This is a genomic window from Mangrovibacterium sp., assembly GCF_059905295.1.
On sequence record NZ_JBZQJF010000159.1, the window covers coordinates 1 to 46,345 of the forward strand.

Genomic DNA, 46,345 nt, shown 5'->3' on the forward strand with positions numbered 1-46,345 from the left:
GTATTAACACAGCTTCAACTTGGAGAACCCATAATTTTACCGATCTCTCTAAAAACCAAGTTTGAAAGTGATCAACTTATTGTAAAAGATGATATATGTCAATTCGGAAATCAACGTATTGAATTGAATCCTCCAGAATCACAAATTCAACGATAAGTACAAAAGAAAATTCGACACAACAACAGGCTAATAAAAACGTAAAAAGCTCAAAATAAGCAGTTAAAATCATATTTTTTCACAAAAAAGCTTATTTAACGAGAGAACTACCTCATTCTGAATTTTCCTGCAGGTAATTACACCTTTAAACAACCGGTAATTACCGACTGGTAACATAAGGCAAAAAAATAATCAATTGCATGGTAAATTCATGATTTTATACTTTACTTTGCTTGGCGAATTTTAACGAAGTACGAAATACTCAATGAAAATTGTTATTGTTGGAGCAGGAGAAGTTGGGACTCACCTTGCAAAAATGTTGAGCCGCGAAGATCACGACATCGTTTTGATGGATGATGATACCGAAAAACTTAACAAACTTTCCAGTCAAGTTGATCTACTTACCATTACCGGTTACGCCAATTCGTTCAAGGATTTGAAAGATGCCGGAGTTGCTAAATCTGACTTATTGATTGCCGTAACTCCTTACGAAGAACGGAATATTATGGCCTGTGTAATGTCCAAAGATATGGGTGTTGGCAGAACCGTAGCCCGAATTAACAATGCAGAATATTTGCAGGAAAAGTATAAAGAGAAACTTCGCAACCTGGGCGTAGACGAATTGATTTATCCGGAAACATTGGCTGGAAAAGAAATCGCTTCATCGGTAAAACAGGTTGGTACCCGACAATTGATTGAGTTCTCAGGTGGTAAACTCATCTTAATGGGAATTAAGATTCGGGAAAATGCACCTGTATTGAATAAATCCTTTGAGGAGCTTTCGTACATTGAATCGGAGATTCGTGCGGTGGCTATTAATCGTGAAAACCAAACCATTATTCCACACGGGCGTGACTATGTTCGCTCCGGAGATATCATCTTCTTTATCACAACACGCAGTTACATGAACAAAGTGTTCGAACTGACTGGTAAAGAAATTTTCCCTGTTCGCAATATCATGATTTTAGGAGGAAGCCGAATCGCTCAAAAAACAGTTGAACGTTTAGGCGACCATTACAATATAAAAATCGTCGAAAGCGATAAACATCGCAGTCAACAGATCGCAGATCGCCTTGAAAATGTCTTGGTTATAAACGGAGATGGTCGAAACCTCGATCTGTTAAAAGAGGAACGTATTGAGCGCATGGATGCTTTCATTGCGGTAACCGGTAATTCGGAAACCAATATTTTGTCGTGTCACATGGCCAAAAAACTAGGCATCAAGCGAACAGTGGCTGAGGTTGAAAACATCGACTTCATGGGTATTGCTGAAAGTATGGACATCGGTAGCCTGATCAATAAAAAGCTAATTGCCGCCAGCTACATCTATAAATACACCTTGGGTGCACAAGTCGCTCAAGCGAAGTGTTTGACAGCCTCAGAAGCTGAGGTATTCGAGTTTATTGCCATTGAAGGTTCTAAAATCACCCAGGCGCCGATAAAAGATATCGGTTTCCCCGAAGATGCTACGCTTGGTGGTATTGTGCGTGGTGAAATGTCCTTTGTTGCCAAAGGTGAGACAATCGTTCAGGCCGACGACAAAGTGGTTGTATTTGCACTTCCTTCAGCCATCCGCAAACTCGAAAAATTCTTTAAATAATCATCGCTCAGCCTCAAAGCATATGTTCAACTTCAAAGCCATTATAAAGATTCTCGGATTTTTGTTAATTGTTGAAGGTGTTTTTATGCTGATATCGATGCTTGTGGCAATTTTATACCACGAGCCCGATGTCATTCCTTTATTAAAATCAGCCCTAATTACATTAGGAGTGGGAGGAATTACTGTTGCCACCATGTTTAAAGCAGAAAAGCGCATCAGTAAAAATGATGGCTTCATCATTGTTAGTTTAGTTTGGGTTGTCTTTTCGTTCTTCGGAAGCCTTCCCTACTTGCTAAGCCATTCGATCCCGAACCTCACCGATGCTTTTTTCGAAACCATGTCCGGCTTTACAACAACCGGTTCATCTATATTAAACGATATTGAAGCATTACCGCACGGCATTCTGTTCTGGCGAAGCCTGACTCAATGGCTCGGCGGTATGGGAATTATCGTTTTATCGCTGGCTATTCTCCCGGTATTTGGAATTGGAGGTATGCAGTTATTTGCGGCTGAAGTTCCCGGCCCAGTACCTGACAAATTAAGTCCACGAATTCAACAAACGGCTAAGAATTTATGGGCTATTTATGTGATGTTCACTTTTGTAGAGGCATTACTACTTTGGGCTGGCGGAATGACCTTTTTTGATGCCATAAACCATTCGTTTACAACAATGGCAACAGGTGGGTATTCAACCAAACAAGCATCAATTGCCTATTGGGATTCACCATTCATTCAATATGTCATTATCTTCTTCATGTTTATTGCGGGGACAAACTTCACCCTGAGTTATAGTGCTTTAACCGGAAAGTTTGATAAAGTCTTTAAAAATGAAGAATTCAAATATTACATCTTATTCATTCTCATATTTACGGCGATTATTTTCTCTGGCTTATTGCTGACGACTCAACTTGGCAACGAACAGGCATTTCGTGATACCTTGTTCCAGGTTGTGTCAATTATTACCACTACGGGCTATGCAACAGCTGACTATCTTACATGGACGCCTTTCCTGATGGTCTTAATTTTCACCTTGTTTTTCTTCGGTGGTAGTGCCGGTTCTACAGGCGGTGGAATAAAGATCATGCGGATCGTACTTCTTTTGAAAAACAGCTATTACGAATTGCGTCGTCTTTTACACCCGAATGCGATAATTCCGGTTCGTTTTAACAAGCGCTCAGTATCCGATCAAATAATCACAAACGTACTGGCATTTTTCATGATCTACCTGATCATTTTCTTTGTAAGCACGATCATTTTCACATTGATTGAACCTGATTTGAATTCGTCAATGGGAGCAATAGCAACTTGTTTAGGGAATATTGGACCAGGTCTAGGCAACTATGGACCAGCGGAGAATTTCTCTCAGGTTCCGGCTATTGGCAAATGGTTTCTGTCATTCCTGATGCTTCTGGGACGTTTAGAATTATTCACTGTATTGGTGTTATTCTCACCGGCATTCTGGAAAAAATAAAAATCATTTTTTTACAGTTCAACAACACCTTTTCCCTGGCGGGTAATCTCGACTACTCCGGCAGTACAATTAATCACCGTTGATGGAATATTTCCCCCAAAACCACCGTCAATTACCAAATCAACCAATTTCTCAAATTTCTCATCAATCAACTCCGGATCAGTTGTATATTCAACAATTTCATCATCATCCTTCACCGAGGTTGAAAGGATCGGGTTCCCAAGCTCACGAACAATTGCCTGGATAATCGAATTATCAGGGACACGAATACCAACTGTCTTTTTCTTCCCCTTAAAATATTTCGGAACCTGGTTATTGGCTTCCAAAATAAAGGTAAACGGGCCTGGCAAACAGCGTTTCATTAATTTAAAAATATGATTAGGGATCGGCTTCGCATAAGTTGACAAGTGACTCAAATCGCTACAGATGAATGAAAAATCGGATTTAGCCACCTCAACTCCTTTTATACGAGCAACTCTTTCAACTGCTCTTGCATTGGTAATATCACAACCAATTCCATAAATCGTATCGGTAGGATAAATAATAATTCCACCATCGCGCAGAACATCGACAACCCGCATGATTTCCCGCTCATTTGGGTTTTCATCATAAATTTTAACAAGCATTTGCAAGAGTTTTAAAAACAGTTAAATGTAATCTAAATTTATGGAGGCCTCAAATAAATTCACGAAATTCGCGGTTCATCCAAATGGAGATATGAATCGAGAAATCAGATTGACAGAAGACGGATCGCACACCTTGTATGTACCGGAACTGAATGAGCACTTTCACTCAATTCACGGTGCAATTCAGGAATCGATGCACGTATTTATTCAGAATGGCTTAGACAAATCGGCCAAGCACGACATCTGCATTTTTGAGGTCGGTTTCGGAACTGGTTTGAATGCCTTGCTGACCCTGGCAAACAAAGGGGAAAAGAATATCCGCTATTACAGCATTGAAAAATATCCGTTGAAACCGGAGGAGTTTACCCTGCTAAACTTCACCCAACATTTTCCCAAAGAATTGGCATTGCAGTTTCAACAAATGCACAACTGTGAGTGGAATAAAGCACAAACAATAGCTCCGGGATTTGAGTTGACCAAGCTTGATGCAGACTTAACCATTTTCAATTTGGGTTTACTCCCCTGTTTCGACCTGATCTATTTCGATGCCTTTGCTCCCAACAAGCAACCAGCTATGTGGGAAGAATCATTATTTGAACAAATTGCAGAGCACACCAACGAGGAAGGAATTTTTGTAACCTATTGTGCACAAGGCGAAGTTCGCAGAAAACTAATCCGAAGCGGGTTCAATATGCAACGCATTCCCGGTCCTCCGGGTAAAAAGGAAATGTTATATGGACAGAAACTTGCCTAGATTAAGTCAGTTTCAAAAATAACCCTATCTTCGTAGCTCATAAAAAAATAAGATATGTCAGAACAAAACGAAAACAAACGATTGGAAGACTTTAGCTATGCTTTAGGACTCAGCATTGCAAGCAATTTAATTCAATCGGGTGTAAAAACTGTTGACCCGGTAAACTTCATGAATGCAATTGAAGACGCATTTACTGGAAAACAACCCAAATTAAGCGTACAACAGGCCAACCAAATTCTTCAGGATTTTATGAATGATCAACAAAGTGGCGACGCCGCTAAAAACCTGGAAGAAGGCGCTAAGTTCATGGCCGAAAATCAAAAAGATCCGGAAGTTACAGAAACAGCCAGCGGCTTACAATATAAAGTATTAGTTGACGGAGATGGTGAAAAACCAGGTGCAACTGACGAAGTTCGTTGTCACTATCACGGAACATTAATTGACGGAACTGTTTTCGACAGCTCTGTACAACGCGGTGAACCGGCGACTTTCCCGGTTAATGGTGTTATCCAGGGATGGGTTGAAGCTTTGCAAATGATGGCTGTAGGTTCTAAATGGCGTTTGTATGTTCCTTCGGATTTGGCTTATGGCGAACGCGGTGCAGGTGGTGCAATAGGGCCAAACAGCACCCTGATTTTCGATGTAGAATTATTGGAAATTGTCTAAATATTACTTAACAAATATAATATGAATTTTAAACCTGTTCTTGTGGCAATTGCTGCAGTCACTGCATTTACAGCATGCCAACCAGGAGCTCAATCTCCTGCCAAACTAACAACAAGCATCGATTCAACAAGCTACGCATTAGGTGTGGTTATCGGCGATATGGAAAAACAACGTATCGACATGACTCCGGGTACTGAAGACCTTAATATGGACCTTCTTCTTTCTGCTTTAGGTGAAAAACTTAAAGGAAAAGATACTCAAATCAATGCTGACGATGCGCGTAAAGTAATTCAAGCTTATTTCGCGAAAGCAGGAGAAGCCAAAGCTGCTGAAAACCTGAAAAAAGGTCAAGACTTCCTGGCTGCCAACAAAGAAAAAGCAGGTGTTACAACAACAGACAGTGGACTTCAATATGAAGTATTGGTTGAAGGTACTGGCCCAAAACCAACCATCGACGATAAAGTAAAATGCCACTATACAGGTAAATTACTTGACGGAACTGTTTTCGATAGCTCAGTAGAGCGTGGCGAACCAGCAACATTCCCTGTTAAAGGTGTAATTAAAGGTTGGACTGAAGCCCTTCAACTGATGCCTGTTGGTTCAAAATGGAAACTGTATGTTCCTGCTGAACTGGCTTATGGTGAACGTGGTGCCGGACAAAAAATCGGTCCGAATGAAACCTTGATTTTTGAAGTTGAATTACTTTCAATCGAGAAATAATTCAAACTCTTAATAACTTTTTGAAATCCCCCTGAAAATCGTTTTCAGGGGGATTTTTTTATCCGTACTTTTGATGCTTCAACCGACAATTATTGAAGAATAAATATGGAAATTAAAGGAAAAATCAGCCAGTTTCTGCCGGTTCAATCCGGTGTTAGTAAAGCTGGAAACGAATGGAAAAAACAAGAATTTGTAATTGAAACTCAGGATCAATATCCAAAACAAGTTTGCTTTACTCTGTTCGGCGACAAAATAAGCATGATCGAAGGACTTCAACCTGGAATGGATGTTAATGTCTTCTTTGATGTGGAAAGCCGCGAATTCAACGGCCGTTGGTATCACAATATCAATGCCTGGAAAATTGATACAGCCAGCGCTGATAACGCAGCTGTACCTCCGCCATTTTCGGTTGATGATGTTCCGCCGGAACCAGCTGAAGGTGATGATTTGCCATTCTAATAACCTGAATTCGATTCTAAAATAGTTAAAGCTGTGAACCATTTTTGAATGAACTCGGGTTAATACACTGCATAAAAAAGAGCGACTTCCACCGAAGCCGCTCTTTTATTTTATTAATTTACGATGCTGCATACGTCGACTGAGTAATCGATCCAAAATCAACAACACAGCAATTCCCATCAAAGCAAAAATCAAGACAGAAGGCAGGTGTGCAAACCAACCAACTACTTCTTTATTGGCCTCATTAAATACCTCCATCTCTACTTTGGGCAACTTATTCAGTAAACCAGGAGCTTCGGTTGCAGGATGGCCTGAACCACTCAGGAACAGAACAACTGCAACAAAACCAGCAAAAAAACTCAGAAAAATTGTCAAAAACCATTTCCCGAATACCGGTTTATATTCAATCTTCGGCAAGGCATGAATCTGATCCATCACCCGCTTGGAAAAATCGACCGGCGCGCGCTGTGGCCGATAATTCTGCATTAATTCTCTAAATTGTTGATCTTGTTTATCCATGACCTTGCTGATTAAATCGTACTAAAAATACCTTCCTCATAACTTTGGTGCAACAGATCATACATTTTTTTACGGGCCCGGTGAATTTTCACCTTCACATTACTATCGGTTAACCCGGTTATATGACTAATCTCTTCCACCTTCTGATCCTCGTAATAATACAAGGTGATTAAAACCTGCTCCAGCTCAGGCAGCTTTTCCATGGCTTCCTGAAGCAACTTTTCAACCAGAGCCTTATCCATCTCCATCAACTGATCATTCAACCGGGCTTCATCCCGATCCGACAGTTGCTGCTCATCCATTGACCGCACTTCGAGTTTTCGCTTCCGCATCAAACTTATACAACCGTTATAGGCGATGCGATACAGCCAGGTCGAAAACTTCGATTGCTGTCTGTACGAACTCAACGAACGATATGCCTTAACGAAACAATCCTGGGCCATTTCCTCGGCATCCTCTCCGTTACGGAGCATTTTCAATGCCAGTCCGTAAACCATATCCTGGTACCGATCGACCAGGTAAGAGAATGACGCCGTGTCGCCGTCCAAAACCTTGGCAATATAATAATAATCATCCGGTTGATTCATACATGCGATATGACGCCGTTCGGTAGAGTTGGTTACAGAATTTCACGAAAATATACTGAAATAAAATGACACAACCGGTTAGGCGAATAGTCTAAACTGCCAACTTTAAAATAGGAAGCTGTTGCGAACCATTGCCAGAACAGGAGCTGTCATCTTTCGCAGTTTTTGACAACAACCAAGACAAAGCAGATAAGGTCTGAGCAACATCCCTTTATCGACTTTCAAAAAAAAGAATCGATGCTTGTAACCGAAACCAAAGAACTGCGTCATAAGAACGAATTTGAAAGTAAAAATCATTAAAAATAGAAAGCCATGTTAGAAGACATCTTAATCCCGATTAGTTTCTTTGCCTTCGTATTCGCAACATTCTACATTTTTATTACAACACGCAATAAAGAGCGAATGGCAATGATTGAAAAAGGAGCCGATCCGACTCTTTTTAAAACGAAAGCTCCAAGTGCCATGTTCTTCACCTTGAAGACTGGCCTGTTATTTATAGGCGTTGCTCTTGGTGTACTCTTTGGAAACCTGTTAGCCAATACTGCCGGAATGGAAGAAGGACCGGCTTATGTATCGATGATTTTCCTTTTCGGAGGGATCGGATTGGTTGTAGGCTATGTATTTCAATCGAAGAAAGCCGAATAAGTAAAACAAGATCTGATGTGAAGAAGCCATCCTTTGGGGTGGCTTTTTTTTATTACGTCAAATATGAGAAGTTAGTAAACAAAAAAGCCACCCAAAAATTGAGTGGCTTTTGCGGTGCGGACGGGATTCGAACCCGCGACCCCCGGCGTGACAGGCCGATATTCTAACCAGCTGAACTACCGCACCAGTAAGTGCTTTTAATCATCGATATGCGGTGCGGACGGGATTCGAACCCGCGACCCCCGGCGTGACAGGCCGATATTCTAACCAGCTGAACTACCGCACCAATATTTGGTATAAAAAATCAAAAAAAAGCGGTGCGGACGGGATTCGAACCCGCGACCCCCGGCGTGACAGGCCGATATTCTAACCAGCTGAACTACCGCACCATTTAGATGATTTCTTAGTCGATTTTTAAAGCACTTTTTCAGAGAACTGACCTTCTGAAATCCGTTTCTCAAAAGGCTCTGCAAATATAGAGTTTCTTTTTTTGTCTGCAATAGCCACTGATAAAATTTTAGCTAAAAATTAGCCGGTCCTTTTCTGCTAAAAAAATAACCGCTTTATTTTCAGTAGCAATCGAAATATAACTATTGTACAAAATTTTCAGACACCAGTGTTTTCTCGCCATTCCAGCGATAAGCGGTTAGTTTACCTTTCCGACTAACACACGAATCGAGGCAACAAATATTCGGTTTCACCAGGTTTGAACCGTCGCGCATGCAGTAATGACCAAAGAATACGATCGGAGCATCCTCCGGGTAGGATTCTCTTGGAATAGCAAGTTCTTCGGGAATGTGATAATCGGGCAATTCAAATCGACTTTCAAAGGATAATTCCTGAAAAGTCTTCCCAACCGGACTCTCCCACCAACGGGAACGAAATGATCGATGAGCACAGCCCTCCTTGTCGAAAATCAGCAAATCTCTCGGTAACTGAAAATCGATACCCTTGCAGGTTTCCCAAAACGCCTTTGACAAAACGTTGTGATTGCGCCCAATCAATTTAAGTTGCTTTTTCTTCAACTTCGGTTGATCATAGAAGGCCTCTTGTAAAATACTAATATTTTCATCCTTCCAGCAGGCATGTACCACTCGAATACCATCCAATTCGAGAAACATGGGGAGTGTACGCATCCACGTCACATGATCTTTCCACTTTTCTTTATTATTTTCAAATTCATCCAGTGTTGGACTCAGATCTAGTCTCAAACGGGACCACTTTTTACTAATATGATGTCCTTCTTTGTCCAACAACGAATAGAAAAGGGCGTTCACCTCATGATTCCCCAAAATGGCGTAAGCAGCCCCATTTTCGGTCATATTCCTAACAATCTGAATTGTCTCTTTGATCTTGGGACCACGATTGATAAAATCACCTACAAAAATTGCTTTCCTCGTTGGATGACTATAAAAACCATTGACCACCGAATAGCCCATTTTTTTCAGAAGGTCTTTCAACATTCCTGCTTGTCCGTGTACATCTCCGATAATATCGTACATAAAAAAAGCCCGGTTTTTACCGGGCAATTTATGATTTTTTTCAGGAAATACAACCTGAATTGAATTGTAATAACCTAAGGTTAACGAGTCAGGTTCTCTTCGATGAATTGACCTAACTTCATGTATTTTTCATAGATAACCTGGTATTTCGCTGCATTTTCAGGAATTGGGTGATATTCGGTTTCGAAACCACCGCCCATTTTTTCCTGCGCTTCATGCGTTGTTGCATAAACACCGGCCACCACAGCTGCCGCCATGGCTGAGCCTAACGCACAAGCCTGTTCTGAACGCGCTACTTTAATCGGCATATTCAGCACATCGCAAACAATCTGCATAACCAGTTTCGATTTTTTGGCTACACCACCCAAGGCAATTACACCTTTAATAGGCACACCTTGTTCGATGAAACGATCAACAATGGCTTTTGAACCAAAAGCAGTCGCTTCAACCAGCGAGCGGAAGATACGAGGAGCATCTGTTCCGAGGTTCAATCCGGCGATTGCTCCTTTCAGGTTTTGGTTGGCGTCCGGCGTACGACGACCATTCATCCAGTCGATTGCCAACACGCCTTTTTCGTCGATTGGCAACTGTTCAGCAGCTTTACTCAACTCCAAAATCATTTTATCAGAAAGCTCATCCAATAATTTTGCACGAGTTGCTTCGTCAATCAATTCGCTTCCACCAATAATTTGTTGTGCAGGCCACATCAATACTTTTTTGAACCAGGCATAAATATCACCGAAAGCCGATTGGCCAGCTTCCATACCAAGCATACCCGGAACAACAGATCCATCAACCTGTCCGCAAATACCGGCAACCAGCTTATCTCCTACTTCTTCGTTTGGTGCAACCAACATATCGCAAGTTGATGTTCCCATCACTTTACTCAGATAGTAAGGTTCAATTTGAGCACCAACGGCTCCCAAGTGGGCATCGAAAGCTCCAATACCAACAACAACCTCAGTCGACAAACCTAATTTTTCAGCCCATTCCGGTGTCAGGTTACCAACAGCAACATCACAGGTATAGGTTTCTTTGAACAGACGATCACGTAAGCCACTCAACACCGGATCCAAAGCAACCAGGAACTCTTCGGTAGGCAAACCATTGAAAGCCTCGTGCCACATCGCTTTGTGACCAGCTGCACAACGGCTACGTTTCAAAATCTGAGGCCGCGTCGTTCCAGTCAAGACTGCAGGAATCCAGTCGCAATGCTCAACCCAAGAGGTTGCAGCACGCAAAACACCGGCATCGGCACGTGATACATGTAAAATTTTCGACCAGAACCATTCTGAAGAATAGATTCCACCTTCGTATTGTGTAAAGTCAATTTCCCATTTTTTAGCCAACTCATTAATCTCGTCAGCTTCTTTTACTGCTGTGTGGTCTTTCCACAAAACAAACATGGCATTCGGGTTTTCTTCAAATCCCGGAGTCAATGCCAGCGGAGTACCTTTTTCGTCAACAGCAACAGGTGTTGAACCAGTTGTATCGATTGAGATACCCACAACATTTTCAGCAACTCCTGCCGGAGACTGTTTTAATGCTTCAACGATTGTGTATTCCAAACCTTCCAGATAATCCAGCGGGTGCTGACGGAATTGGTTTTCGTGAGGAACACAATACATTCCTTTAGCCCAACGAGGATAAGGAAATACCACGCTGGCAACTTCCTCTCCGGTAGCAACATTAACGATTAATGAGCGAACCGAATCAGAACCATAATCTAATCCAATAGTATATTTAGCTTGGGTCATGTCTTATTTAGTTTTTTTCAGTTTTTATTTTTGGCCATAATAGGCATTTGCACCATGCTTACGCAAAAAGTGCTTATCAAGCAATACCTGATCCATTTCGGTATTTGGATTCAGCTGGAATGAACGGAAAGTCATTTTAGCAACTTCTTCCAAAACCACCGCATTGTGAACTGCATTGTGTGCATCGGTTCCCCACGAAAACGGAGCATGGTTGTTCACCAATACACCCGGTACATAATCCGGATTGATATTTTGAGACTTAAAACATTCAACAATCACATTTCCGGTTTCCAGTTCATAGGCCGATTCAATTTCTTGTGCTGTCATTTTACGTGTACAAGGAACTGTACCGTAAAAATAATCCGCATGCGTTGTACCAACTGCAGGAATCGATTTACCTGCTTGCGCCCAACTTGTTGCCCATTCTGAGTGCGTATGAACAACTCCTCCGATATTTGGAAATTGTTTATACAATACAACGTGAGTCGCTGTATCCGATGATGGTTTATATTTTCCTTCAACCACCTTGCCATCCAGGTCAACAACAACCATATCATCCGGGCTCATACCGTCGTATGAAACACCGCTGGGTTTAATCACCACTAAACCAGACTCGCGGTCGATACCACTAACGTTACCCCAGGTAAAAATCACCAACCCGTGAGCGACTAAGTCCAGGTTAGCCTGACAAACCTCTTCTTTTAATTTTTCTAACATCTTTTCTTCTTTTAGGATTTTTTGACAGGGTACTCCCCTCTGAACGAACCAAAATGCACCAACAGTTTAAATTCTAAGGGAAATAACCGGCCACCGAAAAGGCAGCCGGTTTTTCTGTCTTTATTGAAATTAGTTACTCATAATTTTTCAGAGAAAAGTCTTCTACCAGAAATACCAGTAGAACATAGCACATGCAAAGACTACCCCCAAAGAACCAATTACATCCCACTTGTTCCAGCTCTTCCGTATAATTGATTTGTAGTCGCTGGTGAAAGTAATAAACTCTACCTGTTGGGCAGTAGGCTTAGGAGTAAAGAATGATACTACGACCATCAACATGATGATGAAAAGCAGTAACCATATCTCAAAGATAAGCCAGTTGGGATGCCAGAACCAACGGGTTGATTCCCAGAATGGGCCTGTCATTACAGCTTTACCTGTATCTGTAAAAATGTTGGTCAGCAAGCGCAACATTCCGACAAAAAAGCCCCCGATCATACCGACTTCACCTGCTTTAGGTGTAATTCGCTTGGAGAATATTCCAAGTACGAATACCGCTACCATTGCAGGAGCCAGCAGAGATTGAATACCTTGCAAATAGTCATAAAGACTACCAAGACTCATCATGACAGGAATCCATGCTAAACCAAGTAATACCACAACCATTGTTGCTACTCGGCCGATAAAAACGTATCTGGACTCACTTCTACCTGGACGCAGTGGTTTATAAAAGTCTTCGGTAAACAGCGTAGCACATGAATTAAAGAATGCCGACAGAGAAGTAACAAGAGCAGAAATAAAACCGACTGTTACAACACCTTTCACACCCGCGGGCAATACAAATTTAACCATTAAACCGAAGGCCATATCAGGATCCTGCAAAGAGAAACCACTGTCGGGACGTGCGGCCAGTGCAGCGGCTATCATACCCGGTATCAAAAACATAAATACTGGTAATAATTTGAAATATCCAGCAGCGATAGTACCTCTTCTTGCACGCTTAATCACAACGTCGTTAGCCTCGCCTTTTTCTTGTCCGAGTACACGTTGAACAATATGCTGGTCGGTTGCCCAATACCAAAAACCGATGATTGATGCTCCGATAAATACCCAGAAACCAGGATAATCATCATATAGCGGGTCACCCGTCTCGAAGTGGAACAGGTGGTTTGAACCATAAGCAACACCATCCTGGCCGACTCCTAGTGTTTTAGAATAGTCAATCATTGCGGTCCAGCCATCAGGAATACTACCGTGTCCAAGTGCCATTAATCCCAGAAAAAGTACAAGAAATGAGCCAATGATAAGAATAGGCGTTTGAACTGCCGACATTACCATTACACCCTTCATTCCGCCAAAAACGGTGAAGATACCTGTTAAGACAATCAGACCAATGGCTCCATACCAGAATGGCAAGCCAAGAAGGCTCTCCAGGAAGATACCGCCAGTAAATGCAGTCACACTTACTTTAGTCAGCACGTATGCTATAAGTGTAATGATTGATAACCAGTAACCTGTAGCATGAGTATAACGATTTTTGAGGAAGTCAGGCATCGTGATGATTTTTCCCAACTTGTTATTCATAAGTTGGTAGAAAGGCACAAAGAGCCATCCCAGAATAAGAATCATCCAGCCTTGCATTTCCCAGTGCGCCATACCTACACCAGCTTTCGCCCCTGTACCGGCAAGCCCCACAAGGTGTTCAGAGCCAATATTTGCAGCAAAGATAGCCGCACCAATGATATACCATGGTTCGCCTTTACCGAACAGGTAGTCTTCACTGTCGGCACCTTGAAGCGTTTTGGAGTGTTTATGTAACGTGCGCCAAACAATCCACGTCACTGCTAAAATCCCAACTGCGATAATCACCCAGTCGAGCCAAATAAACTCATGTGAAGTCCAATTCATAAATTAAAGTTTTTGGTCTATGATTTATTAGCTTTTATTTAGATGCCTTTAGCGATATGATAATATAGATCATTCCACTTCAATTCTTTCTTGAACTCAGCAATCGTTGTATTTTTGTCAATCACAACAGCTTCAATACCTGCAATTTCTGCAAAATCCAGTAAATCTTCGACAGTTAAGTCATAAGAGAAACTTGTATGGTGTGTTCCACCGGCTAAAATCCACGCAGCAGCTCCCACTTCAAAGTTTGGTTGTGGAATCCACAGTGCACTTGCCACAGGAAGTTTTGGAAGTTCTTTTGACTCGATACAATCAACCGCATTAATAATCATACGGAAACGGCTACCCATATCGATTACCGTAGCTGCCACACCTGGTCCGGTTTTACTTGTAAATACCAAACGGGCAGGATCGTTTTTACCACCAATTCCTAATGGGTGAACTTCTAATTTTGGTTTGTGATCAGCAATTAGAGGACAAACCTCCAACATGTGAGCTTGCAGGATTGCACTTTTCTCACCATCAAAGTTGAGGGTATAATCTTCTAAGAATGAACATCCTTTATAATCAGGAAGGTCTTGACTCATGAACCACATTTGACGACACAAAGCAGCTGTTTTCCAGTCTCCTTCAGCACCAAAACCATAACCATCAGCCATTAAACGCTGAGATGCCAAACCGGGCAATTGATCTACTCCTTCTAAATCGTCGAAGTTAGTCGTAAACGCTTTTGCTCCTTTTTTATCCAGGTAACGACGTAATCCAATTTCGATACGAGCTGCGTTCACAACCTGTTCGCGATCTTTACCACCTTCTTTACAGTTATCCGCGAAATCGTATTCCTGCTCATACACTTTCACTAAGGCTGCAACGTCTTCGTCGCTAACGTTATCCTGAACAGATACAAAATCTGCAATCGGGCTATAATCAACATGGTAACCGAAAACTCGTTCAGCCTCAACTTTGTCTCCATCTGTTACGGCCACATTGTTCATCTGATCACCGAAACGAATGATCAACATATCTTGCGAGTCAGCCCAGGCAGCAGCTACACGAGACCACTTGGCAATTTGCGAAATTGTTTTAGGATCTTGCCAGTGACCAACCACAACTTTACGGCTCATACGCATGCGAGCCATGATGTGGCCAAATTCTCTGTCACCATGAGCACTTTGGTTCAGGTTCATGAAGTCCATGTCAATGTCATTCCATGGAATTTCTTTGTTGTATTGAGTATGTAAGTGAAGAATAGGCTTGCGCAATTCCTGAAGACCATGAATCCACATTTTTGCAGGAGAGAACGTATGCATCCAAGTAATGATACCGATACAATTATCAGCGCTGTTTGCTTCTTTACAAATTGTATGAATTTCTTTCGATCCGGTTCCGGTAGGTTTAACCACTACTTTTACTGGAATTTCTGAGGATGCATCGAATGCTGCAGCAATTTCTTTTGAATGTTCTGCAACTTGCTCTAAAGTTTTAGGTCCGTATAAATGTTGACTACCTGTTACAAACCAAACTTCTAAGTTTTTTAATTCGTTCTGTGCCATTTTAGTTTTTATTAAATGTTCTGTTATTGGTTATTATATTTTGATAATTCGATTTAACTCTTTCTCGCTCTTTTCCTCGTTTTCCTCGTAGCTGTAATAAAATGCCCCTTTTTTCGATTCTGTAGAATCCTTTTTATTATGTCTTTTGAGCACCCCAAGGGAAAGTACTTTTTTCCGGAAATTACCCGGATCAAGGGTTCGCTGGAAAATTGCTTCGTACAGACCTCTCAACTGTGTGATTGTGAACAAATCAGGCAGCAACTCAGGGCCCACTAACTGGTAACCGGCTTTTTGCTGCAGTTTCGCCAAGGCTTTTGTGACAATTTCTTCGTGGTCGAAAATAAGTTCCGGTTTTTTGTCGAATGAAAACCAATCGGCACCGTACTGATGAACGATTTCCTCATCATGATCATCTAATCGGATTAAGGCATAGTATGCTATACTGATTACACGGGCTGAAGGTTCACGTTCCGGTTCGGTAAACGCCGAAACCTGCTCCATATAAATTTCATCAAGTCCAGTGGTTCTTTTCAGAATCCGCTTAGCTGCCTGATCAGAAGATTCATCCTTTTGGATAAAGCCTCCGAGTAAAGACCAGTTGCCTTTTGCAGGCTCAAAACTACGGGGGTATAACAAAAGCTTTAACTCACTATCTTTATATCCAAAGATTACGCAGTCAACAGCCACATAGTGCTGGGGATGTTCCCCATACAATTCATTCAGTAGAGTTTCGGTGTCTAGTTTCATCGGGATCAAAATTATAAAAGTAACTTATACTTTTAATAGAATTCGTGCTTTTTTTTCAGACATGTGTTTTACAACATACAAAGAGCCCTTGAACATATCCGAAGACACATTCAAGGGCTCTCCTATCATATAAGCGGCTGGTACAAAACCAACCGTAATGCGACGACTAATTAGTCTACCTCAATATCAGGATTGACGTTTTTACTTCCAATCAGTGAGTAATAGAACAAATAAGCCAAACCGATAAATGGCACCCAATAAGAAACCATGTAACCTACACCATCAGCAACCGCATTTTGCAGCAAAGGCAAAATACCGCCACCAACAACCATGGTCATAAAGATACCAGAAGCAGATGCTGTAAAGCGTCCCAGTCCTTCAACCGCAAGGTTAAAAATACCACCCCACATAACCGAAGTACAAAGTCCGATTAATACCAGGAACATGGCATTGATAGGCACATTAGCTAATCCAAATGAGATTCCGCTGGCTGTACTTTGAAAAACAGGGATTGAAACAGTAATTCCGATTGGCAACAAAATAGCCAACAAGGCTAAAATCATCCCAATTCCCGAGGCAACAAACAACATCGTTTTACTGGAAACTTGTCCTCCGATAGAGGCCCCGATAAAACGACCAACAAGCATCAAAAGCCAGTAAGTTGCAACAACAGTCCCTGCAGTAGCAGCATCTAAGCCTCCGGCATTGGCATCAGCCAAAAAGAAGAACATTGTTCCGGGCACTCCTACTTCTACTCCTACATAAACACCAATTCCAATGGCTCCCAGGATGAAGTGACGGAACGACCATGCACTATGACTTGTAGGTGCTTTTACTTCATCCCCCTTATTCAGGTGAGGTTCAGGAATATTCACAAAATAAAGAACAAGACCAACCAGTGCAAAAATGCCCATTGCAGTAAACATCACCGGATTAACATCTTTGATCGCAGTATCTTTAGTAACGACACCGACCAACATTCCAACTAATAGAGGAACTGAAGTCCCCATAAATGAGTTAAACGTTGCACCAACCTGAATTAACTGGTTTCCTTTTTTACCGCCACCACCGAGCGTGTTCAGCATCGGGTTAACAACAACGTTCAAAATACACATTGAGAAACCAGCAATAAAGGCACCTAACAGGTAAACAAAGAAACTCTCCGCGATTCCGGACATGTATTGCACGCCAACGCCAACGAATCCAACAACAATACCCAGCAAGGCTGTTTTTTTATAACCGATTTTTTCTAACAATTTACCGGCAGGAATCCCCATAAACAGGTAGGCCAGAAAGTTGGCAAAGTTCCCCAACATGCCTAAAAAATTCGAAGCCTGAAATTGAGACTTCACAACTACACCCATCGGTGCTGCCAGGTTTGTAACAAAGGAGATCATACCAAAAAGCAGGATCATCATTACAATTGGCAATGTGTAACTTTTCTTTTGAATCATACTTAAAAAGGTTTAGTGGTTGATTTTAATCACCATTTTAATTAAACAACTATTTTGATTTAGGTAAATACTTTCATTGCAGCCAACATTGAGCTTAAAGCTATATGTTCTTTGGACAATTAAAGCGAACCAAAAGTAAAGTATTTTTCCCTCGTTCAAAACATTTTTGGTCGATTTAAAAGCTTATTTGTATAAACGGAGATTCCTAAAAACATAAAAAAAGCCGGGCAGAATTGCCCGGCTTAAACTATGAGGTTATATTCGATTATGTTCTGATTTTTGACCCCTTGGTCGCAAAGAACACCAGGTACAAGTAGTACACAAACAAACAGCAAATTGCTGCGACAACTGTTCCTGTAACCGTTTGAATCGCTCCCATGATCGGAGTCAGGATAGCTGCACCGATTACTGATGTAGCAATAATACCTGAAGCCACATCGGCATGAGGACCTAAGTCTTCCAGAGCTAAGCTATAAATTACCGGCCACATAATTGAATGGAATAAACCTGTTCCCAGGAACAACCACATACTTAAATTACCGGTAAGCAAGATTGCACCAATCAACATAGCAGCACCACCAAGAGCGCAAATTGAAAGGATCAATGTAGGTTTGTATTTCTTCAAAATGAAAATACCCAACAAACGACCAACCATTAAACCACCCCAGTAGAATTTCAACATATCGGTGGTTGAAGTCGTAATTACAGCACCGGTTTTATTGGCAAAATCAGCGAAGAAACTTGGAATACCAATTTCGATACCCATGTAAACAAAAATAGCTAACGAACCTAACCACACGTGCGGATATTTGAAAGCACTCGACTTGTGTTTTACAGCGCTTGCATCTTCGGCAGCTTCCTGCTCTTCTTTAATATTTGGTAGCTTGAGGAAAAACATGATGACCAGAATAACCGCGGTAACAATACCGATACCAATAAATGGATTTTTCACGATATCCTTGATTGCAGCATTCGACAAAACTTCTCCTTCACCCAATTTTGGTGTAACTAACAAAACAGATACGAAGATTGGAGCGATGACGGTAGCAACCGAGTTCAATGCATTTGTCAATGTCAAACGACTGGCAGCGCCATCTTTGGGTCCAAGAGCTACAACATAAGGAGCTGCTGCCACTTGAAGGATCACAACACCAATTGCAAAAATTGAAACCGCACTCAAGAAGCCATAATAGCCAAATCCAACACCCGGGATACAGGCAAAAAATCCTAATGCAATTAATCCCAAACCGGTAAAGATTGAAAAGCGATAACCAATTTGCTTAATCAAAAATCCAACAGGGATGGAAAGCACATAAGCACCATAAAAGAAAGTATTTGGCAACTGCTTCTGGACATCGTTCAAGCCAAAAGCACTTTTTAAGAACTCAATGGTTGAGTTATTCATGGTTGTAATGAAACCAAACAGGAAAAACAGGGAGGCCATTACGACCAACGGAAACAAATATTTGTTTTTGCTCATTTCTATACGTTTTAGGTCTAATTTATATGGAGTTATAGGTCTAATTTGATTGATCCTTTAGAACGGATGAACAGTTTATGACAGTTACCTTCGCCGTAAACTGACTCTAAAGTTGAAATGTATTCATCCAACAAATCATTAGGAACAAAAGCCTGAATAGTACCGGCAAAACCACCACCGTGTACACGCCATGCACCTTTACCTACCAGCACTAATTCACTCAAAGCCAAGCCCAAAGCAACAGGTTGATATTCAGGTTCTCTGTTAACGTAAATATTTTGATTATACATGTACGAGCTGTAACCAGATTGAATCACCATGCCCAGGAATCCCTGGAAGTCACCGGACTCCAATGCTTCGACTTGTTTTACCACCCGGGCGTTATCCCCCTGGAAGTGAATGGAACGAAGGATGGCACGGTCACCCACTTTTTCACGAATAGAAGGAATGCTTTTAACAACATCTTCCATTGACGCTGGACGAAGAACTTCATGTCCCAATTCTTTGGCAACAGCTTTCATCTCAGCTGGCAATGAATTATATTCTTTGTCAAGACCACCATGACTACCTCCCGTATTTGTAATTACCAGTGAGTAACCGGTTGTTGCAAAGTCAAAATCTAATGCTTTTACAATTGGGTTTGCTTTATCTTCAAAGTCAATTGTAATGAAACCACCAACGGCACAAGCAGTTTGATCCATCAATCCACAGAATTTATGACAAGCGTGTTCTGCTTTTTGACCAATTTTTGCATTATCAACAGGATCCAATTTTCCGTCGTTGAATAGTTCGCTGAAAATAGCACCAATCAACACTTCGAATGAAGCTGAAGAACTTAAGCCAGAACCTTCAGGAACAGCACCGTGAATGATCGCGTTGAATCCGCCTACTTCGAGTCCCAATGCTTTTAACTCTTTAGCATACACTTTTACAAGGTTGCCAGGAGTTACTTCAAACTCCTTTATTTCCAGGTCTGACAAGTCCACTTCAAATGGAGGAAAACCCACTGAGTCGATACGAACAATATTCGTTCCGTTTGGAGCAGCAACAGCAATGTTATCCAGATTAACCGCACCTGCCAATACTCGTCCTAACTGGTGATCTGTGTGGTTACCACCAACTTCCGTACGCCCAGGAGAGCTAAACAAGGTAACATCATCTGATCCGTAGGTTGCACTGTATTGTTCCATGTACTTCACATAGCGATCAGCCATTCCTTTTAAAACCGCTTCTTCGGTTCCGTATAATTCATGGAAAAGTGGATTATTTCCACCATTAATTTTTTCTACTAAAGAACTAATCTTAGTCATAATTCAGGTTTGTATGTTTTATTGTTGTTTATAATGAATGTCCGATAATTCGCGAAGTCGGCGTGCTGCTTGCTCTGCTGTAATATCACGTTGCGGAGTCGCAAGCATCTCGTAACCAACCATGAATTTCTTCACTGTTGCCGACCGTAATAATGGCGGATAAAAGTGCATGTGCAAGTGCCATTCAGGACAATCATTCCCATCAGTTGGAGCTTGATGCAAACCAGCTGAATAAGCAAAAGAGGTCTCGAACAGGTTATCGTATTTTACAGTCAATTGTTTATAAATATCGGCCAATCCAGTTCGCTCATCATCCGTTAATTGCAGGATGTTTTGAACAGCACGTTTACTGATAATCATAGCTTCGAACGGCCAAACAGCCCAGTAGGGCACCAAGGCAACAAAATGCTCATTTTCGGCTACTAAACGCTCTTTCTTTTCCAATTCAGCAGTAACATAATCGCCAAGCAAAGTCCGACCATTTTTCTCGAAGTAAGCTTTTTGCGTTACCGATTCCTTTTCGGGTTCAACCGGCACCGACGACGAAGACCAGATTTGACCATGCGGGTGCGGGTTTGAACAGCCCATAATTGAACCTTTATTTTCAAAAATCTGGACGTAGTTAACAAACTTTTGGCTACCCAGCTCCTGAAACTCACGACACCAAACATCAACAACACCACGAATGTCTTTAACTTCCATTTCAGGTACTGTTAACGCATGGTTTTCGCTAAAGCAAATTACTTTACAAATACCACTTTCGCTCTTTGCCTGAAATAAACTGCCTTCATCCATTCCGCCATCAGGGGTATCGGTTAACAAGGCACTAAAATCGTTTGTAAAAACAAAGGTTCCTTTATAGTCTGGGTTTTTATGACCTCCAATACGTTCGTTTCCGGCGCATAAATAGCACTTCGGATCGTAAGCAGGACGCTCTTCAACATTTGCTTTTTCAACTTGACCTTGCCAAGGCCGTTTTGCACGATGCGGAGATACTAAAATCCACTCATTCGTTAACGGATTAAATCTTCTGTGAGGATGATCTTCAATATTAAATTGTGTCATAAATTTAAGTTTTTAACCACTGGTGGGTACTGGTTGGTAAAAATAGAAATAATACACCTGTCAGCACTTGGAATTTTCTATGTTGTAGAACACATATTCGACATTCAAAAACCTATAGCGAATTTCTCCGAATGAGTGAAGCCGGGTTTGAAATCCTTTCGGAACTGCGGTCTTTAATCATTCGGGCCAGACTTTGCCCCATATGTGAGAAATCGGTTGATATTGTAGTAATTCCCCCGGCAACGACTTCTTTCAACATGGTATCATTAAACGAAACAATCCCCAGATCTTCGCCTAATCGAAGGTTTTGCTCAGCAGCCATTTTCACCAATTTCACCAAATTTCGGTCCGATGGTACAAAATAGGCCTCTCCTTTCTTTATCGTGCGATTCAGTAAGCTGCGTAAAATCTCGAACGACATCTTATGCTCGGTGCAAAAATTCTGGAAACCAACCATTCTCCCTTCCGGTTCTTTTCCTCCTGGGAAAATCATGATCAGCTTTTCATATTTTTCCAATAAATCTTCTCCTGCAGTCAAGGCATCACAAATGTCCTTCTCAAAATCCTGATAAACAACCGGATATTTTTCTAAATCCGGTTTTAGCCGGTCGATAATATAGACCCTATCGTCGGGCAAAGCACCAAGGATATCAGCTGTATAATCGAATGTTGCCGGCATGATAACGTATGAAGTGTATTTACCCGCACTTGCAGCAATCAAATCTTTAAATACCTGGAAATTAAAATGGTGAAAATAAATATCAACAGTGGTCTTGTCGTCGAGAGCATTTAAAAATGAGGTATACAAATCTTCCTTAAACGCATTCAACTCGTCAAACAAGACAAAAATGCGCTCGTTCACATTCACATCAACACTATTCACATAGTATCCTTTCCCTGGAATCGAATTGATGATACCTTTTGCCTTCAACTCGTTAAACGCCACCATTACCGTATCGCGCGATAACTCAAATTCAGCACAAATTTGATTTAAGGATGGAATTTTGTCGCCCAGTTTTAACTCACCAGTAGAAATTGCCTGATATACCGAGTTAATTATTTGGCGGTATTTCGGAATACCTAAAGAGTCATCAATTTGAATATTCTTCACGATCGTTTAGATTAGCAGTTCATCAACTTCAAAAGTATACATTTTTCGCTGAATAACACAACCAGTACCTACCAGTATGAAAGAATATTCGTTATATTTGTGATCGACGAAAAAACCACTCAAAAAAAATTACTGTATTCAATTTCGAATTGATCGATTACAGTAATCTAGCAAACAATAGGATATTATGAAAATAACCAGTAAAACATTCGGAAAGACCAAAGACGGCCAGGAAGCGAGCTTATTCACCCTGGAAAATGACAAAGGAGTAAGCATCAATATTAGTAATTATGGCGGCCTAATCACATCGGTTTATGCTCCCGACAAGGACGGAAAAGCTGAAAATATCGTATGTGGATTCGACAATTTGGAAGACTATTTAAGCGAAGCTTATCTCGGTAGCTATCCTTATTTCGGCTGCTTAATTGGTCGGTTTGGCAACCGGATCGCCAATGGAAAATACACAATAGACGGAGTTGAATACACCGGGGCAATCAACAATGGTCCGAACCATTTACATGGCGGTCTGATTGGCTTTGACCGTAAAATATGGGATGCTGAGATCTTTGAAATGACAGGTAAAGTCGGGTTAAAACTAAGCTACTTAAGCCCTGATGGCGAAGAAGGCTACCCGGGAAACCTAAAAGTGAGTTGTACTTACACATTGGATAACGAAAGTAAGCTGGAACTTACTTACGAAGCCGAAACAGACAAAAAGACAATTATAAACCTGACCAACCACTCCTATTTCAACCTTACGGCAGGGAAAGAAAAGATCCTGAACCATGATTTGGAACTAACAGCCAAACATATTACCGAAGCAGTTGAAATGATTCCTACCGGAAATATTGTTCCGGTTGAAGGCACTGTGTTCGATTTCACCAAAACCAAAAAACTGGGTAAAGACATTGCCGGATTAGCCGATGGGTACGATCTGAACTATGTTCTGGGGAACGACGAAGGTAAATTGATTTATGTTGGATGTTTGTCGGAAGAAACAAGCGGACGAACCGTAAAAGTATACACCACTCAACCGGGCATTCAGCTTTACACCGGCTATTGGATTCCTGAACTGACCATTGACGGAAAAACGAAATTTGGCAGCTATTCAGGGGTGGCAATGGAAACACAGCACTACCCCGATTCACCAAATCACGACAACTTCCCAACTACGGAATTAGCTCCGGGCGAAAAATACCTGCAAAGCACGATTTACCAATTCGGAACATTATAACTTTCGAAAAGTTAAAAATTACAATATAAAAAGGAAGGAGTTTTTTAGTCTCTTTCCTTTTTTTCGCACTAAGTTTTCCTTGCAGCATCGGAGTCAATTACCTACGACGAGTAAACCTTCTGCTTAGTATTTTCTTTTGTCTTCGAATACATTTGTCACACCAACCTCAATTTCTAAATGAAAAAAGAAAAAGTAGCTATTGATACATCATTTCTTACTTAGTAGTTAACTCTGTATACAAAAAATTCACCCTTTCTTTCCTTTTAGCCAAATCACTAGATTTTGTTGATAAGCAGCCACGGTCTAATTTTGTCATTTTGTCAATAATCCGTTTATTTGCAGAGTTAAATTGGACAATAACCTTAAGCCCGATCGATTACTTATGGACTCCAGAGAATCTGAATTAAAGCTCATCTATCTTCTCTTTGATCTGCTTATTCTTAACTTTTCAATTATATTAATTGCATGGCTGAAATTTGATATCCAAGCCAATCAGTTAAATGTAATCGGCATTTATTTTCTTCAAGGCAATCTCGCCTGGATGATCACTTATTTTGCCTTCTCAAAACGAAATCTTTATCTGCGCGACGGTTATTTTAACCGCTTCAAAAGAATCGTTCGGAGGACCGTTTTTTTCCTGCTCACAACCAGTGTTCTTGGTTTTTTGGTTATGCCTAAATTCTATTCCCGGACTTTCTTATTTGAATACACTGCTACATTCCTGATTTGCAAGCTCATATTTTATTACGGACTGTACTCATATCTGAAATTCAAACGTAAAAACGGGCTTAACACCCAACGTGTGTTAATCGTTGGCTATAATAAAACGACCCAGTTATTACAACGCATTATTAACGGAAACCCACTGATGGGCTATAATTTCTGTGGTTTTTTGACAAGAAAAAGTTCCGAAGCGGAAGATATTATTGGTACTCCGGCCGAACTGGCAAAGCTAATTGAAGCAATGAAGATCCAATTGGTCTTTATTGCCGTATCTTTTACCAGCAGTGAGAATAACAGTAAAGAATACCTCGATATTTGTAACCGAATGGGAGTACGCGTTCGTTTTATTCCCGAGAATCAACGTTGGTTTAAGGCTCGCATGAACATGGAATCGGTTGGCTCATTAGCAGTCTTTAATCCGCAAGAAATCCCCTTGGATGACATTGCATCACGCATCAGCAAACGTTTTTTCGACCTGGCATTTTCAGCCTTGGTCACGCTGTTTTTGTTATCCTGGCTTGTTCCAATATTAGCCTTGATCATTAAACTAAACTCCAAAGGGCCGGTTTTCTTCGTCCAAAACAGAACGGGCATCAACAATCGCGACTTTCCCTGCATCAAATTCAGAAGTATGGCTCCCAACAAAAATGCGGACAATATGCAAGCGACAAAAAACGACAAACGTGTTACCTCGGTTGGACGTTTTATGCGAAAAACAAATATCGACGAACTTCCACAGTTCTTCAATGTACTCTGGGGCCACATGTCTGTTGTTGGGCCACGCCCGCACATGCTGAAACACACCAAAGAATATGCTGCATTAATTGACACCTATATGACCCGCCACTATGTGAAACCGGGAATTACTGGCTGGGCACAAGTGAATGGCTATCGTGGCGAAACCGATGAATTATGGAAGATGGAAAAACGCGTAGCATACGACCGGGAATATATGGAAAGCTGGTCGCTTTGGTGGGATGTTGTTATCATCTGGCAAACCATTTTCAACCCCAAGAGCCGGGAGAATGCTTTTTAACAGGACGGCTGCTAATCAGACGATCAATCTAAAAACAGAAAAGACGTTAAATAAGGCTCATTCTCGCCTCATTTAACGTCTTTTTCAGTGTATTCCGGTTCCCGGAACCGTCTATTTTGCTTCTTTCAATAAATAAGCTTTGAAATCTTCAAAATCAATGCTGCAAGGAACAGAAAGCTTCTCTCCTTTCATGAACTCAGCTAATTTTTCCGGTAGCGGCACATTTCCTTTACCAATGATGCCTTCTACCGTTTCGGTAAATTTAGCAGGATGTGCTGTTTCCAGGAATACCCCCATTTCACCATCCACAATATCAGTTGATAAAGCTTTGTAAGCACATGCTCCGTGTGGATCCAGCAAATAGCCATATTCCTTATAAACCTGCAACAATACGTCCTTAATCTCAGCATCGCTATAGCGGAAGCCTTTCATCACACTAGAAATCTTCTCGTGTGAATGACCATACAGATCCAGGATTCGGGCAAAATTACTCGGATCACCAACATCCATGGCATTGGCAATAGTCGCTACCGAAGCTCTGGGCTCATAGTGACCTGATTGCAAGTATTTATAAACGATATCGTTCTCGTTGTTAGCAGCAATAAAGCGTTTTACCGGCAAGCCCATTTTTTGAGCAAACAATCCTGCCGTAAGGTTACCAAAGTTTCCGCTAGGCACAGCAACAACCAGTTCGTCCTGCAATCCTTTTTCTTTCAGACGGGCAAAAGCATTGAAATAATAGAAAGCTTGCGGCAGGAAACGAGCAACATTGATTGAATTCGCAGAAGTTAAGGTCAGTTTCCCCTTCAACTCGCCATCAAGAAATGCCGTCTTCACCAAGCGCTGACAGTCATCGAAGGTTCCGTCTACCTCTATCGAAGTAATATTCTGCCCCAGGGTTGTAAACTGTTTTTCCTGAATCTCGCTAACCAATCCTTTAGGATACAGAACATATACATGGATTCCATCAACACCCAGAAAACCATTAGCAACAGCACTACCGGTATCACCCGATGTAGCAACCAAGACATTAACATGCTTTTGCTCACCTTTTTGTTTCAGAAAATAACCCAACAGACGAGCCATAAAACGACCACCAACATCCTTAAAAGCCAATGTTGGACCGTGGAATAATTCCAGGGAGTAGATTTTGTCGTGAACCGGTACAACAGGGCAGTCAAACTGAAGGGTGTCGAAAACCAGCTCTTTCAAATCAGCATCAGGAATATCTTCCCCGAAGAAAGCCTTCGCTACCTCGAACGAAATTTCCTGAAATGAAAGTTGATCGATTGTCTCGAAAAATGAAGCCGGAAGCGGATTAATATGATCCGGCATAAATAAGCCTTTGTCATCGGCTAAGCCTTTGGTTACCGCTTCTTGCAACGAAACTTCGGGCACTGATTTATTCGTACTGTAGTATTGCATGTTTATTTCAAGTTCTAAATTTCAAGTTTTAAGTTCCAAGCTTCTGGCTCCAAGTTCAAACCAGAACCATTGCACTCCAGGATTAAAGTTCCTATGTTCTTGTATATCTTTCGCTAATCGTTAAATCAGCAATCGATAATCTTTCATCAAAACTTCAACGCCCCGGGAACCACCCCATTAATGACTAATCAATAATCAATTATCGCTCAAAAGTGCTTCCATAAATTCGCGACCATGGATAAGACCATAGCTTCCTTTGATTACCGCAAATTCATCATACACTTCAACCTCATCGGCAACATTACCAGGTTTGTAAATAATGAAAGGAACAGGATCTTTGGTATGAACAGTTGTAGCACAAGGAGTCGGGTGATCCGGCAACACAGCAATAGTTACAGGCTCATCCATTTTAGCTGTTTCTTCAACCAAATATTTTACCACACGCTGGTCGAGGTATTCAATTGTTTTTGTTTTCAATTCTACATCACCCTCGTGACCGGCTTCGTCACTCGCTTCAATATGCAGATAAACCAAATCACATTCTTTCAGCGCATCAATCGTTGCCTTTGCTTTACCTTCATAGTTGGTATCATACAAACCAGTTGCTCCTTCAACATGAATAACTTTCATACCGGCATAAACACCGATGCCCTGAATCAAGTCGACAGCCGAAATAACAGCTGATTTCTCAACACCAAACATTTCTTTCAGAGTAGGCATTTCCGGCTTATAGCCCGGCGACCAAGGCCATATGCTATTTGCCATGTCTTTACCAGCCGCTTTACGTTTTTGATTCACAGGATGCTCCGGTAATAGATCCATCGATTTCAGAATCAAATCATTCAACAAGGCTGCCGTATCTTCGGCTTCGGCTTCTTTCGCTTTAATCAGGTAATCTTTCCATGGTTTACCAGGCACATCGTGCGGAGGTGTACAGGCCAATTGTTTTTTACCACCTTTAATCACTAACAAGTGGCGATATGAAACACCTTTATGAAAAATAACGCGATCGCTTCCCAGCTTTTCATTCAGGAAATCTATCAACTCATGTGCTTCCGCATTCGAAATATGGCCAGCCGAGTGATTCTTAATATTCCCGTCAGCCAGGCAAATTAAGTTGCAGCGAAGTGCAAGGTCTCCCGGCTCCAATACTACACCCATGCTAGCTGCTTCAAGTGTTCCGCGTCCTTCAAAAACTTTTGCTACGTCGTAGCCCATCACCGACATATTGGCAATTTCGCTTCCCGGGTGCATACCTTCGGGAACTGTTTGTAAGCGTCCTGCTCTTCCCAATTTTGCCAACCGGTCAATCTCTGGTATTTGGGCCATCTGTAATGGGGTTTTTCCTCCGTAATTTTCCAATGGCTCATCAGCCATGCCGTCTCCTAAAACGATTATATATTTCATGGTATAAATCCAATTATTTAACTATCAAATTTCAAAACTCCTTCGTCAAGAGTGGAATAGCTTAACTTCCCGAAGCAATCCCAACTTTTGACTTTTATCTTTTCCCTTTTTGACTTTTCTAAATATTCGATACCCGGATGATATCCGCAAAAACGCCTGCTGCAGTAACAGCTGCTCCGGCTCCATAGCCCTTAATAATCATCGGGAATTCGTTGTAACGCTCGCTGGTAAACATTACCAGGTTGTTACTTCCCTGAAGATCGTAAAACGGATGTCCCTGAGCCACTTCCTGCAATCCAACTTCCGACTGGCCATTTTCATATTTGGCTACAAAACGCCAACATTTATTTTCGGCCTCCAACACTTTACGACGTTCTTCAAAGTCGGTATCGACTTGTGAAATGTTGGCCCAAAAATCATCAATAGAACCGTCAAAATATTCATCCGGGATAAACTTATTGATCTTCACATTGTCCTTCTCAATTTTGTATCCGGATTCGCGAACCAAAATCAACAACTTTCGCACAACATCAATTCCGCTTAAGTCGATCCGCGGATCAGGTTCCGAATAGCCTTCCTCTTTCGCCAATTGGATTGTTTTACTCAGCGGAATTTCCTCAGAAATCGTGTTGAAGATATAATTCAATGTTCCGGAAAGAACTGCCTCAATCTTGAGGATCTTATCACCCGAATTCACCAAATCATTCAGCGTATTGATAATTGGCAAACCGGCACCCACATTGGTTTCAAATAAGAACTTAACACCTTTGGCTTTGGCGATGCTCTTCAGCTTTTTGTAATTATCGTAGTCCGACGAAGCAGCCACCTTATTGGCAGTGACAATCGACACGTTGGAGTTCAACAAATCAGCGTAAACGCTGGGTGAATCATTCGAAGCCGTACAATCAACAAATACCGAATTGAAAATATTCATATCAATAATTGCACTTTTATAAGCATCTAAGCCGGATGCTTGTCCTTCGGCCTCCAAGCGGTCTTTGAAACCATCAATAGCTATTCCTTCACGGTCGAGCAACATTTTACGCGAGTTGGCAACACCAACCAGTTTAATCTTAAGCCGCTTCTCCTTCATCAGCTTTTCCTGCTGTTGCTGGATCTGTGTCAGCAGGTTTCCACCAACTAAACCAATCCCCAGCAAGAATACATTCACTTCTGCATTTTCCGATAAGAAGAAAGATTCGTGAACAACATTCAATGTTTTACGCAGGTCGCTGTTTTTCACAACCCACGAGATATTTAGCTCCGAAGCTCCTTGAGCAATCGCAATAATATTTACACCGTTTTTGCCGATTGTATTGAAAAGCTTACCGGCAATACCGGTAGAATGCTTCATATTTTCGCCTACAATAGCAACGATAGAAAGCTCGTTTTCAACTTCAACTTTATTGATACGGCCATTCATTATTTCACGTTCAAACTCCGCACGAATGGCATGCTCAGCAGCCTCGGCTTTCGTTGTATCAACAGCTATTGAAATGGAGTTCTCCGATGAAGCCTGGGATATCAAAATCACGTTAATATTTTGTACCGCCAGGGCACTAAAAAGACGCATTGAGATACCTGTCACACCAACCATACCCAATCCTTGTACTGTAATCAGGCTGATATTTGAGATTGATGAAATCCCTTTAATCGGCCGGTCTTTACCGTTGGCCTGGCTGCTTGTGATTAACGATCCCGCAGCCTTTGGGTTCATCGTATTTTTGATATAGGTAGGAATTCCTTTTTTATAAACCGGCAAAATAGTCGGTGGATAAATCACTTTAGCTCCAAAGTGTGACAACTCCATCGCTTCGGCATAGCTCAGCGACTCGATCACATAGGCTTTGCTGATTACACGCGGATCGGCTGTCATAAACCCATCCACATCAGTCCATATTTCCAAAACAGAAACATCCAGGGCAGCCGAATAAATGGCTGCAGTATAATCAGAACCACCACGCCCCAGGGTTGTATATTCACCTTCGGCATTGCTGGCTACAAAGCCAGGTGCAACGCAAACACCTTTAAACTCACCCAAAGCAGCTTTAATCAGCGTATTCGTCAAGCTGAAGTTAACCTGTGCTTTGCCAAATGCGCTATCAGTTTTAATCAACTTTGAAGAATCGACCCAACTGGCCTCTTCAATAAACTCGCTGATGATATAAGACGAAAGGCGTTCACCAAATCCACCAATTTTGTCCAGTGTCTTATCCGTTAGCTCACCAATCATGGAAACGCCAATAATTACACGTTCCAATTCATCCAGTAACTGGCTAACCTGTTCTTTTACTTCTTCTTTGCGATCGCCCTCAAATAATTGATCGACTACAAACTCATGACGCTCACGAATAGCCGTGAGTTCCGTGTTGAAATAATCCGTTCCGAGGATCGCCATTTTAGCGGCGTTCAAGATTTTGTCCGTTATTCCACCCAAGGCTGAAACAACCACGATGGCATCATCGTCCTGATTTTTTACGATCTCCTTAACTTTTCGGATGTTTTCGGCACTCCCCACAGAAGTACCGCCAAATTTCAACACTTTCATTGTATGAATCAATTAATTAGAGTTATTCAAAATTCAACCGCTCTCGAATAAGATTCCTCCCGCTCTTACGGTATTCTGAATAGATTTTCTTCAGCTTATTCCCTAACCTAAGTCAGGCTTTTTCAATATGCGGCAAAAATATGCTTATTTATTATTACTTTCTAATTATTACTTACAAAATTCGACTTTTAAACCATTGCTTAACTTCAAATTGAAAGACAAATAGGCTTTAAAAACGAATCCCTAAAAACGTGAGTTTATTGCAAAAAAAATCCGGTTGAAGCAGCACTCCAACCGGATTTTACTGCATATAACAATAGCTTTAACTCATGGTCGTCGTCATGGTTACAGCTTCAATAATTTTTCCTTCGAGTTCTTGCGCAAGCTCGATGTTATCTCGCAATAAGGTGCGCACTGATTCACGGCCTTGTCCCAGTTTCGTTTCCCCGTAACTGAACCATGAACCACTCTTCTTAATAACATTGTAGTTTACACCCAAGTCGATTATTTCACCGGTTTTCGAGATTCCTTCTCCGTACATAATGTCGAACTCAGCTTTACGGAATGGCGGAGCAACTTTGTTTTTAACCACTTTTACACGAACATTGTTCCCCATCACTTCATCACCATCTTTAATCTGCCCGATGCGGCGAATATCCAAACGTACTGAAGCATAGAATTTCAAAGCATTACCACCGGTTGTTGTTTCCGGATTACCGAACATCACACCGATTTTTTCGCGCAGCTGGTTGATGAAAATACAGCAGGTTTTTGTTTTGTTGATGTTGGCAGTAAGCTTACGCAAAGCCTGCGACATCAAACGAGCCTGCAAACCCATTTTTGAATCCCCCATATCACCTTCAATCTCCGCTTTAGGAGTCAAGGCTGCAACGGAGTCGATTACAACAATATCAATCGCTCCTGAGCGAATCAGGTTATCTGCAATTTCCAAAGCTTGCTCACCGTTATCGGGTTGCGAGATTAACAACTCATCGGTATCAACGCCTAACTTACGGGCATAGAAAGGATCAAAAGCATGCTCGGCATCGATAATCGCAGCAATGCCCCCGGCTTTTTGAGCCTCGGCAATGGCATGAATCGCCAAAGTCGTTTTACCTGAAGATTCAGGTCCGTAAATTTCAATGATCCGGCCTTTCGGGAAACCGCCAACACCCAAGGCAATATCCAAGCCGATAGAACCGGATGAAATTGCCGGAATATTCTCAGCTGCCCTGTCACCCATTTTCATGATAGCGCCCTTGCCGTAACTTTTTTCAATTTTATCCATGGTAAGCTGAAGAGCCTTCAACTTTTCCTTATTCACATTATTTTGTTCTTCTTTTGCCATCTGTTACTTGATATCTAAAGCTGTGCTTATTTGGTTTGTATGATCTTTGGTTTGTACTTTACTAAACACCTCAGCAATGATTCCGTTTTCATCAATCACATAAGTGGTTCTTAAAACGCCCATATATTCCTTTCCGTACAGTTTTTTCAATCCCCAGGCACCATAAGCCTCCAAAACCTCGTGCTCCGTATCGGCAATAAGGTTGAATTTGAAATTATACTTGTCTGCAAATTTCTTGTGCGAAGGAACACCATCCGGACTTACACCAATCACTTCATAACCCAGGTTTAACCAATAATCGTAATTATCGCTCAGGTTACACGACTCAGCAGTACACCCCGGAGTATTGTCTTTCGGGTAGAAATATAAGATTACTTTCTTCCCTTTGAAATCACCTAAAGAAATTGTATTACCATTCTGATTCAGTCCTTTAAAATCAGGAGCCTGATCTCCTTTTGCCAGTAAAGCCATTACTTTTCCTATTTTTAGATTAGACAAATATACTTGATTAATTTCGAAAAGCGGGGTACTTTAGTCAATTATATCGAATCTGTTTCAGCCTGAGACTTTAACAAAAAAATACACCAACGACCACCCAAATCCTGTATTCACAAACAAGTTATCGTTCATTTGGTTGAAGAAATTTCATAATTTATCAAACAAAGATTAAATCAGGAGAACAACGACCATTATCGTCTGCCGCTTGGAACATTTTTTGTAATTTTAAGCTCGGCAAACACCATATTTTATGCGATTAACAAACACAAAAATCAACCGACACCGATCCCTGTTTTTACTTTCTTTTTGTTTCTGCTTCCTTTTGAATAGTGGTTTACACGCACAAAATGATCCGGAAATACAAGCCAAACAGCTATTTGCAAACCAACAATATGCCGAGGCATTACCGATTTTCAAAGATTTGGTACGACTTTACCCCGACGATCCTGAATTAAACTATTACTATGGAGCTTCGCTGATAGAAACCAGGCAATACATTCCGGAAGCCGAAAAAGCGTTATTGATTGGTGGCAACCTGGAAAAAAGTCAATGGTACCTGGCACAGTATTATCATGCACACAATAGGTGGGATAAAGCCTTGGCGTCGTACAATAATTTCAAAGATAATGCGACTGCAAAGGATGTCAAATCTGTCCCCTTGGATGAAATGATTGACTTATGCAACAAAAAAACAAACCCCTTTGCCGAAGCCGGAGCAGAAGCAGTCAGCGATAGTTTAAGTTATCCCGAAATTGCTTCGGACAGCATTCCTGCTGTCGACAGCCTGCAACAAGCTGAAGAAGTGGCCCAGCCGGAAGAAACAAACCCGGTTCCGCCGGAAGAAAACGAGCCTGATTATGCAGACAGCCTTATCAATTTTCCTGTAAATGCTCAGATCACCTATATGAAAATTGACCAGTTTAAGACGCAGGATGGTCAACAGGCTTTTCTGGAAGCCCGCAAAATGGAAACAGAATTAAATGAACTGCTGAAAAAAAATGCAGCATTACGCAAGCAGTATGATCAGGCAGACGCAATAGACAAAGAGAACTTAGCCAGTTCCATTTTAACCATAGAACAGGAAACCTACCGGCTAAACGCTGAAATTGCGCAAAAGGATCAGTATGCCAACCAGCAAGAAGCAGCATGGTGGCAAACTGCCAATCCAACAACAAAAAGTCAATTCAATAAACTTATTCAGCACTTAAAAGATAGTATTGCCGAATCGCAAAAACAGACAACCGTTGAAACAATCGTTGAAGAACAAGCACCGATGATAATCGTTAATGCCACTGATTCGCTGGCCTTGGACACCTTACAAGCAACAAAGGCAGAACCGGTCGACGAGATCACCTATAAAATTCAAATCGGAGCATATCGGAATACGCCTCCCGAATGGGTACAACGGCTCTTTAAGAAGTTATCGGTTTTACGAAGAATTGATACTTATACTGATGATAAAGGTGTAACCGTCTATACCGTTGGTGAACTAAAAACCTACGAAGACGCCCAGCAAATGCTAAAACAAATTAAGTTAGAGGGCGTAAACAATGCCAGTATAGCAGCCTATAAAAACAACGAACGAATCCCTGTTAGTGAAGCCCGAAAAATATCAGAATAAATGAGTTCAAAAGAAGACATCCAAAACAAACCGATACAAGATGAAGATATCGACTCGAAGAACGAAAGACATCTCATTCTACATAACGACGACTATCATTCATTCGATTATGTCATTGAAGCATTGATGCATATTTGCGAACACGAGCACGAGCAAGCTATTCAATGCACTTTATTAACACACTACAACGGGAAATGTGATGTTAAGAAAGGAACTTTTAATTACCTTAGACCAATGAAACAAGCCTTGATCGACAAAGACCTCAAGGCTACTATCGACTAATCATCCTAAATATGAACGTACTAATCATTCTGTTCTTGATTTTTCTGGGTATCCTGCTGCTCTTACTCGAATTTGCAGTTATCCCGGGAATCACAGTTGCCGGGATTGCCGGAGTTTTACTACTCGGAGCCAGCATTTACCTGGCTTTCGATTCGTATGGTGTCGTTGCCGGAATAATAACAACTGCCTTTGTCTTAATTGTATCCCCTTTACTTGTTGTCCGTTTTTTTAAAAGCCGAACCGGGAAAAAGATGGTATTGGAATCGGAAATCTCCGGACGAGTGGATCAGATTGATGAGAACATAATTCATCCCGGAGATGAAGGTATAACCATTGGCCGACTGGCACCAACCGGCAAGGTACGGATCAACAATCAAACGATGGAAGGGAAATCGATTGTTGGCTTTATCGATCAGCAAGTCCCTGTTCGTGTGGTCGAAATATTGAAAACGCAAGTTATTGTCGAACCTATAAATTAATCAACATGGATTATTTTGGAACATTTGGTCTCGTGGCAGGAATTTTCATCCTGCTTATTATCATCTTATATTTTATACCTGTCGGACTATGGTTCTCGGCCTTGGTATCCGGGGTACGAATATCGCTCATCCAATTATTTCTGATGCGTTTCCGTAAAGTTCCGCCTGCCATCATCGTTCGGGCGTTAATCGAAGGAACAAAAGCAGGCATCAAACTGGACCGGGATAAGCTCGAAGCTCACTACCTGGCCGGTGGTAAAGTCGACATGGTTGTTCATGCACTGGTATCAGCCGAAAAAGCAAATATCGACCTTGGATTCAATATGGCAACAGCCATTGACCTTGCCGGACGCGATGTGTTTGAAGCCGTACAAATGTCAGTAAACCCGAAAGTGATTGACACTCCCCCGGTAGCCGCCGTTGCTAAAGACGGGATCCAGTTGATTGCTAAAGCCCGTGTTACTGTTCGTGCCAACATTAAACAATTGGTCGGTGGTGCCGGTGAAGAAACCATTCTTGCTCGTGTAGGCGAAGGAATTGTATCCTCAATTGGTTCTTCTCACACCCACAAATCGGTTCTTGAGAACCCGGATTCCATCTCAAAGTTGGTTTTAAACAAGGGACTGGATGCAGGTACTGCATTTGAAATTCTTTCGATTGATATCGCAGATATCGATATTGGTAAAAACATTGGTGCCGGTTTACAAATAGACCAGGCAGAAGCCGATAAAAATATCGCCCAGGCAAAAGCAGAAGAACGCCGCGCCATGGCCGTGGCATTGGAACAGGAAATGCGTGCTAAAGCGCAAGAAGCCCGTGCTAAAGTAATTGAAGCAGAAGCCCAGGTGCCGCTGGCCATGTCTGAAGCTTTCAGAAGTGGTAATCTTGGAATTATGGATTATATGAAGTATAAAAATATTGATGCCGATACGCAAATGCGTTCATCAATTGCCGGAGAGGATCAACATCAACACCGAAATAAACCGAAGGAATAGATATCGGTAAAATGTTCGCTTTTCAAGCTTAATAAACTGAATTTAAATAGTCTGAAGCCCTATCGTTCTTAGATAGGGCTTTTCCTTTAGAAAGAGAAATATCGAAATATGCTGCGCAGCATATTTTTTAACATTGAGGTAACACTTGTTTGTGTTTTTCAGCATATCTTTGTCGTAGATTTTATTTCATAAGTTTAGGTTTGATTAGTTTTATTGGTTTAGTTAGGTTTGAAAAGGGTAGATAGAGATCTACTCTTTTTTTTTGCTCTAAACTGAAAGAGTTCCAAGTTTTGAGTTTCAAGTTTCAAGTTCCACTACTCACGACTCAAGTCTCATAACTCATGACTTATCAGATAACCTTATTTCATTATTTAACCTTCGTAGAATACAGTACCACTCCAGACCCCGAACCTTTTCCCTTATTTAATTCCGTTTTCTCTGAGGTAAAGACAGTTTCGAGTTGGCGCTTTGTTGTTAGTGTGTTGCCGAGCAGTTGAACAGCACAATAGTTCGATTGCTGGTTTAACCGCAGAACGCAAAGAAGGCGCAGAGGCCCAATTACCATCTCCCCATTCGGTGTGCACAATAACAGATCGCTTCGTCCTTCGTCCTACCAATGACAGATTTTATAAAAACTGTCATTTCCGCATTATGCCCCATTTATTTGGAGTAAGTACTCGCGATGACGATCGATCCGGGCCTTGGGCGCTACTCCAAAAGCTATGAGGACCAAGATCGCGCCACTATCTTCAATCGTTAATCTTTAACCGCAGAGAGCTAAGTTTTGAGTTTCAAGTTCCAAGTCTTACGACTTACGACACATCAGATAACCTTATTTCATTATTAAACCTTCGTAGAATATCGTCCCCCTCTGCACACCCCGAACCTTATTCCCTTTTAACCTCGACTCTGACGATTTTGAGCATCGCTCCGATCAATTCTTATGCTGCTCAGCATGTTTCAGAGGCCGCTCTGGCCAATTCAAGGGTCGCTCGGGCTGATTCTTATATTGCTCAGCATATTTCAAGGGTTGCTCAAAGCAATTCATATGTCGCTCAGCATATTTGAGAGGTTGCTCAAGACGATTTAGATGTCCCACAACAAATCACTGATTGGTCTGACAGCAACCAGCTGCAGAACTATAAAAAAACGGGGAAACGCTACCTTCAAGTTTCCCCAAGCCTTTCTACTTGTATAATTTTGCTTCCCAAATACCTGGCTGACCTTCCAGGATCGTCACACGCAGAAAACGGGCTTTTCCAATCTTTTCAACCTGGTGTGGCGAACGAATAGCGACTTCTTTCTGGGCTTTTACGGTTTCCCAGTTTTCACCATCAACCGACTTTTCACAAATAAAAGCATGTCCCAGGGTAGGATGCACAAAAAACAAATCCAGATGATCCAGTTTTTCCACTTTCCCTAAATCCAACTGCCACCACTTTTCGGGATCATCCGGTCGTGCCCACCAACGGGTATAGTTTGAGTTGTCAATGGCATCCTGTGGATTAAATTCATGATGACGATATAGCGGCTCTTCTGGCAAAACATACTTCAATTCTTTTGCATTTCTCCATTTACGAGCCTCAACATCCATCGGCTTCTTGGTCGACGAGGCTGTAGCAACCGCTTTCGACAAATCCATTGGGTTCTCCGTTTTAACCTTGGCTAACGGACCAACGCCTTTCCGATCCAGTTGGATCGGCTTTATGGTGCCGTCTTCATTAAATTCCATTTTATTGCAGTAAACCTGACGCGAAGTTCCGCCAATGCCATATTCAAGATAAACAAAGTACCAATCGTCGGTTCCTTTGGGCGAAAAAGCAAAGCCATGGCCCGGTCCCCAAATTTGCTTATCCACATCAGATGAAATGATCACATCATTTTCAGGAGTTATGAATGGCCCGAGTGGCGACACTTTACTCATTACATAACCATTCTGATAATCGGCGTAGCCACCCATCGTATAGAAATAATAGTAAATGCCTTTACGCTTGATCATAAACGGGCCTTCGGAATAACCATGCCACTGCGTTGGTATCGTAATGGTCTCTCCTTCCAGTTTTGTCCAGTCGGCGCTTAATTTTGAAGCTTTTTTGCGTCGCCAGAAAATGTACCCCTGCCCATCGTCATCGATAAACGGACAGCCGTCGATATCGTCAACAACCATCGATGGTTTTTCTTCTCCAGTGTAATTTTTCGGGCCATTGATAAAACTAAAAGGTCCTTCGGGTGAATCTGCTACGGCCAATTGAGTAACATGGTCAACCGTTACAAAGAGATAGTATTTGCCGTCACGCTCCAGCACACGGCCCGGTGCCCAATACTTGTGTTCGTGCCAGTCGATTCCCGGGAAACAAATCCCCTCGAAACTCCAATTCACAAAATCTTTAGATTTCCACACCACCGGATTCCCGGAAAATGCCAGGTCAGTTTCAATATCGCCTACATCGCTGGTGGCATAACAATAAAAGGTATCGCCAAACTGCACAATGGTTGGGTCAGCCAGGTTATCGGGAATAAAGGGATTGTTATTTTGAACTTGCCCGAAGGTGAATCTAGCACAAACGGCCAGTAACAGGAATAGTAGTAATTTTTTCATTTGTAGTTTTTCGAATATCGTCGTAGTAAATTATTTCTTTCTGGTTTCAGGCGGAAAGGCATAGCTACTCTTCCAACCTCCCAAATCAATTAAGATCTGGTCGATCATCACGCCGGGATCAACCATCCAGACTTTTAGCTGATGTCTTCCGGGCTTGTCAATCATTTGTTGGGCCGATTTCACTGCGGCATTTTTCAACACGTTTTGCTTCCACTCATTGCTACGGCCAACCGTTTTAAAGTCGATAATAACAGGCTCCGCATCATCGATAGCAACAGCACAACGAACGCTCACGCCATCGTAGAACGGATGAGTTGGCACTGCCTGAACACGCACATCCGTTTCACCTGAATTGAAGGTATAAAAATCGTATACCAACATCGGGCTTTGGGTTTCAATCAGAGCAGGATCAATAACAGGTGTGGCATCGTAGGGCAAAGCAACAACCACATTACCACTGTAGCCCAGTCCGCCAAATTGCTTCCATTCAGCTAGCTTTCCGGCCACTCGGTTTGAAGCATGTTCTGCATCAATCGACACATAACCGTTCCCTTCAACAAAACCATCGAAATTCGCCAATTCTTTGAACTTCGGATTGAAGGTTGACACGCCAATGGTAATTGTTGTATCAGCAGAACTAAATTCGATGGAACCATTTACTTTATAAGCCGGTGGAATCAACTGGTAGTCGTGCCCCAATGGTGGTTCTTTCGTACTATCACCTTGCGGCACCTTGTCCCAATCGATGCTTACCCATAACCGTTGTTCCTGTTCTCCATCAGCATTTGACAACTTACCATGATCGGCCGATAAACGAATCCAGGGTTGTTTAGGCTGAGCTTTCCAAACCACTTCGCCTTCACCTTTCAGAAAAACATCCACAAAAGCCGAATCCTTTAGGTATTCGTTCAGCACAGGAAGCACATCGGCATAGTTGTTTTCGATTTGCTTATTAGCCTCCATTTCGTAGCCCTCCAAAGCCAGTCCAAATCCGTTCTCTCCATCAGTTGCAGGCACAGCATAGGACGGTTGCGAGAATACCGGCAGATTCCTAGGCGACATGCTCATCATGTGCTTCCACTTACCATTTTGCAGTTTCGTATTGAAATAGTTTGTCTCCTTCTTAATTTGATCAAAAGCTGCTTTCGACCGGTCTTCAAATTCATGGGCACTGGTTCTTCCCTGACGGGCGGCTAACTCATTTTTATAGTGATACAGCCACTTCTGATTCATCAACGAAGCTCCGGTTACCGGGTAATAGACCAGCTCAAAAAAAGCATCCTTTTGCATTGTCGGGATTTCTTCATCCAGACTTTTCACCTCTTGGCCTAGTTTTTCCCAAGCTTGCAGGCGTTGGGTTAGTTCATCACCATAACGGATTTGTGCAAGTTCTGTTTCCTGAGGCTTAGTTGTCGGCTCAGTTTGGCTCCAGGCCATAAATTCCGGGCGACGCATAAAACACAAATGATAGTAATCCATCATCAGCTTAGTTAACTGCGGAGCCTTTTCTGCACCAAACAGCGAACTAAGCCAGTTATCCAGGTGTTGTTGCACATCCGTTGTTCCTGCAAATTTGTCAATGTCCCAGGCCATATCCATAAATAACTCAATATTGTATTCCAATGGCTTGATATCGCCACAGTTCAGAATCCACATATCGTGGCAGTTGAACTGGTAAGCTTTGTTCATTTCTTCCCAAATCAGCATCGGATTGGTTGAGCTCAGCCACAGGTAATCGTGCGGACGGCCCCAGTACGAAGCGTGGTAATAAATACCGCCTCCCCCAGGCCGCTTTTGCTCTTCCGGTGTACTCAGCTGCCGAATGTATCCGTAATTATCATCGGTCCACATCAGGGTGACATCCTCCGGAACTTTCAAACCATTCTGATAATAGTCGAGCACCTCTTTATAGGGAATAAAAGCTTGTGGAAGTGTTTTCGGGTCTTTGCCCGTTTCCTTCTGCATAATTGTCCGTTGATCGGCAATTACCTTTTCCAGCAATTTAATTTGGTCATCCTTTGTCAACCCCTTCGCATTCATGGGCGAATCGTGTTCACCACGCATCCCAATCGTGTAAATATTTTCGAAGTTTGCTGTTGCTTTTGTGCGGGCCTCAAATAAATCGCGGATAGGTGCCGCATTGCTATCATAGCGCCACTCGCCCATCGTTTTATGATTCCATTCAGCATTGATATTGCACAACATGGGTTCACAGTGCGAAGTTCCCACCACGATCGCGTAATCATCAGCCGCCTGGGCATTACCTTCGATGGTGTAAAATGCTTTCGTACAACCATGCATGGCTGGCCATATTGTATTGGCACGAAGGCGTAGCATCAGTTCAAAAATCTTGGCATAGGTTTTTGGGCCAATGTCTCCGGTTTCCGGTTCAAAGGTTTTTGCAGCCCAAGGCTGAAGCCCCCAATCTTCGTCATTCAAAAACAGGCCACGGTATTTCACAGAAGGTGAACCATAGATCTTGTTCTCAATGTCTAATGTTATTTCTTTTTGTTTGGCCGGTTGAACATCGGCCCACCATTCCCAGGCAGAAACGCCCATTTTACGCGAAAGCTCCAATATACCATAAGCAGTGGCACGGCGATCGCTACCGACAATAACCAATGCTTTCTTCACGCCAGGAAAAGGTTTCTTAAGAACCTGCATCGACCAGCTTTCCCATTTCCCTTTAATCGTTGAAACATCTATTTTCTTCTCAGCGATCAATTGATCGATGATTTTATTTTTGCCAATAGTTCCGGCAATAATCAGCTCAGGAGCCGAATCAGGAAGCTCATGGATGACCTGAAGTTGCTGATCGGAGATGTTCTTCACATCCTCGGCAAAAAGCTTAGCAGCTATCGAGACCACTTTCGCTTCATCGTCCACAATCAATATCGGTGAAGTCGTATTCTTTTCGGAAATGGTAAAGGAATTCGTTAAGCCCTGTTTTTGAGCATTCACCTGCAACTGAAACGACAGGCAAACGAGCAAAAGTAGCGCATTGAAAATCTTCGTTTTCATAGTGATTAGTTTCTGGTAATTTGTAAATAGTAGTTGAAGCCTGAAAAATACTCAAACTTTACTACTCGTCAAAAATTATTGGCTCACCGAGTCCAGGGAAGGACTATATCTTAATATAAATCTTCCGTCGGTGCAGCCACCAACCGAGCAGCCAGCAAAGCAAAACATAAGCGATTGCTGTCATCAACGAGCCAAACGAGCCTGGGAAAATCCGTTGAAAGATTTGTTCACTCACCCATTCGAACACATCTTGATTCGAATTGACCGGGATCATCCTCAGAACAACATAAAAAAGCTCCGAAAAGAGGTAAATAAACAGCGGATTCTTTCCGAATACATCGAAAAAGTTAACTCCAAACCGGACATGCTTCATTTCGATTAAATAAATCAGTACGGCCATAATCGATAAATCCAGACCTACGGTATAAAGCACAAATGGGCTTGTCCACAACTTTTTGGAGATCGGGAAAATCAGATCCCACCAAAGCGCTAATGAAGTCATCAGGAAGCCAACCATCAACAACATGGTAAGACCTTCGAATGATTTTCCTTTTTTCTGAATGAAAACACCGGCAAGGTAGCCCCATAACACATTGACAATTGCCGGTAGGGTACTCAAAATTCCTTCCGGGTCGAAAGGTATAGCGTCTTTTTTGTAAATATGTCCATGGCCTAAAATTGACAAATCGAATTTAGTCGCAGCATTGGTAGCCATCTCCAACTTCGCTCCCGGTTCCCCAAAAGCGTACAAAATACCCCAGTAAGCTAATAAGATTGCTGCAGAAATGATAATCGTTGTCCTTTCCGACAAATATAAAACAATGACGGACGCAAAGAAATAACAAAGCGCTATCCGCTGCAGAACGCCCATGATCCGGGTTTCGGCAATTGGTTTCAATAGGAAACTTCCATCGTCACCAATTTTAAAAAAGGGAAACCAATACATAAGGTAACCCAGCAAGAAAATAATCACTGTACGCTTTATGATTTTCGTCCAGACCTCCCCTGATGACATGTTCTTCATCTTTTTCATTGAAAAACTCATCGCATTCCCAACGGCAAACAGGAAGGACGGAAAAACCAGATCGGCCAGTGTGAAACCGAACCAATGCGTATGAATAAAATAGTCGTATATCTTCGCTCCTGTTCCGGGTGTATTCACCACGATCATAAGCGCAATAGTTAGCCCCCGAAAAACATCAAGCGACAGAAAGCGTTCCGTCTTTTGTTTGATTACTTGCTCCATAACTAATAATTGTATTTGATAACCGGTAAAGTTTTTGTCAGTGGTTCGATCCGATCACGGTACTTTCGATAAAGTTCCCGGACTACTTCCGTTGAACTACCAGTTGCTTCCACCGGGAATTCTTTTTGCGATGTCACCCAGGTCCACTCCCACTGCTTGATTTCAGTATCAAAGGCATCCTGATCGAAGCTCCCCCAATTCTTGCTCACTTCCGAAAAGAATTGTTCCCAGCGCGGTTTGTAAAAATCGCTCAGCAAGCCACTCCACTGTCGGTTACTGTACTCGTGCAAGCGGTTATCTGCTCCACCCCAAAGGGTAATTAAATCGCGGGCATTTTGCTCGTACAATGCTTTTTCGTCGGGTGTTGTCCCCCAACTTCGAGCGTCGGCCAACCAAGGTCCCAGCAGGAAATCTTTGCGGGTTGCCAGCAGACGATCCATGTCATCAATCAGTTCTAAAAACTCACGGCTGTATTTTGCAAATTTTTCTTTGTCGTTGCTTTTGTATGCTGAAGCTATTTGTTGCTGAACCGGTAATGCGTAATTCGCCAGTACCTGGCGGGTCAAGTCAACCAAATCATATTGAAAACCATCTGAAGTGCCAAACTCAGGGATCGCCTCAACAAACAAGTCCCATGCCGGCAACAAACCTTCCGGGGCATAATTCAGCTTGGTACGCGCCCAGCGTCGGTAGCCTTGAAAAGTTGGACGGGAAACGATAATTGATTCTGCCCCATCGCGAATAACTTGCCCATTGTAAACGGTTTGCACCAAAATATCCCAGGCTTTTTCAATGTTAGCATTGTTATCTCCATAGCGGTTTCGAATATATTGTTGCAGCCACTCCTTCAAATTGATCGGTGTATCGCGCCAGGTGTTGTCAGTCATCAACTCATAAAGCACCGGATTTTGCTCAATCGCTTCCATCGTCAAACCGATGCCTTTTAGTTGTCCCGAAGTCGAATCGGTCAAGGCCTCTGCCGGATGTTCTGCCACATTCTTAATACGTCCGAACAGGCTGATATTTCCTCCGAAGTTATGCAACATACACCAGATCCATTCTTTTCCGTAGAAGGCTTCAGTACGTTTCCAGACCGGTTCAATTTCCGCTGCCAGATCCAGAATGATCATCCGATCGTTGGGAACGGCGCCCAACAAACCCTGTATTTGCGGAGCTTTCCAAAAATCGCGGTGACTGTAAAACAGCCATCCTTGCATCACCCAAACTGCTTCAGGATCAGCCGACTTCATCCCTTCGAAAACTTTCGCACTTAATTCCGAGAGATATTTCGGATCATCCGAAGGCGGCTCATTTTCATTAAAGGTATCTGCCGAGTACAAATGATCTGTTCCATATATTTTCTGCTGAACTTCCAGAAATTTTTGACCGATTTCTGCAAACAACGGATCATCGGCATCCAAAATGTACGTATCCTCGAAATCGTTTCCCCAGTTGGTTCGCTTCAGCTTAGCATTGGGAAAATATTTTTTAAATGACGCCGGAACGTGCCCTGTAAACGCCGGCAAAACAGGCTTCATGCCCAACTCACGCTCGCGCTGTAAGATCTTTTTTTGCAGCTCGCGATGACTGTCTTTCCAGCTTTTTGGCAACGAGCCGCCCCAACCATCGAGATTGCCCATCCAGAACCAGGAAAAGTAAGCCGGCCCACTGAAAAACGGATCCAGATCTTCATCTGTAAACCCGTATGAACGGTATACCTCATCCCAAATCGACTCTTCGCCTGTGATAGCCAGCGGCATATTAATTCCATGCAGCGCCATCCAGTCAATTTCCTTTTCCCAACGATTCCAATCCCACCAACTCATGGTATAGTTAAAGGTGCAATAGTTCAAGTAATAGCGATACTCGTACGGACTGTTTTTGTGCACTTTTTCAGGAATTACCGGTAGCTCCTTAGGCAGGTTCAAATTCGTTCCGTTCCAGGTAATCTGACAATGACAATATTCGGTCAGGTAGTAGTACAACGCCGAAGCAACCGAAACTCCGTTGTTTCCACGAAGTACGATCTTGTGGTCCTTCGACTCCAGCTCGAACCAGTCGGTGGAATCAGAAGGCAGAATTTCCACTTCGAATTCACTAGCCCGGTCCGGAATAATTCGTTGGATCAAGTCGACTTGAGGACTGGATACTTTCTCCTTCGTTTTCTTCGTTTGACATGCAAAAAACAAAAGGCTGACTATTCCGAATAAAAACGTCTTTTTTAAACTTGCACTCATCGTTTTAAGATTATAACGTGTTTAAATCAAAAGCGAGCGCCGCTGCCGGGATGAACTTTTAAGATGTTGTGATTAGCATCAAAATTCAGACTATCAATACACAACTGACGTAAAACATAGGCTGAGTCCTGCGGGAAAATACGGTGATATAAAATGTAGTCCTGCCCGCCTTCACTGAATACCGAATTGTGACCAGGGCCATAAGTTGTGCTATCAGCAGAGGTTTCCAGAATGGGACTGTTAACCCCCTTTAAAAAAGGTCCTAGCGGCGAATTCCCAATGGCATAACCAACTTTATAACTTGCATCAATCGCCTTGCCAGACGAAAACATGAGATAATATTTTCCGAAGCGCTTAAGCATATAGGGTGCTTCAAAATAATCAGGCGGAGTAACATCGATCGGTTCCTCCTGAAAAGAAATCATATCCGGATTCAGCTTGGCTGCCATACAAATGCCATTTACCCAATGAAATCCGGATCCCCAGTACAGATAAGCCTGTCCGTCATCGTCTACAAAGCAGTCCGCATCAATATTGTGCACCTTTGGGAAGTCTGCAGCAGCTACCAAGGGCGAATTATCGGCCTTCGCATTCTTCCATGGGCCCAAAGGAGAATCGCTCATTCCTACCCAAATTTCACTTCCAACAGAAACATACATGTAGTATTTTCCATTAGAAGCTTTCCGAACTGAAGGCGCCCAAACCATTGAACTGTTGGAACTAGCACTGGTACAGGCTGTCTTGGTCGGCCAGTTTAAATGGTGGCGGTCGAAATTCAAAAAATCCTTTGTTGAAAAGACGCCTAACTCTTCACCGCCCCACGGATCGATTGTGGCATA

At 42.2% G+C, this 46,345-nt stretch carries 37 protein-coding genes and 3 tRNA genes; 13 read left to right on the forward strand and 27 right to left on the reverse strand.

Annotated elements, in window-relative coordinates; all coding sequences use genetic code 11:
• The first annotated feature begins 421 nt into the window (after positions 1-421).
• Positions 422-1,756, forward strand: coding sequence for a Trk system potassium transporter TrkA (trkA, locus tag AC37HE_RS08365; protein WP_500782374.1), 1,335 nt, complete (start codon positions 422-424; stop codon positions 1,754-1,756).
• 22 nt (positions 1,757-1,778) lie between these two features.
• Positions 1,779-3,227 (forward strand): TrkH family potassium uptake protein, encoded by a 1,449-nt coding sequence (locus AC37HE_RS08370; protein ID WP_500782375.1) that lies wholly within the window; start codon positions 1,779-1,781, stop codon positions 3,225-3,227.
• 11 nt (positions 3,228-3,238) lie between these two features.
• Here AC37HE_RS08370 and AC37HE_RS08375 read toward each other — a convergent pair whose 3' ends face one another.
• Positions 3,239-3,853 carry an L-threonylcarbamoyladenylate synthase gene (locus AC37HE_RS08375; protein ID WP_500782376.1) on the reverse strand — a complete coding sequence of 205 codons (615 nt, stop codon included), beginning with the start codon at positions 3,851-3,853 and terminating at the stop codon, positions 3,239-3,241.
• Positions 3,854-3,944: 91 nt separating this feature from the next.
• Between AC37HE_RS08375 and mnmC2 the strand changes: the two genes are divergently transcribed.
• The 4 genes from mnmC2 (at position 3,945) to AC37HE_RS08395 (ending at position 6,452) form a co-directional block, all read left to right on the forward strand.
• The gene (mnmC2, locus tag AC37HE_RS08380) at positions 3,945-4,607 is read left to right on the forward strand and encodes a tRNA (5-methylaminomethyl-2-thiouridine)(34)-methyltransferase MnmC2 (protein WP_500782377.1); all 663 of its coding nucleotides are present in this window, start codon (positions 3,945-3,947) and stop codon (positions 4,605-4,607) included.
• A gap of 54 nt (positions 4,608-4,661) precedes the next feature.
• Positions 4,662-5,273: a BamJ family beta-barrel-assembly machinery protein gene (gene bamJ, locus AC37HE_RS08385; protein WP_500782378.1), complete on the forward strand. Its 612-nt coding sequence runs from the start codon at positions 4,662-4,664 to the stop codon at positions 5,271-5,273.
• A 21-nt stretch (positions 5,274-5,294) separates the two neighbouring features.
• Positions 5,295-5,993, forward strand: a complete 699-nt coding sequence (bamJ, locus tag AC37HE_RS08390; RefSeq protein ID WP_500782379.1) for a BamJ family beta-barrel-assembly machinery protein — start codon at positions 5,295-5,297, stop codon at positions 5,991-5,993.
• A 105-nt stretch (positions 5,994-6,098) separates the two neighbouring features.
• Entirely contained in the window at positions 6,099-6,452 is a 354-nt protein-coding gene (locus AC37HE_RS08395) for a DUF3127 domain-containing protein (RefSeq protein ID WP_500782380.1), read from the forward strand.
• A gap of 105 nt (positions 6,453-6,557) precedes the next feature.
• On the opposite strand, the gene AC37HE_RS08400 is transcribed toward AC37HE_RS08395, so the two are convergent.
• Positions 6,558-6,971 carry a hypothetical protein gene (locus tag AC37HE_RS08400; RefSeq protein WP_500782381.1) on the reverse strand — a complete coding sequence of 138 codons (414 nt, stop codon included), beginning with the start codon at positions 6,969-6,971 and terminating at the stop codon, positions 6,558-6,560.
• Between the two features lie 11 nt (positions 6,972-6,982).
• Positions 6,983-7,558, reverse strand: coding sequence for an RNA polymerase sigma factor (locus AC37HE_RS08405; RefSeq protein ID WP_500782382.1), 576 nt, complete (start codon positions 7,556-7,558; stop codon positions 6,983-6,985).
• A gap of 312 nt (positions 7,559-7,870) precedes the next feature.
• Between AC37HE_RS08405 and AC37HE_RS08410 the strand changes: the two genes are divergently transcribed.
• On the forward strand, positions 7,871-8,203 hold the full coding sequence (locus AC37HE_RS08410) for a DUF6249 domain-containing protein (protein WP_500782383.1): 333 nt from the start codon (positions 7,871-7,873) through the stop codon (positions 8,201-8,203).
• A 112-nt stretch (positions 8,204-8,315) separates the two neighbouring features.
• Here AC37HE_RS08410 and AC37HE_RS08415 read toward each other — a convergent pair.
• From AC37HE_RS08415 to AC37HE_RS08480, 14 genes are all read right to left on the reverse strand, one after another.
• A tRNA-Asp gene (locus AC37HE_RS08415) sits at positions 8,316-8,389 on the reverse strand.
• Positions 8,390-8,415: 26 nt separating this feature from the next.
• Positions 8,416-8,489: transfer RNA gene (locus tag AC37HE_RS08420), tRNA-Asp, on the reverse strand.
• 29 nt (positions 8,490-8,518) lie between these two features.
• Positions 8,519-8,592, reverse strand: a tRNA-Asp gene (locus AC37HE_RS08425).
• A gap of 201 nt (positions 8,593-8,793) precedes the next feature.
• Positions 8,794-9,705 (reverse strand): metallophosphoesterase, encoded by a 912-nt coding sequence (locus tag AC37HE_RS08430; protein ID WP_500782384.1) that lies wholly within the window; start codon positions 9,703-9,705, stop codon positions 8,794-8,796.
• Between the two features lie 80 nt (positions 9,706-9,785).
• On the reverse strand, positions 9,786-11,462 hold the full coding sequence (locus tag AC37HE_RS08435; protein ID WP_500782385.1) for a ribulokinase: 1,677 nt from the start codon (positions 11,460-11,462) through the stop codon (positions 9,786-9,788).
• Positions 11,463-11,486: 24 nt separating this feature from the next.
• The gene (gene araD, locus AC37HE_RS08440; protein ID WP_500782386.1) at positions 11,487-12,179 is read right to left on the reverse strand and encodes an L-ribulose-5-phosphate 4-epimerase; all 693 of its coding nucleotides are present in this window, start codon (positions 12,177-12,179) and stop codon (positions 11,487-11,489) included.
• A gap of 162 nt (positions 12,180-12,341) precedes the next feature.
• Positions 12,342-14,087 carry a sodium:solute symporter gene (locus AC37HE_RS08445; RefSeq protein ID WP_500782387.1) on the reverse strand — a complete coding sequence of 582 codons (1,746 nt, stop codon included), beginning with the start codon at positions 14,085-14,087 and terminating at the stop codon, positions 12,342-12,344.
• A 38-nt stretch (positions 14,088-14,125) separates the two neighbouring features.
• Positions 14,126-15,640: an L-arabinose isomerase gene (gene araA, locus AC37HE_RS08450; protein ID WP_500782388.1), complete on the reverse strand. Its 1,515-nt coding sequence runs from the start codon at positions 15,638-15,640 to the stop codon at positions 14,126-14,128.
• A gap of 33 nt (positions 15,641-15,673) precedes the next feature.
• Positions 15,674-16,387, reverse strand: coding sequence for an NUDIX hydrolase (locus AC37HE_RS08455; RefSeq protein ID WP_500782389.1), 714 nt, complete (start codon positions 16,385-16,387; stop codon positions 15,674-15,676).
• Positions 16,388-16,557: 170 nt separating this feature from the next.
• Complete coding sequence (locus tag AC37HE_RS08460) at positions 16,558-17,841, reverse strand: MFS transporter (RefSeq protein ID WP_500782390.1); 1,284 nt, start codon at positions 17,839-17,841, stop codon at positions 16,558-16,560.
• Between the two features lie 265 nt (positions 17,842-18,106).
• Positions 18,107-19,321: a glucose/galactose MFS transporter gene (gene gluP, locus AC37HE_RS08465; RefSeq protein WP_500782391.1), complete on the reverse strand. Its 1,215-nt coding sequence runs from the start codon at positions 19,319-19,321 to the stop codon at positions 18,107-18,109.
• A gap of 32 nt (positions 19,322-19,353) precedes the next feature.
• A complete protein-coding gene (locus tag AC37HE_RS08470) occupies positions 19,354-20,631 on the reverse strand; it encodes a galactokinase (protein ID WP_500782392.1) in 1,278 nt (425 codons plus the stop codon).
• Between the two features lie 18 nt (positions 20,632-20,649).
• A complete protein-coding gene (locus AC37HE_RS08475; RefSeq protein WP_500782393.1) occupies positions 20,650-21,696 on the reverse strand; it encodes a UDP-glucose--hexose-1-phosphate uridylyltransferase in 1,047 nt (348 codons plus the stop codon).
• Between the two features lie 112 nt (positions 21,697-21,808).
• Positions 21,809-22,807 carry a GntR family transcriptional regulator gene (locus tag AC37HE_RS08480; protein WP_500782394.1) on the reverse strand — a complete coding sequence of 333 codons (999 nt, stop codon included), beginning with the start codon at positions 22,805-22,807 and terminating at the stop codon, positions 21,809-21,811.
• A 187-nt stretch (positions 22,808-22,994) separates the two neighbouring features.
• Here AC37HE_RS08480 and AC37HE_RS08485 point away from each other — a divergent pair, with 187 nt between their 5' ends.
• Together AC37HE_RS08485 and AC37HE_RS08490 are read left to right on the forward strand one after the other, a co-directional pair.
• Positions 22,995-24,041: an aldose epimerase family protein gene (locus tag AC37HE_RS08485; RefSeq protein WP_500782395.1), complete on the forward strand. Its 1,047-nt coding sequence runs from the start codon at positions 22,995-22,997 to the stop codon at positions 24,039-24,041.
• Positions 24,042-24,423: 382 nt separating this feature from the next.
• Positions 24,424-25,800, forward strand: a complete 1,377-nt coding sequence (locus AC37HE_RS08490; RefSeq protein WP_500782396.1) for an undecaprenyl-phosphate glucose phosphotransferase — start codon at positions 24,424-24,426, stop codon at positions 25,798-25,800.
• A 111-nt stretch (positions 25,801-25,911) separates the two neighbouring features.
• Here the strand turns inward: AC37HE_RS08490 and thrC are convergent, their stop codons facing one another.
• The 5 genes from thrC to bcp form a co-directional block, all read right to left on the reverse strand.
• Positions 25,912-27,225 carry a threonine synthase gene (thrC, locus tag AC37HE_RS08495; RefSeq protein ID WP_500782397.1) on the reverse strand — a complete coding sequence of 438 codons (1,314 nt, stop codon included), beginning with the start codon at positions 27,223-27,225 and terminating at the stop codon, positions 25,912-25,914.
• Between the two features lie 195 nt (positions 27,226-27,420).
• On the reverse strand, positions 27,421-28,632 hold the full coding sequence (locus AC37HE_RS08500; protein WP_500782398.1) for a cofactor-independent phosphoglycerate mutase: 1,212 nt from the start codon (positions 28,630-28,632) through the stop codon (positions 27,421-27,423).
• A gap of 118 nt (positions 28,633-28,750) precedes the next feature.
• Positions 28,751-31,180: a bifunctional aspartate kinase/homoserine dehydrogenase I gene (gene thrA, locus AC37HE_RS08505; protein ID WP_500782399.1), complete on the reverse strand. Its 2,430-nt coding sequence runs from the start codon at positions 31,178-31,180 to the stop codon at positions 28,751-28,753.
• A gap of 322 nt (positions 31,181-31,502) precedes the next feature.
• Positions 31,503-32,528, reverse strand: coding sequence for a recombinase RecA (gene recA, locus AC37HE_RS08510; protein ID WP_500782400.1), 1,026 nt, complete (start codon positions 32,526-32,528; stop codon positions 31,503-31,505).
• A gap of 3 nt (positions 32,529-32,531) precedes the next feature.
• The gene (bcp, locus tag AC37HE_RS08515) at positions 32,532-32,999 is read right to left on the reverse strand and encodes a thioredoxin-dependent thiol peroxidase (RefSeq protein ID WP_500782401.1); all 468 of its coding nucleotides are present in this window, start codon (positions 32,997-32,999) and stop codon (positions 32,532-32,534) included.
• Positions 33,000-33,276: 277 nt separating this feature from the next.
• Here bcp and AC37HE_RS08520 point away from each other — a divergent pair, with 277 nt between their 5' ends.
• From AC37HE_RS08520 to floA, 4 genes are read left to right on the forward strand one after another with little or no spacing between them, the layout of a single operon-like run.
• Positions 33,277-34,647 carry an SPOR domain-containing protein gene (locus tag AC37HE_RS08520; RefSeq protein WP_500782402.1) on the forward strand — a complete coding sequence of 457 codons (1,371 nt, stop codon included), beginning with the start codon at positions 33,277-33,279 and terminating at the stop codon, positions 34,645-34,647.
• Positions 34,648-34,929 (forward strand): ATP-dependent Clp protease adaptor ClpS, encoded by a 282-nt coding sequence (locus tag AC37HE_RS08525; RefSeq protein WP_500782403.1) that lies wholly within the window; start codon positions 34,648-34,650, stop codon positions 34,927-34,929.
• An 11-nt stretch (positions 34,930-34,940) separates the two neighbouring features.
• Entirely contained in the window at positions 34,941-35,408 is a 468-nt protein-coding gene (locus AC37HE_RS08530; protein ID WP_500782404.1) for an NfeD family protein, read from the forward strand.
• 5 nt (positions 35,409-35,413) lie between these two features.
• A complete protein-coding gene (floA, locus tag AC37HE_RS08535; protein ID WP_500782405.1) occupies positions 35,414-36,403 on the forward strand; it encodes a flotillin-like protein FloA in 990 nt (329 codons plus the stop codon).
• Positions 36,404-37,589: 1,186 nt separating this feature from the next.
• Here floA and AC37HE_RS08540 read toward each other — a convergent pair.
• From AC37HE_RS08540 to AC37HE_RS08560, 5 genes are all read right to left on the reverse strand, one after another.
• The gene (locus tag AC37HE_RS08540) at positions 37,590-39,002 is read right to left on the reverse strand and encodes a family 43 glycosylhydrolase (protein WP_500782406.1); all 1,413 of its coding nucleotides are present in this window, start codon (positions 39,000-39,002) and stop codon (positions 37,590-37,592) included.
• A gap of 30 nt (positions 39,003-39,032) precedes the next feature.
• Positions 39,033-42,023, reverse strand: coding sequence for a glycosyl hydrolase 115 family protein (locus AC37HE_RS08545; protein ID WP_500782407.1), 2,991 nt, complete (start codon positions 42,021-42,023; stop codon positions 39,033-39,035).
• A gap of 103 nt (positions 42,024-42,126) precedes the next feature.
• Positions 42,127-43,269 carry an acyltransferase family protein gene (locus AC37HE_RS08550; RefSeq protein ID WP_500782408.1) on the reverse strand — a complete coding sequence of 381 codons (1,143 nt, stop codon included), beginning with the start codon at positions 43,267-43,269 and terminating at the stop codon, positions 42,127-42,129.
• Between the two features lie 2 nt (positions 43,270-43,271).
• Complete coding sequence (locus AC37HE_RS08555) at positions 43,272-45,506, reverse strand: alpha-N-acetylglucosaminidase (protein WP_500782409.1); 2,235 nt, start codon at positions 45,504-45,506, stop codon at positions 43,272-43,274.
• Positions 45,507-45,532: 26 nt separating this feature from the next.
• Positions 45,533-46,345 (reverse strand): family 43 glycosylhydrolase (locus AC37HE_RS08560; RefSeq protein WP_500782410.1); only part of this gene is annotated, 813 nt, incomplete at its 5' end.

What these genes read in the sequence shown, in the direction of transcription:
- AC37HE_RS08400 (WP_500782381.1), bottom strand. Translation starts at nt 6,971, where the DNA reads ATGGATAAACAAGATCAACAATTTAGAGAATTAATGCAGAATTATCGG.
- araA (WP_500782388.1), bottom strand. Translation starts at nt 15,640, where the DNA reads ATGGCACAGAACGAATTAAAAAACTTAGAAGTTTGGTTTGTAACAGGT.
- floA (WP_500782405.1), top strand. Translation starts at nt 35,414, where the DNA reads ATGGATTATTTTGGAACATTTGGTCTCGTGGCAGGAATTTTCATCCTG.
- bamJ (WP_500782379.1), top strand. Translation starts at nt 5,295, where the DNA reads ATGAATTTTAAACCTGTTCTTGTGGCAATTGCTGCAGTCACTGCATTT.
- AC37HE_RS08430 (WP_500782384.1), bottom strand. Translation starts at nt 9,705, where the DNA reads ATGTACGATATTATCGGAGATGTACACGGACAAGCAGGAATGTTGAAA.
- bamJ (WP_500782378.1), top strand. Translation starts at nt 4,662, where the DNA reads ATGTCAGAACAAAACGAAAACAAACGATTGGAAGACTTTAGCTATGCT.
- AC37HE_RS08395 (WP_500782380.1), top strand. Translation starts at nt 6,099, where the DNA reads ATGGAAATTAAAGGAAAAATCAGCCAGTTTCTGCCGGTTCAATCCGGT.
- AC37HE_RS08520 (WP_500782402.1), top strand. Translation starts at nt 33,277, where the DNA reads ATGCGATTAACAAACACAAAAATCAACCGACACCGATCCCTGTTTTTA.
- AC37HE_RS08460 (WP_500782390.1), bottom strand. Translation starts at nt 17,841, where the DNA reads ATGATTCAAAAGAAAAGTTACACATTGCCAATTGTAATGATGATCCTG.
- AC37HE_RS08545 (WP_500782407.1), bottom strand. Translation starts at nt 42,023, where the DNA reads ATGAAAACGAAGATTTTCAATGCGCTACTTTTGCTCGTTTGCCTGTCG.
- AC37HE_RS08455 (WP_500782389.1), bottom strand. Translation starts at nt 16,387, where the DNA reads ATGAAACTAGACACCGAAACTCTACTGAATGAATTGTATGGGGAACAT.
- bcp (WP_500782401.1), bottom strand. Translation starts at nt 32,999, where the DNA reads ATGGCTTTACTGGCAAAAGGAGATCAGGCTCCTGATTTTAAAGGACTG.
- AC37HE_RS08445 (WP_500782387.1), bottom strand. Translation starts at nt 14,087, where the DNA reads ATGAATTGGACTTCACATGAGTTTATTTGGCTCGACTGGGTGATTATC.
- thrA (WP_500782399.1), bottom strand. Translation starts at nt 31,180, where the DNA reads ATGAAAGTGTTGAAATTTGGCGGTACTTCTGTGGGGAGTGCCGAAAAC.
- AC37HE_RS08500 (WP_500782398.1), bottom strand. Translation starts at nt 28,632, where the DNA reads ATGAAATATATAATCGTTTTAGGAGACGGCATGGCTGATGAGCCATTG.
- AC37HE_RS08540 (WP_500782406.1), bottom strand. Translation starts at nt 39,002, where the DNA reads ATGAAAAAATTACTACTATTCCTGTTACTGGCCGTTTGTGCTAGATTC.
- araD (WP_500782386.1), bottom strand. Translation starts at nt 12,179, where the DNA reads ATGTTAGAAAAATTAAAAGAAGAGGTTTGTCAGGCTAACCTGGACTTA.
- AC37HE_RS08405 (WP_500782382.1), bottom strand. Translation starts at nt 7,558, where the DNA reads ATGAATCAACCGGATGATTATTATTATATTGCCAAGGTTTTGGACGGC.
- AC37HE_RS08370 (WP_500782375.1), top strand. Translation starts at nt 1,779, where the DNA reads ATGTTCAACTTCAAAGCCATTATAAAGATTCTCGGATTTTTGTTAATT.
- AC37HE_RS08490 (WP_500782396.1), top strand. Translation starts at nt 24,424, where the DNA reads ATGGACTCCAGAGAATCTGAATTAAAGCTCATCTATCTTCTCTTTGAT.
- AC37HE_RS08470 (WP_500782392.1), bottom strand. Translation starts at nt 20,631, where the DNA reads ATGACTAAGATTAGTTCTTTAGTAGAAAAAATTAATGGTGGAAATAAT.
- recA (WP_500782400.1), bottom strand. Translation starts at nt 32,528, where the DNA reads ATGGCAAAAGAAGAACAAAATAATGTGAATAAGGAAAAGTTGAAGGCT.
- thrC (WP_500782397.1), bottom strand. Translation starts at nt 27,225, where the DNA reads ATGCAATACTACAGTACGAATAAATCAGTGCCCGAAGTTTCGTTGCAA.
- AC37HE_RS08475 (WP_500782393.1), bottom strand. Translation starts at nt 21,696, where the DNA reads ATGACACAATTTAATATTGAAGATCATCCTCACAGAAGATTTAATCCG.
- AC37HE_RS08375 (WP_500782376.1), bottom strand. Translation starts at nt 3,853, where the DNA reads ATGCTTGTTAAAATTTATGATGAAAACCCAAATGAGCGGGAAATCATG.
- trkA (WP_500782374.1), top strand. Translation starts at nt 422, where the DNA reads ATGAAAATTGTTATTGTTGGAGCAGGAGAAGTTGGGACTCACCTTGCA.
- AC37HE_RS08485 (WP_500782395.1), top strand. Translation starts at nt 22,995, where the DNA reads ATGAAAATAACCAGTAAAACATTCGGAAAGACCAAAGACGGCCAGGAA.
- AC37HE_RS08525 (WP_500782403.1), top strand. Translation starts at nt 34,648, where the DNA reads ATGAGTTCAAAAGAAGACATCCAAAACAAACCGATACAAGATGAAGAT.
- AC37HE_RS08530 (WP_500782404.1), top strand. Translation starts at nt 34,941, where the DNA reads ATGAACGTACTAATCATTCTGTTCTTGATTTTTCTGGGTATCCTGCTG.
- gluP (WP_500782391.1), bottom strand. Translation starts at nt 19,321, where the DNA reads ATGAGCAAAAACAAATATTTGTTTCCGTTGGTCGTAATGGCCTCCCTG.
- AC37HE_RS08555 (WP_500782409.1), bottom strand. Translation starts at nt 45,506, where the DNA reads ATGAGTGCAAGTTTAAAAAAGACGTTTTTATTCGGAATAGTCAGCCTT.
- mnmC2 (WP_500782377.1), top strand. Translation starts at nt 3,945, where the DNA reads ATGAATCGAGAAATCAGATTGACAGAAGACGGATCGCACACCTTGTAT.
- AC37HE_RS08435 (WP_500782385.1), bottom strand. Translation starts at nt 11,462, where the DNA reads ATGACCCAAGCTAAATATACTATTGGATTAGATTATGGTTCTGATTCG.
- AC37HE_RS08410 (WP_500782383.1), top strand. Translation starts at nt 7,871, where the DNA reads ATGTTAGAAGACATCTTAATCCCGATTAGTTTCTTTGCCTTCGTATTC.
- AC37HE_RS08550 (WP_500782408.1), bottom strand. Translation starts at nt 43,269, where the DNA reads ATGGAGCAAGTAATCAAACAAAAGACGGAACGCTTTCTGTCGCTTGAT.